This window comes from Actinoplanes sp. NPDC049598, from assembly GCF_040675435.1.
In the GTDB taxonomy this organism is placed as follows: Bacteria; Actinomycetota; Actinomycetes; order Mycobacteriales; family Micromonosporaceae; genus Actinoplanes.
In genome coordinates this window covers 114053-171723 of the sequence record NZ_JBFAOX010000011.1, presented here as the reverse complement: position 1 = coordinate 171723, position 57671 = coordinate 114053, and the positions used below count along the sequence as shown (strand labels likewise).

Annotated in this window: 51 protein-coding genes, 1 pseudogene and 1 riboswitch (2 of these 53 running past the window's edge); of the genes and pseudogenes, 44 read left to right on the top strand and 8 right to left on the bottom strand. The window is 71.5% G+C overall.

Annotation, left to right across the window (positions count from 1 at the left end; genetic code table 11):
* The 10 genes from AB0J66_RS25355 to AB0J66_RS25310 all read left to right on the top strand — a co-directional run.
* Window positions 1–1366, top strand: the 3' portion of a protein-coding gene (locus AB0J66_RS25355) for a replication-associated recombination protein A (RefSeq protein ID WP_364665140.1). 515 nt of this gene lie to the left of the window's left edge; only the last 1366 of its 1881 coding nucleotides appear in the window; its start codon lies off the left edge, out of view; it ends in the stop codon at window positions 1364–1366.
* A 3548-nt stretch (window positions 1367–4914) separates the two neighbouring features.
* Window positions 4915–5664 carry a hypothetical protein gene (locus AB0J66_RS25350; RefSeq protein ID WP_364665137.1) on the top strand — a complete coding sequence of 250 codons (750 nt, stop codon included), beginning with the start codon at window positions 4915–4917 and terminating at the stop codon, window positions 5662–5664.
* A gap of 75 nt (window positions 5665–5739) precedes the next feature.
* Window positions 5740–6189 carry a DUF948 domain-containing protein gene (locus AB0J66_RS25345; RefSeq protein WP_364665134.1) on the top strand — a complete coding sequence of 150 codons (450 nt, stop codon included), beginning with the start codon at window positions 5740–5742 and terminating at the stop codon, window positions 6187–6189.
* Between the two features lie 30 nt (window positions 6190–6219).
* Window positions 6220–6486 (top strand): hypothetical protein, encoded by a 267-nt coding sequence (locus AB0J66_RS25340; protein WP_360239354.1) that lies wholly within the window; start codon window positions 6220–6222, stop codon window positions 6484–6486.
* The gene (alaS, locus tag AB0J66_RS25335; protein WP_364665131.1) at window positions 6483–9170 is read left to right on the top strand and encodes an alanine--tRNA ligase; all 2688 of its coding nucleotides are present in this window, start codon (window positions 6483–6485) and stop codon (window positions 9168–9170) included. The genes AB0J66_RS25340 and alaS overlap by 4 nt, the downstream gene beginning before the upstream one ends.
* 25 nt (window positions 9171–9195) lie before the next feature.
* Entirely contained in the window at window positions 9196–9654 is a 459-nt protein-coding gene (gene ruvX / locus AB0J66_RS25330; RefSeq protein WP_364665128.1) for a Holliday junction resolvase RuvX, read from the top strand.
* On the top strand, window positions 9651–10844 hold the full coding sequence (gene mltG / locus AB0J66_RS25325) for an endolytic transglycosylase MltG (protein WP_364665125.1): 1194 nt from the start codon (window positions 9651–9653) through the stop codon (window positions 10842–10844). The genes ruvX and mltG overlap by 4 nt, the downstream gene beginning before the upstream one ends.
* An 11-nt stretch (window positions 10845–10855) precedes the next feature.
* Window positions 10856–11683, top strand: a complete 828-nt coding sequence (locus AB0J66_RS25320) for a shikimate dehydrogenase (RefSeq protein WP_364665123.1) — start codon at window positions 10856–10858, stop codon at window positions 11681–11683.
* Window positions 11684–13013: 1330 nt separating this feature from the next.
* Window positions 13014–14192, top strand: a complete 1179-nt coding sequence (aroC, locus tag AB0J66_RS25315) for a chorismate synthase (protein WP_364665589.1) — start codon at window positions 13014–13016, stop codon at window positions 14190–14192.
* The gene (locus AB0J66_RS25310) at window positions 14192–14698 is read left to right on the top strand and encodes a shikimate kinase (RefSeq protein ID WP_364665121.1); all 507 of its coding nucleotides are present in this window, start codon (window positions 14192–14194) and stop codon (window positions 14696–14698) included. Before aroC ends, AB0J66_RS25310 begins: the two co-directional genes overlap by 1 nt.
* A gap of 86 nt (window positions 14699–14784) precedes the next feature.
* Here the strand turns inward: AB0J66_RS25310 and AB0J66_RS25305 are convergent, their stop codons facing one another.
* Both AB0J66_RS25305 and AB0J66_RS25300 read right to left on the bottom strand, forming a co-directional pair.
* A complete protein-coding gene (locus AB0J66_RS25305) occupies window positions 14785–18000 on the bottom strand; it encodes an NACHT domain-containing protein (RefSeq protein WP_364665586.1) in 3216 nt (1071 codons plus the stop codon).
* A 23-nt stretch (window positions 18001–18023) separates the two neighbouring features.
* Window positions 18024–18701, bottom strand: a complete 678-nt coding sequence (locus AB0J66_RS25300) for a Clp protease N-terminal domain-containing protein (protein WP_364665119.1) — start codon at window positions 18699–18701, stop codon at window positions 18024–18026.
* Window positions 18702–18769: 68 nt separating this feature from the next.
* On the opposite strand from AB0J66_RS25300, the gene aroB reads away from it, so the two are divergent.
* The 4 genes from aroB to nusB are packed head-to-tail and all read left to right on the top strand — an operon-like array spanning window position 18770 to window position 21299.
* Window positions 18770–19816 carry a 3-dehydroquinate synthase gene (aroB, locus tag AB0J66_RS25295; RefSeq protein WP_364665116.1) on the top strand — a complete coding sequence of 349 codons (1047 nt, stop codon included), beginning with the start codon at window positions 18770–18772 and terminating at the stop codon, window positions 19814–19816.
* Window positions 19813–20241, top strand: a complete 429-nt coding sequence (gene aroQ / locus AB0J66_RS25290) for a type II 3-dehydroquinate dehydratase (RefSeq protein WP_364665114.1) — start codon at window positions 19813–19815, stop codon at window positions 20239–20241. The genes aroB and aroQ overlap by 4 nt, the downstream gene beginning before the upstream one ends.
* A 60-nt stretch (window positions 20242–20301) precedes the next feature.
* Entirely contained in the window at window positions 20302–20859 is a 558-nt protein-coding gene (gene efp / locus AB0J66_RS25285; RefSeq protein ID WP_364665111.1) for an elongation factor P, read from the top strand.
* Window positions 20860–20861: 2 nt separating this feature from the next.
* Entirely contained in the window at window positions 20862–21299 is a 438-nt protein-coding gene (nusB, locus tag AB0J66_RS25280; RefSeq protein WP_364665109.1) for a transcription antitermination factor NusB, read from the top strand.
* A gap of 310 nt (window positions 21300–21609) precedes the next feature.
* Here nusB and AB0J66_RS25275 read toward each other — a convergent pair whose 3' ends face one another.
* Window positions 21610–22098, bottom strand: a complete 489-nt coding sequence (locus AB0J66_RS25275) for a transcriptional regulator (protein WP_020517563.1) — start codon at window positions 22096–22098, stop codon at window positions 21610–21612.
* Between the two features lie 288 nt (window positions 22099–22386).
* Here AB0J66_RS25275 and pyrR point away from each other — a divergent pair, with 288 nt between their 5' ends.
* From pyrR to AB0J66_RS25205, 14 genes and pseudogenes are all read left to right on the top strand, one after another.
* Window positions 22387–22950, top strand: coding sequence for a bifunctional pyr operon transcriptional regulator/uracil phosphoribosyltransferase PyrR (gene pyrR / locus AB0J66_RS25270; RefSeq protein ID WP_364665106.1), 564 nt, complete (start codon window positions 22387–22389; stop codon window positions 22948–22950).
* Entirely contained in the window at window positions 22947–23870 is a 924-nt protein-coding gene (locus AB0J66_RS25265; protein WP_364665104.1) for an aspartate carbamoyltransferase catalytic subunit, read from the top strand. Before pyrR ends, AB0J66_RS25265 begins: the two co-directional genes overlap by 4 nt.
* Window positions 23867–25129, top strand: a complete 1263-nt coding sequence (locus tag AB0J66_RS25260; RefSeq protein ID WP_364665101.1) for a dihydroorotase — start codon at window positions 23867–23869, stop codon at window positions 25127–25129. Before AB0J66_RS25265 ends, AB0J66_RS25260 begins: the two co-directional genes overlap by 4 nt.
* Before the next feature lie 53 nt (window positions 25130–25182).
* The gene (carA, locus tag AB0J66_RS25255; protein WP_364665098.1) at window positions 25183–26283 is read left to right on the top strand and encodes a glutamine-hydrolyzing carbamoyl-phosphate synthase small subunit; all 1101 of its coding nucleotides are present in this window, start codon (window positions 25183–25185) and stop codon (window positions 26281–26283) included.
* A 2-nt stretch (window positions 26284–26285) separates the two neighbouring features.
* A pseudogene (gene carB, locus AB0J66_RS25250) lies at window positions 26286–29588 on the top strand (carbamoyl-phosphate synthase large subunit); the annotation flags it as partial.
* Window positions 29589–29671: 83 nt separating this feature from the next.
* Complete coding sequence (locus tag AB0J66_RS25245; RefSeq protein WP_364665095.1) at window positions 29672–30709, top strand: quinone-dependent dihydroorotate dehydrogenase; 1038 nt, start codon at window positions 29672–29674, stop codon at window positions 30707–30709.
* Between the two features lie 107 nt (window positions 30710–30816).
* The gene (locus AB0J66_RS25240) at window positions 30817–32010 is read left to right on the top strand and encodes an adenosylmethionine--8-amino-7-oxononanoate transaminase (RefSeq protein ID WP_364665583.1); all 1194 of its coding nucleotides are present in this window, start codon (window positions 30817–30819) and stop codon (window positions 32008–32010) included.
* Between the two features lie 203 nt (window positions 32011–32213).
* Complete coding sequence (gene pyrF, locus AB0J66_RS25235; RefSeq protein WP_364665581.1) at window positions 32214–33044, top strand: orotidine-5'-phosphate decarboxylase; 831 nt, start codon at window positions 32214–32216, stop codon at window positions 33042–33044.
* A gap of 187 nt (window positions 33045–33231) precedes the next feature.
* A complete protein-coding gene (gene mihF / locus AB0J66_RS25230) occupies window positions 33232–33549 on the top strand; it encodes an integration host factor, actinobacterial type (protein ID WP_020517554.1) in 318 nt (105 codons plus the stop codon).
* A gap of 33 nt (window positions 33550–33582) precedes the next feature.
* Window positions 33583–34182, top strand: a complete 600-nt coding sequence (gene gmk, locus AB0J66_RS25225) for a guanylate kinase (protein ID WP_364665091.1) — start codon at window positions 33583–33585, stop codon at window positions 34180–34182.
* A gap of 13 nt (window positions 34183–34195) precedes the next feature.
* The gene (gene rpoZ / locus AB0J66_RS25220) at window positions 34196–34459 is read left to right on the top strand and encodes a DNA-directed RNA polymerase subunit omega (RefSeq protein ID WP_015623990.1); all 264 of its coding nucleotides are present in this window, start codon (window positions 34196–34198) and stop codon (window positions 34457–34459) included.
* 1077 nt (window positions 34460–35536) lie between these two features.
* Window positions 35537–36766, top strand: a complete 1230-nt coding sequence (gene coaBC, locus AB0J66_RS25215) for a bifunctional phosphopantothenoylcysteine decarboxylase/phosphopantothenate--cysteine ligase CoaBC (protein ID WP_364665088.1) — start codon at window positions 35537–35539, stop codon at window positions 36764–36766.
* 45 nt (window positions 36767–36811) lie between these two features.
* Window positions 36812–38002 carry a methionine adenosyltransferase gene (metK, locus tag AB0J66_RS25210; RefSeq protein ID WP_364665085.1) on the top strand — a complete coding sequence of 397 codons (1191 nt, stop codon included), beginning with the start codon at window positions 36812–36814 and terminating at the stop codon, window positions 38000–38002.
* Window positions 38003–38302: 300 nt separating this feature from the next.
* A complete protein-coding gene (locus AB0J66_RS25205; RefSeq protein WP_364665083.1) occupies window positions 38303–39094 on the top strand; it encodes a hypothetical protein in 792 nt (263 codons plus the stop codon).
* Here the strand turns inward: AB0J66_RS25205 and AB0J66_RS25200 are convergent.
* The gene (locus tag AB0J66_RS25200; protein ID WP_364665080.1) at window positions 39091–41274 is read right to left on the bottom strand and encodes a primosomal protein N'; all 2184 of its coding nucleotides are present in this window, start codon (window positions 41272–41274) and stop codon (window positions 39091–39093) included. The genes AB0J66_RS25205 and AB0J66_RS25200 overlap by 4 nt on opposite strands.
* Window positions 41275–41426: 152 nt before the next feature.
* Here AB0J66_RS25200 and def point away from each other — a divergent pair, with 152 nt between their 5' ends.
* The 3 genes from def to AB0J66_RS25185 are packed head-to-tail and all read left to right on the top strand — an operon-like array spanning window position 41427 to window position 44387.
* Entirely contained in the window at window positions 41427–41984 is a 558-nt protein-coding gene (gene def / locus AB0J66_RS25195) for a peptide deformylase (protein WP_364665078.1), read from the top strand.
* A 4-nt stretch (window positions 41985–41988) separates the two neighbouring features.
* Entirely contained in the window at window positions 41989–42915 is a 927-nt protein-coding gene (gene fmt / locus AB0J66_RS25190; RefSeq protein WP_364665075.1) for a methionyl-tRNA formyltransferase, read from the top strand.
* On the top strand, window positions 42912–44387 hold the full coding sequence (locus AB0J66_RS25185) for a transcription antitermination factor NusB (protein ID WP_364665072.1): 1476 nt from the start codon (window positions 42912–42914) through the stop codon (window positions 44385–44387). The genes fmt and AB0J66_RS25185 overlap by 4 nt, the downstream gene beginning before the upstream one ends.
* A 260-nt stretch (window positions 44388–44647) precedes the next feature.
* Here the strand turns inward: AB0J66_RS25185 and AB0J66_RS25180 are convergent, their stop codons facing one another.
* Window positions 44648–45508: a septum formation family protein gene (locus tag AB0J66_RS25180; RefSeq protein WP_364665069.1), complete on the bottom strand. Its 861-nt coding sequence runs from the start codon at window positions 45506–45508 to the stop codon at window positions 44648–44650.
* 93 nt (window positions 45509–45601) lie between these two features.
* Here AB0J66_RS25180 and rpe point away from each other — a divergent pair, with 93 nt between their 5' ends.
* The 6 genes from rpe to ribH all read left to right on the top strand — a co-directional run bounded on the left by rpe (window position 45602) and on the right by ribH (window position 51126).
* Entirely contained in the window at window positions 45602–46270 is a 669-nt protein-coding gene (rpe, locus tag AB0J66_RS25175) for a ribulose-phosphate 3-epimerase (protein ID WP_364665066.1), read from the top strand.
* Window positions 46267–47283, top strand: coding sequence for a response regulator (locus tag AB0J66_RS25170; protein WP_364665063.1), 1017 nt, complete (start codon window positions 46267–46269; stop codon window positions 47281–47283). Before rpe ends, AB0J66_RS25170 begins: the two co-directional genes overlap by 4 nt.
* 98 nt (window positions 47284–47381) lie before the next feature.
* Window positions 47382–47552: riboswitch (FMN riboswitch) on the top strand.
* Between the two features lie 119 nt (window positions 47553–47671).
* Window positions 47672–48757 (top strand): bifunctional diaminohydroxyphosphoribosylaminopyrimidine deaminase/5-amino-6-(5-phosphoribosylamino)uracil reductase RibD, encoded by a 1086-nt coding sequence (gene ribD / locus AB0J66_RS25165; RefSeq protein WP_364665060.1) that lies wholly within the window; start codon window positions 47672–47674, stop codon window positions 48755–48757.
* Window positions 48758–48809: 52 nt separating this feature from the next.
* On the top strand, window positions 48810–49409 hold the full coding sequence (locus AB0J66_RS25160) for a riboflavin synthase (RefSeq protein ID WP_364665058.1): 600 nt from the start codon (window positions 48810–48812) through the stop codon (window positions 49407–49409).
* Window positions 49402–50607: a bifunctional 3,4-dihydroxy-2-butanone-4-phosphate synthase/GTP cyclohydrolase II gene (locus AB0J66_RS25155; RefSeq protein WP_364665055.1), complete on the top strand. Its 1206-nt coding sequence runs from the start codon at window positions 49402–49404 to the stop codon at window positions 50605–50607. Before AB0J66_RS25160 ends, AB0J66_RS25155 begins: the two co-directional genes overlap by 8 nt.
* Before the next feature lie 45 nt (window positions 50608–50652).
* Entirely contained in the window at window positions 50653–51126 is a 474-nt protein-coding gene (ribH, locus tag AB0J66_RS25150; RefSeq protein ID WP_364665053.1) for a 6,7-dimethyl-8-ribityllumazine synthase, read from the top strand.
* 3 nt (window positions 51127–51129) lie between these two features.
* On the opposite strand, the gene AB0J66_RS25145 is transcribed toward ribH, so the two are convergent.
* The 3 genes from AB0J66_RS25145 to AB0J66_RS25135 are packed head-to-tail and all read right to left on the bottom strand — an operon-like array spanning window position 51130 to window position 53634.
* On the bottom strand, window positions 51130–51870 hold the full coding sequence (locus AB0J66_RS25145; RefSeq protein WP_364665050.1) for an amino acid ABC transporter ATP-binding protein: 741 nt from the start codon (window positions 51868–51870) through the stop codon (window positions 51130–51132).
* A 1-nt stretch (window position 51871) separates the two neighbouring features.
* Window positions 51872–52765 (bottom strand): amino acid ABC transporter permease, encoded by an 894-nt coding sequence (locus AB0J66_RS25140; RefSeq protein WP_364665048.1) that lies wholly within the window; start codon window positions 52763–52765, stop codon window positions 51872–51874.
* Window positions 52762–53634 carry an ABC transporter substrate-binding protein gene (locus AB0J66_RS25135; protein ID WP_364665045.1) on the bottom strand — a complete coding sequence of 291 codons (873 nt, stop codon included), beginning with the start codon at window positions 53632–53634 and terminating at the stop codon, window positions 52762–52764. Before AB0J66_RS25135 ends, AB0J66_RS25140 begins: the two co-directional genes overlap by 4 nt.
* Before the next feature lie 68 nt (window positions 53635–53702).
* On the opposite strand from AB0J66_RS25135, the gene AB0J66_RS25130 reads away from it, so the two are divergent.
* The 7 genes from AB0J66_RS25130 to AB0J66_RS25100 all read left to right on the top strand — a co-directional run.
* Window positions 53703–53975 carry a phosphoribosyl-ATP diphosphatase gene (locus AB0J66_RS25130; RefSeq protein WP_364665042.1) on the top strand — a complete coding sequence of 91 codons (273 nt, stop codon included), beginning with the start codon at window positions 53703–53705 and terminating at the stop codon, window positions 53973–53975.
* A gap of 50 nt (window positions 53976–54025) precedes the next feature.
* Complete coding sequence (hisG, locus tag AB0J66_RS25125) at window positions 54026–54868, top strand: ATP phosphoribosyltransferase (RefSeq protein WP_364665040.1); 843 nt, start codon at window positions 54026–54028, stop codon at window positions 54866–54868.
* A 40-nt stretch (window positions 54869–54908) separates the two neighbouring features.
* Entirely contained in the window at window positions 54909–55328 is a 420-nt protein-coding gene (locus tag AB0J66_RS25120; protein WP_364665038.1) for a PH domain-containing protein, read from the top strand.
* Between the two features lie 328 nt (window positions 55329–55656).
* Entirely contained in the window at window positions 55657–56283 is a 627-nt protein-coding gene (infC, locus tag AB0J66_RS25115) for a translation initiation factor IF-3 (RefSeq protein ID WP_364665578.1), read from the top strand.
* A gap of 69 nt (window positions 56284–56352) precedes the next feature.
* On the top strand, window positions 56353–56547 hold the full coding sequence (gene rpmI / locus AB0J66_RS25110) for a 50S ribosomal protein L35 (protein ID WP_097324698.1): 195 nt from the start codon (window positions 56353–56355) through the stop codon (window positions 56545–56547).
* 37 nt (window positions 56548–56584) lie between these two features.
* Window positions 56585–56977, top strand: coding sequence for a 50S ribosomal protein L20 (gene rplT / locus AB0J66_RS25105; RefSeq protein ID WP_097324701.1), 393 nt, complete (start codon window positions 56585–56587; stop codon window positions 56975–56977).
* A 67-nt stretch (window positions 56978–57044) separates the two neighbouring features.
* Window positions 57045–57671 carry the 5' portion of an RNA methyltransferase gene (locus AB0J66_RS25100; protein ID WP_364665034.1) on the top strand. 150 nt of this gene lie beyond the right edge of the window, so the window shows 627 of its 777 coding nt (coding positions 1–627); the start codon lies at window positions 57045–57047; its stop codon lies off the right edge, out of view.

Here is a 57671-nt window from a genome sequence, read left to right as displayed (position 1 = left end):
CCGCTGCGTGCTGCTCACCCTCCAGGCGCTCGACGACGACGACGTCCGCGGCCTGCTCCGCCGCGCGATCACGGACGAGCGAGGGCTCGGCGGCGCGGTCACCCTGAGTGCCGAGGCCGAGGAGCACTTCGTACGCCTCGCGTCCGGCGACGTCCGTAAGGCCCTCACCGCCCTCGAAGCGGCGGCCGGCTCCGCCCTGGCCCAGGACGTCCACGAGATCGACCTGGCCACCGCGGAGAAAGCGGTCGACGTGGCGGCGGTCCGCTACGACCGCGACGGCGACGCGCACTACGACATCACCAGCGCCTTCATCAAGAGCATGCGCGGCAGCGACCCCGACGCGGCCCTGCACTGGCTGGCCCGGATGCTGGTCGCCGGGGAGGACCCACGGTTCATCGCCCGGCGCATCGTCATCTTCGCCAGCGAGGACGTGGGGATGGCCGACCCGCAGGCGCTGCTCGTGGCCACCGCGGCGTCCCAGGCGGTGCAGACCATCGGCCTGCCCGAATGCCAGCTCAACCTCGCCCAGGCGGTCGTGCACATGGCGACCGCCCCCAAGTCGAACGCGGTGACCACAGCCATCGGCGAGGCCATGGCCGACGTCCGGGCCGGCCGGGGCGGCCCGGTGCCGACCCACCTGCGCGACGCCCACTACCCCGGGGCCCGGGGACTGGGACACGGGCGCGGCTACCGCTACCCGCATGATGATCCCCGCGGCGTGGTCACCCAGCAGTACGTCCCCGACGACCTGGTCGAGGCGGAGTACTACCGGCCCACCGACCACGGGGCCGAGCGCGCCGTCAACGACCGGGTCCCCAAGCTCCGCCGCATCGTCCGCGGCCTGACCACCCCACGGCCGGCCCCCACTCCCGCGCCGTCGGCCCCCTCGGCGGCGGCCGCCCCGTCCACCTCGCCCACCCCTCCCGCGCCGGCCACTCCCACTCCTGCGCCGGTTGCCCCCACTCCTGCGCCTGCCGCGTCCACCTCCGCGCCTGCCGCGTCCACCTCCGCGCCGGCCACCCCCACCCCCGCGCCAGGGGAGTCCGGGCCGGCGGGCGGTTTTGTGACGGATTCCTCTGCGGCGGCGCCTTCCGCGCCGTCTGAGGGGACTGGAGCTGCGGAGACGCCGGCGGAGGAACCTTCGGAGGGTGGCGTCGGCCGCGCGGCGGGTGGTGCGGGCGGCGAAACTGGGGCACGCTCGTCGGCGACCACTGAGGAGCCGGGGCCCGGCGGCCCGGAGGACGGTGCGGACTCAGCCAAGGCTGGTACCTTCTCCGGTTCGAGGGCAAAGGCCGGTCCGGGATCGAAGGCCATGGACGGCCGGGGTGACGACAGCGGCTCCGCCGCCGGAGAGGAACGACCGTGACACCGCGCGGTGCCGAACGGCCCGACGACGACGCTGACCTGGGCAACGAGCAGGCCGGTGGACGCAAGGGACGCCGGTTCGGTCGAGGCCGTCCGGAGCCGGTCGAGCCCGTGATCCTCCCCCAGGAGGAGACGGGCTGGCTCGACGACCTGCGCACCGCGAAGCAGCAGCGTTCCGCGATCGGCCCGGGCACCCTCGCCGGCGAGACCAGATACAGCAAATCCGGGCGGGTCGCCCCCGGCCCCGACGACGAACCCGACGACGACTTCGCCTTCCCCGCCATCGGCGACTCCGGCGACGACCCGGCCACGCCGCCCGCCCGCCGCCCAGCCGGCCCCGCCGCGGGCCAGCCCGGCCGCGCCCCCGGTCCCGCGGCGGGCGGCCGAGCTGCTCCGGGACCTGCTGCAGGCGGCCGCGCCACGCCCGGCCCCAACGCTCCGGTCCGCGCCGTGCCGAACGCCGCCGCATCTGGCATTCCGGGTCGTGCTGCCCCAAGCGCCGCCGGCCCGAACGCTCCAGGTCGCGCCGCGCCGAATGCCGCCGGCCCGAACGCTCCGGGTCGCGCCGCGCCGAATGCCGCCGGCCCGAACGCTCCGGGTCGCGCCGCGCCGAATGCCGCCGGCCCGAACGCTCCGGGCCGCGCTGCGGCCGATCCGGCCGGGCCGAGCGGTCCCGGTCGTGCGACTCCGAATCCGGCTGCCTCCGGTCGTGGTGCTGCCGCCGGGCCGCAGGGTCCCGGCCGTGGGGTTCCCGGTCCGGCCGGACCGGCTGTGGGTGGGCCGGGCCGAGCGACGCCGGGTGCCGCCGGGCCTGGCGCCGGTGGTCACAGCGGGCCGATTCCGGGCGGGCCGGCGGGGCGGGCCATGCCGCCCGGAGCGCGTCCGGCCGGTGGGCCCAGCGCGACCGGGCCGATTCCGGGCCGTGCGCAGAGCGGGCAGATCCCCGGTCAGTTCCCGCCCGGGCGGATCACCCCTGGGCAGATTTCTCCCGATCAAGTGCCGTCCGGCCCCGTTTCGCCGGGGCAGCCCTCGGGCCCGGGCGGTCCCGGCGGTCAGGCCGCGCCAGGTGGTCAGGGAAGTTCCGGCCAGGGTGCTCCCGGGCGAGCCACACCCGGACAGGCCATGCCGGGCCGTGCCGTACCCGGTCAAGCGCTTCCCAGCCGGGGCGGACCGAGTCAGGGCGCTCCTGCGCCGGGCGGTCCCGGGCAGGGTGCATACGGCCAGGGCGGTCCGGGTCAGGGTGGTCCCGGGCAGGGCGGCCCGGGGCAGGGTGCATACGGCCAGGGCGGCCCGGGGCAGGGTGCTTACGGTCAAGGGGGGCCAGGCCAGGGCGTTCCCGGCCCAAGCACTCCCGGGCAGGGCGGGCCGGGCCAAGGTGCTCACGGTCAGGGCGGGCCGGGGCAGGGTGCTTTCGGGGCGGGGTCGCCTGCGATTCCGCTTTCTGGCAATGCTCCCGAGGTTCCCGCTGTGCGGCCGGTGTCGCCGGCGTCGCGGCCTTCTTCTTCGCCGCCTGTGCGCGGGCGCGATCGCTTCCATTCGGAGGGGCCGCAGGGCGGCGCCGGCTTCGGCCCGGGTGCGGGACGTCCGGTGTCGGGTCCCGGCTACTCGGGTGGGGCCGGTCGTCCGGTGTCGGGGGCGGGCTTCTCGGGTGGCGCGGGGCGTCCCGTGTCCGGTGGGCCGGGTGCCGGGCGGCCGGTGTCCGGGGTACCCGGGGGCGGTTTCGGTGGGCGTGAGGGCCGGGCCGGGGACCTGGGCGACTACGCGGCGGGTGCCGGGCGCCCGGTGTCGGGGGCGGGCTACGGCGGCTCGGCCGACCAGCAAGGCGGACGCCACGGCGGGCCGGACGGGGACGGGCCGGGTGGCCGGACCGGTCGCCACGGCGCGGCCGAGCCGGGCGAGCGTAGCCGCCGATCACGCGGCCACGGCGCGAACCCCGACGAGACGGGCGGCTTCGGGGCTACGGCGCCGCGTTCGCCGGCGCCGGGTGGTCCGGGAACGGGGTCGCGGGCCGGCTTCGGCGGTGGCTCCGACTATGCGGGCCCGGACGAGAACGGCGCCGGACCCGGCCGCCGCGGCCCGGGTGGGCCACAGGACGGCCGAGGAGCCGGACGAGGCGTTCCGCCCCAGGGCGGCCAGCGGCCCAGCAGCCCCGCTGACCAGGGCGGGCCGGCCGGTGGGGTTCGGCCGGGTACCGGGCCGGTGCGGGCTGCGGCCAGTGTCGCGCCGCCGGTGGTGCCGGGGCGCGGTGGCGTGCGCGCGCCCGCGGTTCCGGGGCGGGCCGGGGCGATGGCGGGCAACTCGGGAGTGGTTCCGCGGCCGGGGGAGAACTCGGGGGGCGTCGCGCCTCGCGGTGGCCCGGGGGCCGGTGGGCGTGGCGGCTTCACGACCGGTGCGATGCCGGCGGGGCCGGTCTCGCCGGGACAGCCGCGGCGCGGGCCCGGTCAGTCCGGCGATGACCAAGGTCAGCCGGGCCGGGAGGACGACTTCGGGTCCGGCCGCCATGGCCAGGTCGGCGAGGACGCCGGGTCGGGGCGCCACGGACAGGTTCGTGATGACGCCGGGTCCGGCCGCCACGGACAGGTCGGTGAGGACGCCGGGACGGGTCGGCGCGGGCCGGGTGGGGACGACGACTTCGGGACCGGGCGGCGCAGCCGTCATGGGCAAGAGGACTTCGACCCGGAAGCTTCGGGTGAGTTGCCGCGTGGGCGCCGTGGGCGTGGTTCCGGTGGGCCGGGTGAGCGCACCATGTCGCCGGGGCGCCAGATCGGGCCGGGTGGTGGTGTCTCGGGCGCTTTCGCGACGGGTGCGGCGGCCGGCGCGGCCTCCGTGGGCGGTGCCGCTGCGGCTCCGGCCGGTGGGCCGGCCGCGGGTTCGGCGTCCGTCGGCCGGCGCGGCCCGGCAGGATCGGCGTCGGTCGATGGCTCGGGGGGTAGTTCCGGCGCTCGTCGCGGCCCGGCGCCGACCGGTGGGCCGGGCACCGGGTCCGCGGCGGTAGGCGGTCTGCCGCGGCGCGGCGGCTCGGCGGCCGGCGCGGCCTCCGTAGGCGGCCCGAACGCGGGCTCTGCCGTCAGCGGTCCGGTGGCAGGCGCGGCCTCGGTCGGTGGCGCGGCTTCGGTGGGCGGTCCGGGCCTCGCGTCGCGCGGCGGCCCGGCGGCGGGTTCAGCTTCCGTGGGTGGCCCGGCCGCGGGTTCAGCGTCCGTCGGTGGCCCGGCGGCAGGTTCAGCGTCCGTCGGTGGCCCGGCAGCGGGTTCAGCCTCTGTGGGTGGTCCGGCGGCGGGTTCGGCGTCTGTGGGTGGCCCGGCGGCGGGTTCAGCCTCTGTGGGTGGTCCGGCGGCGGGTTCGGCGTCTGTGGGTGGGCCGGCGGGGGCGGCGGCCGTGGGTGGGCTCGCGGGGTCGGCGTCGGTGGGGGCGCGGGCGGCGGCCTCGGTGGGGGCGGCCTCCGTGGGGGCGGCTCGTGTCGGTGGGGCCGTGGACCCGCGTACCGGTGCTGTGGGCGTACCTCCAGCGGGTGAAGATGGAGCGCCGCAAGGCGCGAGTGGGGCGGCGAGGGTGAGCCCCGTCGTGGGGGCCCGGGCTGGTGCGGCGAAGGCCGCGGCCGGCGGGGGCGCGGCGCCGGAGCCCGAGGAGGACGGCGAGGCGAACGGGGCGCTCGGTGGGCTGCGGCAGAAGCTGCGGACGCAACGGCGCCTGCGGGTGGTGACCCTGGTCTCTCTCGCCGCGGTCGTGTTGCTGGTGTTGCCCGCCTTCTTCGGGTTGCGGGCGGCCGGGAACGACCCGGTGTTCAGCTCGCTGAACTCGCTCGACGTGCCGGCCTGGGCGGCGGAGAAGGTGGACGATCAGAGCAGCGGCAGCCGGTGGTGCTTCATCGACTGCACGTTCCGGGAGCGGATCGCCCAGTCGGACAAGCCGTTCAAGGAGACCACGCAGGTCTACACGGCCGCGCTGAGCTCGGCCGGGTGGCAGCCGTGGAAGGTCGGCGAGTGCCCGGAGCAGCCGGTCGACGGCACGTACAGCTGCTGGAAACGAGACGAGTTCACTTTGGACCTGTGGGTGCGGCTGCCGGAGTGCGCCGTCGACCAGGTCGCGGCGCAGGATCCGGCCAGCGTGCCGTCGACCGCGACCGAGCCCGTGGACCCGAAGACCTGCACCGGCTCCACCGTGAGCATCAAGGTGCAGAACGCGATCGCCGACACCCGCGGCAAACCGCAACCGCCGGAGGAGAGCCCGCTCGTCGGCGAGACGCCGGACCCGGTGCTGTCGAATGATCCGCTCTTGGAGCCGACACCCACGCCGTCGTGACGCGGCTTGTGGTGACGGACGGTAGGGTCTGCACGTTGACTCGCCATCCGTGACCACTTAAGGGAGAAGCGCCTCATGGACGCCGGAGAAATCGCAGGCCTGATCGCGGCGGGCGCCTTCTTGATGCTCGTCATCGTGCTCGCCGTGCCGATCCTCAAGCTGGGCCGTACGGTCGACGCCGCCACCAGGGCGATCAATGACGTGACCGACCGGACCGGCCCGCTGCTGGGTGATGTCAACGACACGGTGCGTAACGTGAACACTGCGCTCGGCCAGGTCCAGGTCTCTTTGGACGGTGTCAACGTCCAGCTGGCCAAGGTCGACACGATCACCGAGCACGCCGCGCACGTGACCGCCAACGTGGCCAACCTGTCCACGGTCGTCGCCGCGGCCGCCGCGAACCCGCTCGTCAAGGTCGCGTCGTTCGGCTACGGCCTGCGCAAGGCGGCCGCCGCGCGCCGCCGGGCCGACGAGGACCGCGCCGTGCGTACCGAGCTCAAGACCCGCCGCCGGGCCAATCGCTGACCCCGCCCCACCCACTCGGAGGATTTAGCCATGAAGCGCCTGCTCTGGCTGGGCGTCGGCTTGGCCGTCGGCGCCATCGTCGTTCGCAAGCTCACGCAGAAGGCGAACGAGTACACCCCGTCGGGCATCGCCACCTCGCTGTCGCAATCCGCTGGCGGCCTGGTCGAGTCGATGCGTAGCTTCGTGGATGACGTCCGCGACGGCATGGCCGAGCGGGAGCAGCAGATCCACCAGGCGTTCGCCGAGGGTGAGCTGTACGAGGACGAGCCGGACGAGGCTCAGGAGGGGAACCGATGAAGACGGCGGAGATCAAGCGGCGCTATCTGGCGCATTTCGAGGCCAACGGGCACACGGTCGTGCCGAGTGCCCCGCTGCCGGCCATCGACGACCCGAACCTGCTGTTCATCAACGCCGGCATGGTCCAGTTCGTGCCGTACTTCCTGGGTCAGCAGACGCCCGCGTTCAAGCGCGCGGTCAGCGTGCAGAAATGCATCCGCACGCCGGACATCGACGAGGTCGGCAAGACGTCCCGGCACGGCACGTTCTTCCAGATGAACGGCAACTTCTCCTTCGGCGACTACTTCAAAGAGGGCGCGATCAAGCTCGCCTGGGAGCTGTCGACGAAGTCGCAGGCCGAGGGTGGCTACGGGCTCGACCCCGAGCGCATCTGGCCGACGGTCTACCACGACGACGACGAGGCGTTCTCGCTGTGGAAGGCGATCGGCGTGCCGGAGTCACGCATCGTGCGCCGCGGCAAGAAGGACAACTACTGGTCGATGGGCATCCCCGGCCCGGCCGGCCCGTGCTCCGAGCTGTTCTACGACCGCGGCCCCGAGTACGGCGCGGACGGCGGCCCGGAGGTCGACGAGGACCGGTTCATGGAGTTCTGGAACCTGGTCTTTATGCAGTACGAGATCACCGATGTGAAGTCCAAGACCGACTTCACGATCGTCTCCGAGCTGCCCAACAAGAACATCGACACCGGCATGGGTCTCGAGCGGATCGCCTCGATCCTGCAGGGCGTCGACAACCTGTACGAGATCGACGAGGTCCGCCCGATCCTGGCCCGGGCCGCGGAGATGACCGGCAAGAAGTACGGCGCGCACTCGGGTCACGTCGCGGGCGAGTCGCACCCCGACGACGTCCGCCTGCGCGTGATCGCGGACCACGTGCGTACCGCCCTGATGTTGATCGGCGACGGCGTGACGCCGTCGAACGAGGGCCGGGGCTACGTGCTGCGCCGCATCATGCGCCGGGCCATCCGGGCCATCCGGCTGCTGGGCTGGCAGGAGCGGGCGCTGACCGAGCTGCTGCCGATCGCGCGGGACTGCATGGCCCCGTCGTACCCGGAGCTGGCGACCGACTTCGAGCGGATCTCCACGTACGCGTACGCGGAGGAGGACGCGTTCCTGTCGACGCTGCGCGCGGGGACGACGATCCTCGACACCGCAATTGACGACACTCGCAAATCGGGCAAGTCGGCCCTGTCCGGTGAGAAAGCGTTCCAGCTGCACGACACGTACGGCTTCCCGATCGATCTCACCCTCGAGATCGCGCAGGAGCAGGGCCTGTCGGTCGACCAGGACGGCTTCCGCCGGCTCATGGCCGACCAGCGGGCCCGCGCGAAGGCGGACGCGGCGGCGCGCAAGACGGGCCACGCGGACCTCTCGGCGTATCGGGGCGCGCTCGACGCGGGCGGCCCGGTCCAGTTCACGGGCTACCAGGAGGTCTCCCGGGAGTCCCGCGTGCGCTCGATCATCGGCGGCGGCGGCTCCTCGGTCGAGGTGGCCGGCGAGGGTGACTTCGTCGAGCTGGTCCTCGACACCACCCCGTTCTACGCCGAGGGCGGTGGCCAGCAGGCCGACACCGGCCTGATCAAGGTCGGCAACGGCCAGCTCGAGGTCGTCGACGTGCAGCAGCCCATCCCGGGCCTGATCGTGCACAAGGCGCGCGTGATCCGCGGCGAGGTCCGCACGGGCGAGGCGGCGGAAGCCGAGATCGACGTGACCCGCCGCAAGGCGATCTCGCGTTCGCACACGGCGACCCACCTGGTCCACCAGACCATGCGGGCGTTCCTCGGCGAGTCGGCGACCCAGGCCGGCTCGCTGAACGCGCCGGGCCGGCTGCGCTTCGACTTCAACACCCCGGGCGCGGTGGCGCCGAGCGTGCTGCACGACGTCGAGCAGCAGGTGAACGAGGTCCTGCTGCGTGACCTCGAGGTTCACTGGTTCATCACCTCCCAGGAGGAAGCGCGCCGGCTCGGCGCGATGGCCCTGTTCGGGGAGAAGTACGGCGACGAGGTCCGAGTGGTTGAAGTCGGCGACTACGCGCGTGAGCTCTGCGGCGGTACGCACGTCGACCGCTCCGGCCAGCTGGGCCTCGTGAAGATCCTCAACGAGTCGTCGATCGGCTCCGGCGTACGCCGCGTGGAGGCGCTGGTCGGCATCGACGCGTTCGGCTTCCTGGCCAAGGAGCACCTGCTGGTCTCCCGGCTCGCGGAGATGTTCCGGGTGCCCGGCGACCAGGTCGCCGACCGGGTCGAGCAGACCGTGACGGCGCTGCGCGACGCCGAGAAGGAGCTCGAGAAGCTGCGGGCCCAGATGGTTCTCGGCGGCGCGTCGGCGCTGGCGGCCCAGGCCAGGGACCTGCGCGGTGTGGCGTACGTCGGCACCGAGGCTCCCGAGGGCGCGGCCGGCAACGACGTGCGTACGCTGGCCCAGGAGATCCGCGGCAAGATCGACGCGACTCGTCCCGCGGTGGTCGCGGTGGCGGCCCGGTCGAACGGCAAGGCGTCGCTGATCGTCGCGCTCAACAGCGCGGCCAAGGGTCGCGGGCTGTCGGCGGCGGATCTGGTCAAGGGTGCGCTCTCCGGCCGGGGCGGCGGCAACGCCGACCTGGCGCAGGGTGGCGGCCTCCCGGCCGACCAGGTCCCGGCGCTGCTGGCGGCGGTGGAAAAGGCGGTGGGTGACGCCGCGAACTAAGCGGAGGATTACGGGGAGTGACCGAATGAGTGCGCTGTCGCGGGGTAGGCGACTGGGCGTCGATGTCGGTAAGGTGCGCGTCGGGGTCGCGATCAGCGACCCCGACGGGATCCTGGCCACCCCCCTGGTCACGGTCGCCCGTGACATGGGCGCGGCAGACGATGCCGTGCCCACTGACATTGCTGAGCTTGTCCGCCTCGTGGGGGAACACGAGGTGGTGCAGATCGTGGTGGGTCTGCCGGTTCGCCTGAACGGGGCCGAGGGACCTGCCGCCATCGACATTCGTGCGTACGCTGGGCGACTGGTGGAGGCGGTCGGTAGTGTGCCGGTCGTCCTCGCGGACGAGAGGATGTCGACCGTGGTCGCGACCCGCAGGCTCGCCGAGCGTGGCGTGCGCGGCAAACGGCAGCGGGCGGTCGTCGACCAGGCGGCCGCGGTGGAGATCCTGCAGGGCTGGCTGGACGCTCAGCGGAGGCAGAGATGATCGACGAGCTGGACCTCGCGTTCGACGAGAACGCCGAAAAAGGAAGACCCCGGCACCGCCGGGGCTCCCGCGGCGGGAAGAAAAGCGGCGGTAAGTCCGGTGTCGCGTTCCTGATGGCCTTTGTCCTGCTCGCCGTCCTCGGTGGCGGCGTCTGGTTCGGCTACAACAAGGTCAAGGACTTCTTCGTCGCCGCCGACTACGACGGCGCCGGCGGGGAAGCGGTGCAGGTCGACATCCCCAAGAGCGCGACCCTGACCGAGATCGGCAACGTGCTGGTCGACAAGGACGTGGTCAAGAGCACCAAGGCCTTCGTGAACGAGGCGGATGCGAACCCCAAGGGCAAGAACATCCAATCGGGCACGTACAACATGAAGAAGCAGATGTCGGCCCAGAACGCCGTGACGCTGCTGCTCGACCCGAAATCGCGCGTGTCCAAGGGCGTCACCATCCCCGAGGGCAAGACCGCCAACCAGGTGTACGACATCCTGGCCAAGGCGACCGGCAAGAAGGTCGACGAGTTCAAGGCGGCCGCCAAGGACCCGCTGGCCCTCGGCGTCCCCGACTTCTGGTTCAACCGCAGCAACAACACCAAAGCCAATGTGTCGGTCGAGGGATTCCTGTTCCCCGACACGTACGAGTTCGACCCCAAGGCGTCGGCCACCGACATGCTGACGACCATGGTCACCCACTTCAACAACGTGGCCGAGGAGACCGGCTTCGTCGAGAAGGCGCAGAGCCAGCGCAACCTCACGCCCAACGAGGTGCTGACCGTGGCGTCGCTCGCCCAGGCCGAGGCGGGCAACAAGGACGACCTCGGCAAGGTGGCCCGGGTGGCGTACAACCGCCTTTACGTCGGCACACCCGAGATCCCCTGTGGCTGCCTCGAGTTCGACGTGGGGATCAACTACTACTACCAGCTCACCGGCAAGCCGACGAAACCGTCCGGCAAAATGACCACCGCCGAGCTGAACGACCCCAAGAACCCGTACCGCCTGCACGGCAAGAAGGGCCTGACCCCGACGCCGATCAACAACCCGGGCCGGGCGGCCATGGAAGCGGCCCTCAACCCGCCGAAGGGCGACTGGTTCTTCTTCGTGGCCATCGACAAGCAGGGCCACTCGGCCTTCGCCAAGACCCTGGCGCAACACGACGCGAACGTCCAGAAGGCCATCAAGGCCGGCGTGCTCTAGGGTCGTCAACCGTGCAACCCCGTCGCGCCGCGGTCTGCGGCCAGCCGATCGCCCACTCGCTCTCGCCGGTCATCCACACGGCGGGCTTCCAAGCGGCGGGCCTGACCGGCTGGCGGTACTCCTCCTTCGAGGTCGACGAGCTCGCCCTGCCCGAGCTCGTCGACACCCTCGGCCCGGAGTGGGCGGGGTTGTCACTGACGATGCCCTTGAAAGAAACGGCCCTCCGCCTGGCGGCGTCGGCGTCCCCCCTCGCGGTGGCGACCGGGGCGGCCAACACGCTCGTACGCCGTGACGACGGCACCTGGCACGCCGACAACACGGACGCCACCGGAATGATCCGCGTCCTCCGCGACGCGGGAGCAGTGACACCCCGATCGCTCACCGTGCTCGGCGGCGGAGGCACGGCCCGGGCCGCCCTGGCCGCAGCCGCCGAACTGGGCGTCCCCACGGTCACGGTCGTGACCCGCCGCCCCGAGGCCCGCGCGGAGCTGGCCCCGGCGGCCGACGCCTTGGGCGTGCAGATCGTCGGTCATCCGTGGGAGGACGCGGCGGCGGCCCTGAGCGCCGACGCGGTGATCTCAACCGTCCCTAAGGGTGCGGCCGACCACCTGGCGATAGAAGCCGAGTGGCGAGAGGGCACCGTGCTCTTCGACGCCATCTACGATCCGTGGCCGACGCCGCTCGCCTTGTCGGCATCGTCGCGGGGGCTCGCGGTCGTGTCGGGCCTCGATCTGCTGCTGGCGCAGGCGCTCAGCCAGTTCGAACAGTTCACGGGGGTTGTGCCGGCCCCGGAGGCGGCCATGCGAGAGGCGCTCTTCACGGTGGCGGCGGCCCGCTGACCGTGCGTGGTCCTTCGGCGTTGACTGCTCGGGGCTGAGGTCACCCGCCGCAGGCAGGTTCTGGCCGACGCCTACTTCGCTCGCGCCTCGATTGCTCGCCGCGCAGGGCCGCTGCATAGGCCGCATTCGCCGCGTCCCGCCGCGCCCGCTGCATCTGTCGTGGCCGCCTGGCCCCGGCCGCGCCCGGCAGGCCGCGCCCGCCTGGCCCCGGCCGCGCCCCGCCTGGCCCGCTTCGGCCGCCGCGCCCGCCTGAGCCATCGGGCCCGCCTGGGCCGCTTGGGCCACAGCGCCTGCTTGGGCCACAGCGCCTGCTTGGGCCACAGCGCCCGCCTGGGCCATCGCGCGGCTGCATGTGTCGAGGCCGCTGGGCCGCAGCGCTCGCCGCGGCCCCCCAGAGCCCACCCGCCCAGGGGGCCCCCGCCTTGAGGGCCATTCTCGCGGAAATCCGGGGATCTTGCGGCGGGCGCCTGTGGATGACGGCTCGTGTGGATAACCGGCTGTGGCTTGCGGTTTGTGGTACGGCGGTGGGCTGGTGGGCTGGGCTTGCTTGCGCGAGACGGTCGGAGGCATGGGGTGCCCGCCGACGGCTGACTGGGGAGCGTTTTATGCCGTTGGCGGGCACCCCATGCCTCCGACCTTGCCGGGTGTCACGTTGCGGCCGGGAGGGTGGTCGCCGGCTGCTGCGGGGAGGCCGGGCTTGGTGAATCCCCCTGCGGTGGGTGGTGGGCGCTGTTCGCTGCCGCGCTGTGGCTGGGGTAGGGGTGTTGCTCGGGCGGGCTGATCTGGGTGGTGGGTTGGTCGGCAATTCCAGGCCGGTCACGCGGGTTGGGGGTCTCTCGGTCCAGCCGTCGGGCGCGAGATGGCTGCGGTCCGCAACGAGGCGAGGGCATGCGGATCGCGCCGGTCACGCAGGTGCGGCTTGGAAGAAGGGCCAGTGGGGCTGAGGGCAGCGTGGTGCGAAGACGGGCAGGTGGGGCGGCCAAGCGGAGTGCGTGTGGCTCGGGCGGGATGACGACGGCACACGTCGGTGGGGCGGCGGAAGGGGTCGCGGCGGCGCGGTGTGCACGACGGCGATGGGCTGGGCCGGCTATGAGGTGGCGGTGGTGAAGGAGCGGCTCGGGCGGCGGTCGCTCGGGTGGGGCCAGGACGACGGCGAAGGGCTGGGGTGACGACGCGACGGTTAGCCGGACGGGCTGGGCGGTGAGATGGGGTGGGGCGACGGCGCGGGTGATGGCGGCGTCGGTGGGGCGGCGCGTGGGGGTGGGGTCCGGCTGGCGGGATGGGGGTGGGGGTGCGTGGGGATGCGCTGGGGGCGTGGGAAGATTTGGGGGTGTTGCGCTGGCTGACCGCAGGTGAATCGCATGGACCGGCGCTTGTTGCGCTCCTCGAAGGTGTTCCCGCCGGGGTGGAGGTGACGAGCGCGGAGATCGGGCGCGATCTCGCGCGGCGGCGGCTGGGATATGGGCGCGGGGCGCGTATGCAGTTCGAGCAGGATGAGATCGAAGTCATCGGTGGCATCCGGCATGGGCTGACGCTCGGGAGCCCGGTGGCTATTCGGGTGGGTAACTCGGAGTGGCCCAAGTGGCAGACCGTGATGTCGGCTGACCCGGTTGATCCGGAGGAGCTGGCGTCGCAGGCGCGGAACGCGCCGTTGACGCGGCCGCGGCCTGGGCACGCTGATCTGGCCGGCATGCAGAAGTACGGGCATACGGACGCGCGGCCGATTCTGGAGCGGGCCAGTGCGCGGGAGACCGCGGCGCGGGTGGCCGTCGGGGTCGTGGCCAAGAAGCTGATCAAGCAGGCGCTGGGCATCGACATCGTGTCGCATGTGATCGAGCTCGGGTCGGTGGCGGCCAAGGCCGGGCTGATCCCGGCGCCGGAGGATGCCGATCGGATCGACGCCGATCCGCTGCGCTGCCTGGATCCCGAGGCGAGCGCGCGGATGGTGGCGGAGGTCGACGCGGCCAAGAAGGACGCGGACACGCTCGGCGGCATCGTCGAGGTGCTGGCTTACGGCGTACCGCCGGGTCTGGGCACGCATGTGCAGTGGGACCGCAAGTTGGACGCGCGGCTGGCGGCGGCGCTGATGTCCATCCAGTCGGTCAAGGGCGTGGAGATCGGCGACGGGTTCACGCAGGCCCGTTCGCGGGGGTCGGTGGCCCACGACGAGATCATTCCGACCGCCGACGGGGTGCGGCGGGTGACCGATCGGGCCGGTGGGCTCGAGGGTGGCATCACGAACGGGGAGCCGCTGCGGGTGCGGGCGGCGCTCAAGCCGATCTCGTCGCTCAACCGGGCGCTGCAGACCGTGGATGTCGTTACGGGGGAGCCGGCGACGGCGATCAACCAGCGGTCGGATGTCTGCGCGGTGCCGGCCGGGGGCGTGGTGGCCGAGGCGATGGTGGCGCTGACGCTGGCCGAGGCGGCGGTGGAGAAGTTCGGCGGGGATTCGGTGGCCGAGATCCGCCGGAACCTGGCGAGCTACCTCGAGAGTCTGGTCATCCGCTGATGGCGCCCCGGGCCGTGTTCGTGGGCGCGCCGGGCGCCGGCAAGTCGACGATCGGCGCGGCCGTCGCGGCTCTGCTCGGGGCCGAGTTCGCCGACGCCGACACGCTCATCGAGGCGCGGGCCGGCAAACCCATCCCGGAGATCTTCATCGACGACGGGGAAGAGGCGTTCCGGGCGCTGGAGCGTCAGGTGATCTCGGAGACACTCAAGAGTTTCGACGGGGTGCTGGCGCTGGGTGGCGGGGCGATCCTGCACGACGGGACGCGCAAGCTGCTCACCGAGCACACCGTGGTCTACCTGTCGGTCGAGCTCAGCGACGCGGTCAAGCGGGTCGGGCTGGGCGCGGGCCGCCCACTGCTGAACCTGAACCCGCGGGCCACGCTGAAGTTCCTTCTGGATCAAAGGCGGCCGCTGTACGCAGAGGTGGCCACCCACACCGTGGCGACCGACGGCCGGGCGCCGGCGGAAATCGCGGCCGAGGTGGCCGAGCGGCTTACGGCGGCCTGATCCGGTCGGTGGGTGGCAGCCCGCGAGCCGAGCGGCTTGCGGCGGCCTGATCCGGTCGGTGGGTGGCAGCCCGCGAGCCGAGCGGCTTACGGCAGCCTGATCCGGACGGAGGGTGGCAGCCCTCGGCGTCCGATGATCTTGTTGGGCTTGGAGAAGGCGATCTCCAGTGAGCCGCCGTGCCAGTCGCGGAACGGGGACAGGTCGATCTTCCGGCTCGTGGGGAGCCAGATGCCGATCTCGGTCACCTGCTGCAGGCGTACCAGCGGGGTCAGGTCGAGCCCGTCCTCCATGCTCAGCCACAGCATGCGCAGCCGCGGCGGAGGCCGCAGGCTGCGCAGGGCCTGCTCGGTCGGATCGCGCAGGACCAGGAACTCGACGCGGGGCAGCTCGGCGGCGAAGGCGAGATCCGTCCACTCCTCGCCGGAGAGCCGCAGCACCGTCAGGCGGGGGAACGCCTCGGTCAGCCGGGCCGGATCGTCGGCCGTCAGGGTGCCGTAGCCCAGTTCGAGGTCGCGCAGCTGGTTCGGCGGCCCGAACGTGCTGATCGGCGTGCCTTCCAGGCCCAGGTCCTCCAGCGCCGGCATCGCGGTGAGCCGGGAGACGTCGGCCGCGTCGGGGGCGAGCCGGACGTGCACGCTGTGCAGCCCGGTCATGCCGGCGATGGCCTCGACCGCGTCCCGGCTCGTCCCGGCCCCGTCCGAGACGCCGAAGGTCCGCAGGCTGGGCAGGGTGGCCAGCGCCTCGACGTCCCGCCGGGTGATCTCGTCGCAGTTCCAGAGGAAGACCTCGCTCAGCCCGCGGTAGCGGCGCAGCTCGTGCAGGTTCCGGTGGCCCCGGCCGACCAGGAAGAGACTGCTGAGGGCGGGCGCCTCGGGCAGGTCGGCGAGGTCGACCGGGCGTTCGAACCGGGCGCGGAGGGTGCGCAGGCGGCGCAGGTGCCGGGCGGCGCCGAGCAGCGCCGGCTCCGCGATGGTGGCCGAACCGTCGTCGAGCGGAGCGTCGGCCAGCACCTTCACCGCGTACTCCCCGGGGTCGAACGCCCGCCAGGCCTCGATGAGCAGCTTCTGCACCGGCGGGCGCGGATCGGAGGCGTAACCGGCCAGCAGGGGGACGGCCGCCGGGCCGTTGACCAGGACGACGGTGTCGATGACGGCGGTCGCCTGGGCCGCGGTGAGGCCGGCCAGGGTGCGCGGGAGACGGTGCAGGATCGGCTCGCCGACCATGCACAGCGACCGTGCCTCCGACTCCCGGCGGGGCGGCAGCATCGTGTCGAGGCGGCCGAGAAGCTCGGTGATCAGGCTCGGCGGCTCCAGTGAGGGCATCGTCTCCAGGCAGGCGGCGGCCAGCAGGATCAGCGGGCGGCGGTGCCGGCGCTCCTCGTCGGCCCGGCGGAGGAGGCCCCGGATCAGCTCGGCCCGCATCGGGCTGGTGCCGTGACCGGCGGCCATGATGATGGTCTCGCGCCATGTGTCCAGGTGGGCCTGCGCGGCCAGCAGGCCGCCCATGTCCTGCTCGGCCGCCTCGCGGGCGGCCAGGTACTCCTGGAAGGTGCGGTGCACGAAGTCGATGCGCCCGAGGGCGGGCTCGCGCAGCACGCCGCTGCGCTCGACCAGGTGGGTCAGCACCTGCTCGGGGCCGGCCGTGACCCGGTGCATCCCGGCCAGGCGACGGTCCAGGTAGGAGAGCGCTTCCGCGCGGGACAGCTCGGACCGGTTGTTCAGGGTGATCCGCCAGGCCAGGTCCTGCAGCAGTTGCAGACGCTCGCGGGCGGTCATCTCCGGCGGCGCGGCCGGCACGCCCCGCTCGGTGTCCCGGCGGTGCAGGAGCATGTCGACGGCGGCCTGGTAGATGCCCATGCGGTCGGGCGGCAGATGCGTCTCGCGGTCGAGGTTGAGCGCGCAGAGCATCGCGGCCATCAGCGGGTTGCCGGCCAGGCGGTACAGGTGGCGGTTGGCCGCGAGCTGGGTGAGCAGCGACTGCTCGTACCGCGGAAGTTCGCGCGGGGCGCAGGGTAGCGACGGCGACGATCGCGCGGCGCGGTGCCACTGATCGATCAGGGCCCGTACGTCCGCGGGGGTGAGCCGCTCCAGCGACAGCGAGTCGAAGTCGTCGAGCCAGCGCACCGGGGCGGCCGGCGGGCGGGAGGTGACGACGACCAGGGACCGGGGGTACGCGTCGAGCAGGTCCCGCAACCACGTCCGCACGTGGGGGCGCCGATCGGCCGGAAGCTCGTCCACGCCGTCCACCAGCAGCAGGCCGCGCCCCTCGGCCAGCTGGCGATGCACCCAGCCCGGGGGCATGGTGCCGGCGATCGGGTCGGCCACACCGGTCAGGAACTGCTCGGGGGTGGGCAGCGCGGCCGGCCAGCTGCGCAGCTTGATCAGGAACGGGACGCGGCCGTTCCACTCGGCGAGCGGGCCGGTGAAGCCGTCGCCGGCGGCGGTGACGGCGAGCCAGCGCAGCAGAGTGGACTTGCCGGCGCCGGCCTCGCCACGGATCAGGATGCGCCGGCGGGTGGCCAGGGCCTGCTCGACACGTTCGGACCCGGCGGCCTCCTCCGGCCGCGCGTGCCGCAGGGCGAACCGGGGCGTCGCCGCCGGGCCGTCGCCGGTGACGGCCAGGCTGATGTACGCGACGCTCAGCGTGGTCCGGGGGCGGAACTGGGTCTCGACGCCGACCAGTTCGAGCACGTTCAGCTTGCTGGTCAGCACCTCGGCGTACCGCGGGCGGAAATCGGCCGTGACCAGGCCGCCGACCGCGAGATGCCGCAGGGTCTCCGACATGACGCCGGTGAGCTCGGTCAGGCGGGCCAGCATCTCGACAGCGGCCCGGTGGCCGAACGGCGCGGTCCGGACGACGAACTGGGTGAAGCAGCGGGCGCAGTCGTCCAGGGCGAGGTCGTAGAGCCGCTGGGCCAGCTCGGAGAGGCCGGCGGGTGGGGCGGCGGCGCGCAGGTGGGCGGCCAGGCGTACGGGGTCGAGGTCGGCCGCGAAGAGCGCGTCGTCGGTCAGGTCGGCCCGCCGGAACGTGTCGGCCACGGCGTCGAGGGCGGCCACGGCCTCGTTCGGCGGCAACGCGGCGAACCGGGTGGAGATCAGCGGGGTCAGGCGTTCGGCGACCTCGTCGACCACCGACTCGATCTGGCGCTCGCCGCGGCGACGGGTGAACTCGTCCCGGGCGGACTGCTGGAGGAGCTCGGCCAGCGGCAGGGTCCGCTCGCGAGTCTGCCGCCGGCCGGTCAGCCACCGGGTGAACACGGGCGTGACGACGGCCCGGCCCACATTGAGCAGTGCGGTCTCCATTCCCGTCACGAGGCGGACTGTACTCAGTTCAGGCGACTCTCCAAACGCTCGATGCGCTCGATGAGCGGCGCCAGGGCGGCGGTCAGCGCGTCCGGCTGCGGGGCGCGGGCCGCGCGCAGGTGGGCGTAGCCGGCCAGGGCGGCGGTGACGGCGCGGCGGATGGCCCGGCCGTCGGCGCCGCGGGCCCGCAGGACCTCGCCGGCGGCGCCCTCGGGCTCGGCGGCCAGGGCGATGATCAGGTGCTCGCAGCCGACGTAGTTGTGGCCGAGGCCGATCGCCTCGCCGACGGCCAGCTCCAGGGCGATGGCGGCCGGCTTGCTGAACCGCGGGCCGGTGGCGTCGCCGGTCGGCTCGCCGGTGGTGGGCGCGGTGATGGTGGTGGGCGGGATGTCCATCGCGGAGAGGATCTGCAGGGCCAGGTTCTGCCCCTCGGCGAGGATGCCGTGCAGCAGGCCGCCGGTGGTGACCGGATCGTCCCGCTGGGCGGCCAGCGACAGGACGGTGACCAGCCGCGGCGTGAAGCTGGGCAGGCGCTCGGCCAGGGCGGCCGGGTCGAGGTCGGTCACGGTGGCGTCGCGGATGGCGGCCACGCGCTGCACGGCCTGCTCCAGGGCGCGCTGGCAGATGGCGGAGACGGGGATGCCGCTCTCCCGGACGGCGTCGGCGAGATCGTCGGGCAGGTACACGTTGATTTTGGGCATGGGACATGTGTAACCCGTCTGGGGGTAGAAAGATATAACCCCATGGACCCCGGTCTAGGGTTTGCGCCGTGGTTACACGCATCCCGGTGGCCGGTGACCGTCCGTACGACGTCCTGGTCGGTCATGATCTGTACGGCGAGCTGCCCTCGCTGATCGAGGGGGCGGCGCAGGCCGCAGTCCTGTTCTCGGCGCCGCTGCGGGCCCGCGCGGAGGCAGTGGCTGCCGCGACCGGCGTGAAGACGCTGCTCATCGAGGTGCCGGACGCCGAGGCGGGCAAGACCGTCGAGGTCGCGGCGATCTGCTGGGACGAGCTCGGGCGGAACAACTTCACCCGTACGGACGTGGTGATCGGCGTCGGCGGGGGAGCGGTCACCGACCTGGCCGGTTTCGTGGCCGCGAGCTGGCTGCGCGGGGTGCGGTGGGTGCCCTGCTCGACGTCGCTGCTCGGCATGGTCGACGCGGCCGTGGGTGGCAAGACCGGCGTGAACATCGCCGCCGGCAAGAACCTGGTCGGCGCGTTCCACCCGCCGGCCGGGGTCCTCTGCGATCTGGACTCGCTGGCCACGCTGCCCGCCGACGACCTGACGGCCGGGCTGGCCGAGGTGATCAAGTGCGGGTTCATCGCCGACCCGGTCATCCTGGACCTGGTCGAGAAGGGCGACCTCGGCCCCGACGTGCTGCGGGAGCTGGTCGAGCGCGCGATCCGGGTCAAGGCCGAGGTGGTGAGCGTCGATCTCAAGGAGTCGGGGCTGCGCGAGATCCTCAACTACGGGCACACGCTGGGGCACGCCATCGAGAAGCGCGAGCGGTACGCCTGGAAGCACGGGCACGCGGTATCGGTGGGGATGATCTTCGCCGCCGCGCTCGCGCACCAGGCCGGGCGGCTGGACGAGGCGACCGCGCGGCGGCACCGGGCGGTCCTCGAGCAGGTGGGGCTGCCGACCTCGTACGGGCCGGAGGCCTGGCCCGAGCTTCTGAGCGCGATGCGGGTCGACAAGAAGGCGCGGGCGGCCACGCTGCGGTTCGTGGTGCTCGACGGCCTGGCCGAGCCGGGCATCCTGACCGGGCCGGAGGAGAGCCTGCTGGAGCGGGCGTACGCGGAGGTGGCGCGATGATCTACGTGCTGAACGGCCCCAATCTCGGGCGGCTGGGCACGCGCGAGCCGTCCGTGTACGGCCACGACACGTACGCCGACCTGGAGAAGCTCTGCCTGGAGACCGGGGAGCGCTTGGGCGTACGGGTCGAGGTGCGCCAGACCGACGCCGAGTTCGAGATGATCAAGTGGCTGCACCGGGCGGCCGACGAGGGCGCCGACGTGGTGCTCAACCCGGCGGCGTGGTCGCACTACAACATCGCGATCCGGGACGCCGCGGCCCAGCTGCGCGGACGGCTCATCGAGGTGCACATCTCGAACATTCATACACGCGAGGAATTCCGGCATCATTCGGTCATCTCGGCCGTCGCCACCGGCGTTCTGGCCGGGCTCGGTGTCGATGGGTACCGGCTCGCGCTCGAGCACCTGGCCCGATTCGCCGGTTAGACGTTCCCGCCGGTAAACTCGGTCGGTCACCGACAGCTTCCATAGAAATCAAGGCAGGGCATGGCTTCCACGAACGACCTGAAGAACGGCCTGGTGCTCAACCTCGACGGCGACCTGTGGTCCGTCGTGGAGTTCCAGCACGTCAAGCCCGGCAAGGGTGGAGCGTTCGTGCGCACCACGCTCAAGAACGTGCTGTCCGGCAAGGTCGTCGACAAGACGTTCAACGCCGGCACCAAGGTCGAGACGGCCACGGTCGACAAGCGCACGATGCAGTACCTCTACCAGGACGGCGACGACTTCGTCTTCATGGACCTGGACACGTTCGACCAGATCACCGTGCCCGGCGGCACCGTCGGCGAGAACGCCAACTACCTGCTGCCCGAGGCCGAGGCGACGGTCGCCACGCACGAGGGCGTGCCGCTCTACATCGAGCTTCCGACCAGCGTGTTCCTCGAGGTCACCTACACCGAGCCGGGCCTGCAGGGCGACCGCTCGACCGGCGGCACCAAGCCGGCCACCGTCGAGACCGGCGCGACGGTGAACGTTCCGCTGTTCATCACCACCGGCGAGAAGATCAAGGTCGACACCCGCGACGGCCGTTACCTCGGTCGTTCCTGATCATGGCGGATGCTCCTCGCTCGACGCAGACACCGGCCCGTCGCAAGGCCCGCAAGCGGGCCTTGGACGTGCTGTACGAGGCCGATCTGCGTGACCTCCCGCCGCGGGAGGTGCTCGCGACCTACCTCGAGCGCATCGCCAAGCCCCACCCGGACCACCTTGACTACGCGGTCGGGCTCGTCGAGGGTGTGGCCGAGCACCTCGACCGTATCGACGAGCTGATCGCGAGCTACGCCGAGGGCTGGACGATCGACCGCATGCCGGTCGTCGACCGCAACCTGGCCCGGATCGCCGTCTACGAGCTGCTGTACGTGCCGGAGATCGACGACCCGGTCGCGATCACCGAGGCCGTCGAGCTGGCCAAGACGATGTCCACCGACGACAGCCCGCGCTTCCTCAACGGCGTCCTCGGCCGGATCGCGGAGTTCGCCACCCGCTAAGCGCTTTCCGGCCCCGAGTTCATACGAACTCGGGGCCTCTTTTCTTGATCAAAACGGTCGACATTACTGCCAGTTGTTTTCTGCAATTTTGTGACAGCGTTTGCGGTGGTATGTCACGCACAGTGGGCAGTCGATCACAGGCTCTGAGTGCGAAAAAGCCCGCGTGAGCGACGCGGGCTTTTTGGCGTGTGGACTCGGGCCGGCGGGAGGCGGGGGCCGGGCCGGCGCGGCGAGTCGAGCGGGGGAAGAGGGGGTTGTGGCCGGTGGGGAGACCGGCGTTGATCAGTTCACCAAATGCGAAACGCGGAACTCAGCTGGCGAAGAACGCGCGCGGGTCGGCCACGAGAACGCCCTGTTCGGTGAGGCGCTCGATGAGGCCCGAGGGGGAGATGTCGTAGACGATGGCCAGCGCCCGCAGGTCGTCGGCGCGGATGGACAGCACGCGGCCGTTGTAGTCGCCGCGCTGCTGCTGGATGGCCCGGGCGTACCGGGCGACATAGGCCAGGTCCTCGCCGGTGGTGTCGTACAGCTTCTCGAGGTCCAGCACGATCTTGTTGGTGGCCTCGAGACGGACCCCGCTGCCGTCGGGCAGCAGCTCCGAGACGGGAACGCGGTAGAAGTCAGCGAGTTCGGCGAGACGCGAGACGGTGACCGCGCGGTCGCCGCGCTCGTACGATCCCACCACGACGGCCTTCCAGCGGCCGTTCGACTTCTCCTCCACGCCCTGCAGGGACAGGCCCTGCTGCTGGCGGATGGAACGCAGGCGGGCGCCCAACGACTTGGCGTACTCAGACGGCATTCGGAACACTCCCACTGTGCATGTCGCGGAAGGTTCTTCTCCCGCGATCGCTACGCAGCGTGACGGTACGGAGTTTGCGACTTCCGGTCAAGTGTCGGTTACCGATGAGTCGCGAGCCGATGGGGAGAAGTGTCGGATAAGTCCGATCGCCGTCACCGTCAGGCACGTCACCATGGTCACCGCCGCGTGCACTGGTAACGTAGCGTCAGCCCATGTGGTGACCCCTCCCGGGGTTGCCCTGAACTTCCTTTAACGACCCGTCCCGTGAGGCGGGGAAGGAGGTCCGCCGTGGCGCAGCCACGTGCCGACACGCCCAGTAAGATCATCTTGAGCGCGTCCGACCTGCACCGGGTCGTCGACCGGGTCGCTCATCAGATCCTGGAGAAGACGTCCGGGGCCACCGGCACCGTCCTGCTCGGGATTCCCACCCGCGGGGTGCCGCTCGCGCAGCGCCTGGCCGCCCGCATTCACGCCTTCGAGGGCATCGACGTGCCCGTCGGATCGCTCGACATCACCCTCTACCGCGACGACCTGCGGCTGCACGCCACCCGCGCGCTCGGCAAGACCGAGCTGCCCGGCGGCGGCATCGACGGCCGGCGGGTCATCCTCGTCGACGACGTGCTGTTCAGCGGCCGTACGGTCCGGGCCGCGCTGGACGCCCTGAACGACGAGGGGCGGCCGAGCTCCGTACAGCTGGCCGTCCTGGTCGACCGGGGCCACCGGCAGCTGCCGATCCGCGCCGACTACGTCGGCAAGAACATTCCGACTGCTCTCTCCGAGAGCGTCCGCGTCTCACTGACCGAGACGGACGGGCTCGACGAGGTACGACTGACGGGGAGCGACGACCAATGATCAAGCATCTCCGTTCCGCCGCCGATCTCGACGCGGCCACGGCCACCCTGATCCTGGACACCGCGGGGGAGATGGCCGCCCTGGCCGGCCGCGAGGTCAAGAAGCTGCCGACGCTGCGCGGCCGTACGGTCGTGAATCTGTTCTACGAGGACTCGACCCGCACCCGCATCTCGTTCGAGGCGGCGGCCAAGCGTCTCTCGGCTGACGTCATCAACTTCTCGGCCAAGGGCTCCAGCGTCTCGAAGGGCGAGAGCCTGAAGGACACGGCGCTGACCCTGCAGGCGATGGGGGCCGACGCGGTCGTCATCCGTCACCCGGCCTCGGGCGCGCCGCACCGGCTGGCCCAGTGGGTCGACGGCTCGGTGGTCAACGCCGGTGACGGTACGCATGAGCACCCCACCCAGGCGCTGCTGGACGCGTACACGATGCGCTCGCGGCTCGGGCGCCTCGACGGTCTCAAGGTCGCCATCGTGGGTGACGTGCTTCACAGCCGGGTCGCGCGATCAAACGTTCTGCTGCTCACGACCCTCGGCGCCTCGGTCACCCTCGTCGGGCCGCCCACGCTCATCCCGCTCGATGTCGCCGCGGCGCTCTCCAAGACGACGAAAGTGTCGTACGACCTCGATAGCGTCCTGCCCGACATGGACGTGGTGATGATGTTGCGAGTGCAGACCGAGCGCATGCAGGACTCGTACTTCCCCTCCGCCCGGGAGTACAGCCGCCGCTACGGTCTCGACCTCGCGCGCATGCGCAAGATGCCGGAGCATTCGATCGTCATGCACCCCGGCCCGATGAACCGCGGCATGGAGATCACGCCCGAGGTGGCCGACTCCTCCCGATCCACCATCGTCGAACAGGTCGCCAACGGGGTCAGCGCCCGCATGGCCGTTCTTTATCTGCTGCTTGGGGGCAAGGCGTGAGTTTCTTGATTAAGGGCGTGTCGGTGCTCGGCGCCGCGCCGGCCGACCTGCTGATCAGCGACGGCGCGATCGTCTCCGACATTTCGGACAAGCCCGAGGTCATCGACGCCGACGGGCTGGTCGCGCTGCCGGGTCTGGTCGACCTGCACACCCACCTGCGCGAGCCGGGCCGCGAGGACGCGGAGACGGTCGAGACCGGCTCCCGGGCGGCCGCGCTCGGCGGGTACACGGCGGTCTTCGCGATGGCCAACACGTCGCCGGTGGCCGACACGGCCGGCGTCGTGGAGCAGGTCTGGCGGCTGGGCCGCGAGGCCGGGCTGGTCGACGTCCAGCCGATCGGCGCCGTCACGGTCGGCCTGGCCGGCCGGCAACTGGCCGAGCTGGGTGCGATGGCGACCTCGGCCGCGGGCGTACGGATCTTCTCCGACGACGGTTTCTGCGTGGCCGACCCGCGCCTGATGCGCCGCGCCCTGGAGTACGTGAAGGCGTTCGACGGCATCATCGCCCAGCACGCCGAGGAGCCCCGCCTCACCGAGGGCGCCCAGATGCACGAGGGCGAGGTCAGCACCCGCCTCGGCCTGACCGGCTGGCCCGCGGTGGCCGAGGAGGCCATCATCGCCCGCGACGTGCTGCTGGCCGAGCACGTGGGCAGCCGCCTGCACGTCTGCCACGTCTCCACCGCCGGCTCGGTCGAGGTGCTGCGCCAGGCCAAGGCCCGCGGCGTGCGCGTCACGGCCGAGGTCACCCCGCACCACCTCCTGCTGACCGACGAGCTGGCCGCGTCGTACGACCCGGTCTTCAAGGTCAACCCGCCGTTGCGTACCGCCTCGGACGTCCTCGCCCTGCGCGAGGCGCTGATCGAGGGCGTCATCGACGTGGTCGCGACCGACCACGCGCCGCACGCGGTGGAGGACAAGGAGTGCGAGTGGGCGTACGCCCGGCCCGGCATGGTCGGGCTGGAGACGGCGCTGCCGGTCGTCCTCTCGGTGCTCGGCGAGCAGTGGGATCTGATCGCCGAGCGGATGTCCCGGACCCCCGCGAAGATCGCGGGCCTGACCGGCCACGGCACCGACCTGAGCGTCGGGAGCCCGGCCAACCTCACGCTGGTGGATCCGTCCGCCCGCCGGGTAGTGGACCCGGGCGAGCTGGCGAGCCGCAGCCGCAACACACCGTACGCGGGCACCACCCTGCCGGGTCGCATCGTGGCGACGTTCCTCCGGGGAGTTCCTACGGTCCTCGATGGGAAGGCTGTTAAGTGAGTTCTACAAACGATTCTGCAGTGCGGCGAAGCCGCCCTGGTAGCTCAGCAATCTTGGTGCTGGAGGATGGAAGGACCTTCTCCGGCCTGGCCTACGGCGCGATCGGGGAGACCTTCGGCGAGGCCGTCTTCACCACCGGCATGACCGGTTATCAGGAGACGCTGACCGACCCGTCGTACCACAAGCAGGTCGTCGTGCAGACCGCTCCGCAGATCGGCAACACCGGGGTCAACTCGGAGGACGACGAGTCCGACCGCATCTGGGTAGCCGGCTATGTGGTGCGTGACCCGGCCCGCCGGCCGTCGAACTGGCGCTCGACCGGCGACCTGGGCGACCGGCTCGCGGCCGAGGGAGTCGTCGGGATCAGCGGGGTCGACACCCGGGCACTGACCCGCCACCTGCGTTCGCGTGGTGCGATGCGGGTCGGTGTCTCCTCGGTCGATCTGGACCCGTCGTCGCTCCTTGAACGCGTTCAGGCTCAGCCGCAGATGGTCGGCGCGGATCTCTCCGCCGAGGTTTCCACCTCGTCCCGCTACACCGTTGACGCTGTCGGCGAGCACCGCTACACCGTGGCGGCGCTCGACCTCGGCATCAAGCGCAACGTCACCCGCCGGCTCGCCTGGCGCGGCGTGACCACGCACGTCTTCCCGGCCACGGCGACCGTCGAGGATCTGCTCGCGGTCAGCCCGGACGCGGTGTTCTTCTCGCCCGGCCCGGGTGACCCGGCCACGGCCGACGGCCCGGTGGCGCTGGCCCGCGAGGTCATGCGCCGCGAGAAGCCGCTGTTCGGCATCTGTTTCGGCAGCCAGATCCTGGGCCGCGCGCTCGGCTTCGGCACCTACAAGCTCGGCTACGGCCACCGCGGCATCAATCAGCCGGTGCTCGACAAGACCACCGGCAAGGTCGAGGTGACCAGCCACAACCACGGCTTCGCGGTCGACGCTCCGCTCAACAAGGTGATCGACACCGACTTCGGCGGCGTCGAGGTGTCGCACGTGTGCCTCAACGACGACGTGGTCGAGGGCCTGCGGGGCATCGAGGTCCCCGCGTTCACCGTCCAGTACCACCCCGAGGCCGCCGCCGGCCCGCACGACGCCGACTACCTGTTCGACCGGTTCGTCGAGCTCGTCGAGTTCTCCGGGAAGAAGGGCTGATCATGCCGAAGCGTGAAGATCTCAAGCACGTGATGGTGATCGGCTCCGGCCCGATCGTCATCGGCCAGGCCTGCGAGTTCGACTACTCCGGCACCCAGGCCTGCCGCGTCCTGCGGGCCGAGGGCATCCGGGTCTCGCTGGTCAACTCCAACCCGGCCACCATCATGACCGACCCGGAGTACGCCGACGCCACCTACGTCGAGCCGATCACCCCGGAGTTCGTCGAGCTGGTCATCGCCAAGGAACGCCCCGACGCGATCCTGCCCACGCTCGGTGGCCAGACCGCGCTCAACACCGCGATCGCCCTGCACGAGAGCGGCGTCCTGGAGAAGTACGGCGTCGAGCTGATCGGCGCCGACGTCGACGCCATCCGCCGCGGCGAGGACCGCCAACTGTTCAAGGAGATCGTGGCCAAGGCCGGCGGCGAGACGCCTCGCTCGCGGGTCTGCCACTCGATGGACGAGGTCCGTACGACCGTCGCCGAGCTCGGCCTGCCGGTGGTCATCCGCCCCTCGTTCACCATGGGCGGCCTCGGCTCCGGCATGGCCCACACCGACGAGGACCTCGAGCGCATCGCCGGTTCCGGCCTGGCCGCCTCCCCGGTGCACGAGGTGCTCATCGAGGAGAGCGTGCTCGGCTGGAAGGAGTACGAGCTCGAGCTGATGCGCGACAAGCACGACAACGTCGTGGTCGTCTGCTCGATCGAGAACATCGACCCGATGGGCGTGCACACCGGCGACTCGGTCACCGTGGCCCCGGCCATGACGCTGACCGACCGGGAGTACCAGAAGCTGCGCGACCTGGGCATCGCCGTGCTGCGCGAGGTCGGCGTGGACACCGGTGGCTGCAACATCCAGTTCGCGATCAACCCGGACGACGGCCGGCTCGTCGTCATCGAGATGAACCCGCGGGTCTCCCGCTCGTCGGCGCTGGCCTCCAAGGCGACCGGCTTCCCGATCGCCAAGATCGCGGCCAAGCTGGCCATCGGCTACACGCTCGACGAGATCCCGAACGACATCACGCTCAAGACGCCGGCCGCCTTCGAGCCGGCCCTCGACTACGTGGTCGTGAAGATCCCGCGGTTCGCCTTCGAGAAGTTCCCGGGGGCCGACGCCGAGCTGACCACCACGATGAAGTCGGTCGGCGAGGCGATGTCGATCGGGCGTAATTTCGCCGAGGCTCTGAACAAGGCCATGCGGTCGATGGAGACGGCCGCCGCCGGCTTCTGGACCAAGTCGGACCCCGCCGGTTCGCTGGACGACGCTCTGTCGGCTCTGCGGATCCCGCACGACGGCCGGCTCTACACGGTCGAGCGGGCGCTGCGGCTCGGCGCCACCGTCGAGCAGGTGCACGAGGCCAGTGGGCGGATCGACCCCTGGTTCCTCGACGAGATCAAGGCGCTGGTCGACCTGCGCCAGGAGATCATCGACGCCCCGGTGCTCGACGAAGAACTGCTGCGGCGGGCCAAGCGCTCCGGCGTCTCGGACAAGCAGCTCGCCGCGCTGCGACCGGAGCTGGCGGGTGAGGACGGGGTCCGTACGCTGCGGCACCGGCTCGGCGTGCGCCCGGTCTACAAGACGGTCGACACGTGCGCGGCCGAGTTCGAGGCGAACACGCCGTACCACTACTCCACGTACGACGAGGAGACCGAGGTCGCGCCCTCGTACCGGCCCAAGGTGCTGATCCTGGGCTCCGGGCCGAACCGCATCGGCCAGGGCATCGAGTTCGACTACTCGTGCGTCCACGCGGTCATGGCTCTGCGTGGGGTCGACTTCGAGACCGTCATGGTCAACTGCAACCCGGAGACGGTGTCGACCGACTACGACACGGCCGACCGGCTCTACTTCGAGCCGCTCACCTTCGAGGACGTCCTCGAGGTCTTCCACGCCGAGGACAGCTCGGGCCAGGCGGCCGGCGGCCCCGGTGTGGTCGGCGTGATCGTGCAGCTCGGCGGGCAGACCCCGCTCGGCCTGGCCAACCGGCTCAAGGCGGCCGGCGTGCCGATCGTCGGCACCTCGCCCGAGTCGATCGACCTGGCCGAGGATCGCGGGCTGTTCGGCGCGGTGCTGGCCAAGGCCGGCCTGCGCTCGCCCGACCACGGGACCGCGACCAGCTTCGAGGAGGCCAAGGAGATCGCCGACGCGATCGGCTACCCGGTGCTGGTCCGCCCGTCGTACGTGCTCGGCGGCCGCGGCATGGAGATCGTCTACGACGAGCCGACGCTGAAGGGCTACATCGAGCGGGCCACCGAGATCTCGCCGGATCACCCGGTGCTGGTCGACCGGTTCCTCGACGACGCGGTCGAGATCGACGTGGACGCGCTCTGCGACGCCAACGGCGAGGTCTACATCGGTGGCGTGATGGAGCACATCGAGGAGGCCGGCATCCACTCCGGCGACTCGTCCTGCTCTCTCCCGCCGATCACCCTGGCCGGCTCGCACCTGGCCGAGGTGCGCCGCTACACCGAGGCGATCGCCCGCGGCGTCGGAGTGCGCGGCCTGCTGAACGTGCAGTACGCGCTCAAGGACGACGTGCTCTACGTGCTCGAGGCCAACCCGCGCGCGTCGCGGACCGTGCCGTTCGTCTCCAAGGCGACCGCGGTGCCGCTGGCCAAGGCGGCGGCCCGGATCATGCTGGGCGCCACGATCGGCGAGCTGCGGGCCGAGGGCATCCTGCTGCCGGAGGGCGACGGCGGGACGGTGCCGGAGAACGCGCCGATCGCCATCAAGGAGGCGGTGCTGCCGTTCAAGCGGTTCCGTACCCCGGCCGGCAAGGGCGTGGACAGCCTGCTCGGGCCCGAGATGAAGTCGACCGGCGAGGTCATGGGCATCGACGCCGGCTTCGGCCAGGCGTTCGCCAAGTCGCAGGCCGCGGCCTACGGGTCGCTGCCGACCTCCGGCAAGATCTTCGTGTCGGTGGCCAACCGGGACAAGCGGGCCATGGTCTTCCCGATCAAGCGGCTGGCCGACCTCGGCTTCACGATCGTCACGACCGCCGGCACCGGCGAGGTGCTGCGCCGCTACGGCGTGGCCTGTGAGATCGTGCCGAAGCACTACGAGAGCCCGGGGCAGAACGCGGTGGCGCTCATCGCGGCCGGCGAGATCGCGATGATCATCAACACCCCGCAGGGCTCGGGCGCGTCGGCCCGCTCCGACGGGTACGAGATCCGCAGCGCGGCGGTCACGGCCGACATCCCGAGCATCACCACGGTGCCGGGCGCGGCGGCCGCGGTCATGGGGATCGAGGCGCTGATGCGCGGCGACATGACCGTCCGGCCGCTGCAGGAGTTGCACGCCATGCTGCGGGGCGACGCCTCGACCTCGGGCGGCGCCGCGGCCTCGGGCGGCGCCGCGATCCCGGCCGGCGCCACTGTCACCGGCGGCGCGGAGTGACCTTGTTCGAGTCCACCGTCCGGCCGGTTCTGTTCCGGCTGGGCGGTGGGGACGCGGAGGCGGCGCACGAGTTCACGCTGCACCGCCTCGCCCGGTTGCCGGCGCCGGCGCGGGCGGCGATGCGGGCGCGTTATGCGACCGCGGCGCCGGTCCAGGCGTTCGGGGTGCGCTTCCCCAACGCGGTCGGCCTGGCCGCGGGCATGGACAAGAACGGCATGGCGCTGCCGGCCTGGCCGGCCCTGGGCTTCGGCTTCGTCGAGGTCGGCACGGTCACGGCCAAGGCCCAGCCGGGCAACGACAAGCCCCGGCTGTTCCGGCTGCGCGACAGCGAAGCGATCATCAACCGGATGGGCTTCAACAACGCGGGCGCGGCGGCCCTGGCCACCCGCCTGGCCGCGCTGGGGCCGATCGGGGTGCCGCTCGGCGTCTCGCTGGGCAAGTCGAAGGTCACCCCGCTGGAGGAGGCGGTCGAGGACTACCTGACCTCGCACCGGCTGCTGCACCCGTACGCGGACTACATCGCGGTCAACGTCTCCTCGCCGAACACGCCGGGGCTGCGCAGCCTGCAGGACAAATCGGCCATCGCCGACTTGCTGACTGCCTTGGTCGGGCCGAAGCCGGTGCTGGTGAAGATCGCACCCGACCTGACCGAGCCGGCCATCGCGGAACTGCTCGAGGTCTGCCTCAGCCACGGCGCGGCCGGGGTGATCGCGACCAACACGACGCTGGCCCGCGACGGGCTGGCCGGCGCCGACCAACCACGAGCGGCCGAGGCCGGCGGGCTCTCCGGCAAGCCGCTGACCGAGAAGGCCCGCAAGGTCGTCCACTTCGTCCACACCGAGACCGGCGGCCGCCTCCCGATCATCGGAGTCGGCGGCATCATGGAGCCTGACGACGCCGCGCGGCTGCTCGACGCGGGGGCCTCGCTCGTCCAGCTCTACAGCGGCTTCATCTACCGGGGACCGGCCCTGGTTCGAGCCGCGGCCCGCGCGGCCGCCCACCACCACGCGGCCACGGCTCAGCCGGCGCGATGACCGTCGAACCGCTCCTTCCGGCCGCGGGCGTCGTATCGCCCTCGGCCGGTCGGGCGGAGCGGCTGCTCACGCTTGATCGGGCGCACGTCTGGCATCCGTACGGCCCGATGCCTGGTCTCAGCGAGCCGCTCCTGGTGGAGAGCGCGTCCGGGGTGCGGCTCAAGCTGGCCGATGGGCGGGAGCTGGTGGACGGGATGTCGTCGTGGTGGGCGGCGATCCATGGCTATCGGCATCCGGTGCTGGACGCGGCACTGGTCGAGCAGTCGCGGCGGGTGAGTCATGTGATGTTCGGCGGGCTCACCCATGAGCCGGCCATCGAGCTGGCCTCGACCTTGGTCGAGGTGGCGCCGGACGGACTCGAACACGTCTTCCTGTGCGACTCGGGGTCGGTCGGCGTCGAGGTGGCGATCAAGATGGCGCTGCAGGCCCGGCCTGGGCGGCGCAAGCTGGGCACCTGGCGCGGCGGCTACCACGGCGACACGTTCCACCCTATGAGCGTCTGCGATCCGGTGGGTGGGATGCATTCGCTGTGGAGGGGTGTGCTGCCGGAGCAGATCTTCGCTGACGCGCCGCCGGTCGACTACGACCAGGCGTACGCGGCCTCGCTGGTGGAGATGATCGAGCGGAACGTGGGGGAGCTGGCGGCGGTGATCGTCGAGCCGGTCGTGCAGGGCGCGGGCGGGATGCGGTTCCACCATCCGGGGTATCTCCGCGTGCTTCGGGAGGCAACCGCCGCGTACGGCGTCTTGTTGATTTTTGATGAGATCGCGACGGGCTTCGGGCGTACCGGGAAGTTCTTCGCGGCCGAGCACGCCGGAGTCGCGCCCGACATCATGTGTGTCGGGAAGGCGCTCACGGGCGGCTACCTGACGCTGGCGGCGACGCTCTGCACCACGGCCGTCGCCGAGGCGATCTCGGGCGGTGCGGGTGGTGGTCTCATGCACGGGCCGACGTTCATGGGCAATCCACTGGCCTGCGCGGTCGCCAGCGCCTCGCTGGGGCTCCTGCGGGACGGGTCCTGGGTAGATCGGGTACGGCTGATCGAAAACGGTCTCAGAGACGGTCTGGAGCCGTTGCGCGGGCGGCCCGGCGTCGCGGACGTCCGGGTCCTGGGAGCCATCGGGGTGGTGCAGCTGGATCACGACGTGGACACCGGCGCCGCGACCGCCGCGGCGGTCGCCCAGGGGGTCTGGTTGCGGCCGTTCCGCGACCTCGTCTACACGATGCCGCCGTACGTCACCGGCGCCGGCGACGTCGCCCGGATCACCGCGGGCGTGGCCGCGGCGGTCTCGGCCGGCTGAATTCGGATCAGTGCGGCACAGAACACACCGCGAGTTTCCGGACGGCGGGAGCGGTGGGGCCGGTCAGCCCGATGCCGGGCACTCCCCGGCCGGCCGCCGCGCCCGATTATTCGGCAGATGACCTGCCGGTCCTGCCGGCCGCTTCTACCGCACCGGCCGCCGTCGCGGTGGCGGCCACCCGACACGGAAGAGAGATGACAACGATGGAGACCTTCGGCAAGCGCCTCGTCGAGGCGACCGGCAAGCGCGGTCCGCTGTGCGTCGGCATCGATCCGCACGCCGCCCTGCTGACCAAGTGGGGCCTGACCGACGACGTGGCCGGCCTGGAACGCTTCGCCCTAACGGTGGTCGAGGCCCTGGCCGATCGGGTGGCTGTGCTCAAGCCGCAGTCCGCGTTTTTTGAGAGATTTGGGTCACGCGGCATCGGCATTCTTGAGTCAACTATCCGACAGTCCCGCGAAGCCGGAGCGCTCGTCCTGCTCGACGTGAAGCGCGGCGACATCGGCTCGACCATGGCCGCGTACGCCTCCGCTTACCTCGATCCGGCCAGTTCCCTGTGTGCTGACGCGATTACTGTGAGTCCCTATCTCGGATTCGGGTCGTTGCAGCCGGCATTCGACGTCGCGGCCGCCAACGGCGGCGGTGTCTTCGTTCTCGGGCTGACGTCCAATCCGGAGGGACCCTCCGTTCAGCACGCCGTCGGCGCCGGTGGAAAAACCGTGGGGCAAGACATGATCGACGAGATTTCCCAGCTCAACAGGGGTATCGAGCCTCTCGGCAGCTACGGCCTGGTAATCGGAGCGACGATCGGCGAGACGGGCCACGACCTGTCCGCTGTGAACGGTCCGCTGCTCGCTCCGGGCCTCGGAGCGCAGGGCGCGACCCCCTCCGACCTGCGCGCCGTATTCGGGAAAAGCCTGCGTAACGTGCTGCCGTCGTACTCACGGGAAGTTCTGACGGCGGGACCATCAGTGGCCGAGCTGCGCGTAGCAGCCGAGCGCGCCGCAGACGAGTGCGCAACTGCGCTCGGGTGAAAAGGCCCCTGCTTACCAGGGACATGGACAACGGGTGCGGGGGTACCCCCACGTTGCCGAAAGCGCCGTTGACCGCTAGTTTTCCCCGCGCCGGGGAACCACATGCCCCTTTGGTTACCTGGCACACCACGTTTCACAGAAGCGCCGGTATTGACCTACCGTCGCGATAGGGACCTGAGGAGAACTGGTGCCGCTCCCGTCACTGAGCCCCGAGCAGCGCGCTGCAGCGCTGGAGAAGGCCGCGGAAGTCCGCAAGGCTCGGGCTGAGCTGAAGGAACAGCTCAAGTCCGGCAAGACCACCCTCGCCGCCGTGCTTGACCGCGCGGAGGAGGACGAGGTCGTCGGCAAGCTGAAGGTCTCGGCCGTGCTTCAGGCGCTGCCGGGCATCGGCAAGATTCGCGCGACGCAGATCATGGAGAAGCTCAAGATCGCTGACAGCCGCCGGCTGCGCGGTCTCGGCGACCAGCAGCGCAAGGCCCTCCTGGGGGAGTTCGCTGCGAACTGACTCATGGGCTCGTGTTGAATGAGCCTTGTGAGCATGGATGACGACGCGCGCCCGGCAGCCCGCCTCACCGTCCTGTCCGGCCCCAGCGGGGTCGGCAAGGACAGCGTGATCGAGCTGATCCGGGCGCGCTCGCCTTGGATCAAGCTGTCCGTGTCGGTGACGACGCGGAAGAAGCGCGACTACGAGACCGACGGCGAGCACTACCACTTCGTGACCCGCCAGGAGTTCCAGCGGCTGATCGATGGCGGTCAGCTGTTGGAGTGGGCGGAGTTCGCCGGCAACCTCTACGGCACACCCCGCGCCCAGGTCGAAGGGTGGCTGAGCCAGGGCCAGCCGGTCCTGCTGAAAATCGACCTGCAGGGCGCACGCCAGGTCCGGGCCTCGATGCCCGACGCGCAACTGGTCTTCCTCGCCCCGCCGAGCGTCGAGGAGCTGCGCCGCCGCCTGGTCGGCCGCGGCACCGACGACGAGGAGACCATCCGCCGCCGGCTCCACCACGCCGACGAGGAACTGGCCGCCGAGAAAGAGTTCGACCGCACCGTCGTCAACGACTTCGTCGAGCGCGCGGCGGACGAGCTGGTAGGATTGCTCGGTTCGTCATATCTGACGCCAGCGCAAGCCCCAGAGCATTAAGGATTTCAAGACTGTGGGAACCATCGCGAACCCCGAAGGCATCACCAACCCGCCGATCGACGAGCTGCTCGACAAGACCTCGTCGAAGTACTCGCTGGTGATCTTCGCGGCCAAGCGCGCCCGACAGGTCAACGCCTACTACAGCCAGCTCGGTGAGGGCCTCCTCGAGTACGTCGGCCCCCTGGTCGAGACCACCCCGCAGGAGAAGCCCCTCTCGATCGCCATGCGCGAGATCAACGCCGGCCTCCTGACGGCCGAGGCGACCGACAACCCCTGACCGGGTCGGGCGCCGGCACTTCTTCGACGGCGTAGAGCCGCCCGCGATCCCGCACCCCATCTCGGGGGTGCGGGATCGCTGCTTTTCCGGCCTCACCGGACCAACGGCACCCGCCGGCCCGGCTGCGTCCCCGCAGCCACACCTCGCCGTCCGCGGCCCTCGTGGCCGCCGCGGCTGAACGTCTCGAGACGCTCGCCTCTCCGGGCCGCCGCTGAGCCCGTCCCGCTCCTGCAGCTTCCGTACCTGCTCGACGGGCCGTGGTCCGCATCTGCAAGCGCCCGCTGACCGTGCCGGCCCACCGCGCCCGCCTGGCGTGCCTGCCTTCCGCGTCCGCCTGCCGTGCCAGCCCTCGCGCGTCCTCTACGGCGGCATTCCCCGCCCACCGTCCGCGCCGGCGTTGGGCGCACCCGTCTGCCGCTCTTGCCTGCCTTCCGCGCCGGCGTTCGGCGTTGCCTTCCGTGCGCGTCTGCCGCGCCCGCCTTCTGCGCCGTCTGCCGCGTCGGCGTTCCGCGCCGGTCCTCCGCGCCCGCCTTCCGCGTCCGCTTCGCCGGCCCGCCTGCGGCGCTGGCGTTCCGCGCCGTCCGCCGCGCCGGCCTTCTGTGGTTCTCCGCCCCGCCTGTCGCGTCCGCTTCCGCGCGCCGCCTGTCGCGTCCGCCTTCCGCGCGCCGCCTGTCGCGGCGGCGTTCCGCGCCGGTCCTCCACGCTCGCCTTGCCCGCCCCGCCTGCGGCGCTGGCGTTCCGCGCCGTCCGCCGCGCCAGCCTTCCGTGCTTCTCTCTGCGTCGTCTGTCGCCCACACCTTCCCCGCGCCACCCGCCGCGTCGGCGTTCCGCGCCCCGCCTTCCGCGCCCGCCTTTCGCGCCGCGTCTCTGTTGTGCGACACGCCGAAGTATCCACAGGGGTGTGGTTGCGTCGGGCGTCGTTGTCCACAGGCGGTGGGGCGCCGACCCGGAATTTCCGGGAGAATGGTGCCTGAGGCGGGGGCCCCCTTGGGAAGGGCGGGCTCCGCGGGGTGGCGGACTCGGGTGCGGCAAGATCGGGGGCGGCGGGGTCGGTCGGGTTGGTTCTCTTCGGGGGTCGTGGTGGCGGAAGTCGTGCTCGGGGTGGGTGGCGGGATTGCTGCCTACAAGGCGTGTGAGTTGTTGCGGCTTTTCACCGAGTCGGGGCATGGCGTGCGGGTGGTGCCGACGGCGTCGGCGTTGCAGTTCGTGGGGGCGCCGACGTGGGCCGCGCTGTCGGGGCGGCCGGTGGCGACCGAGGTGTGGGAGGACGTGCACGAGGTGCCGCATGTGCGGATCGGGCGGGCGGCGGAGCTGGTCGTGGTGGCGCCGGCGACGGCTGATCTGCTGGCCAAGGCGGCGCACGGCATCGCCGATGATCTGCTGACCAACACGTTGCTGACCGCGACCTGTCCGATCGTGTACGCGCCGGCCATGCACACCGAGATGTGGGAGAACCCGGCGACCAGGGCCAACGTGGCGACCCTGCGGGCGCGGGGGGCCGTGGTGATCGAGCCCGCGGTGGGCCGGCTGACCGGCAAGGACACCGGCAAGGGGCGGCTGCCGGACCCGGCCGAGATTTTTGAGCTGGCGCTCCGCGTACAGCGCCGTGGTGTTGACCTTGATCTTGCGGGGCGTCATGTGGTCGTGACCGCCGGCGGGACGCGTGAGCCGCTCGATCCGGTGCGGTTCCTCGGCAATCGGTCTTCCGGCAAGCAGGGGTACGCCCTGGCGAAGTCGGCCGCCGCGCGGGGGGCGCGGACGACGTTGATCGCGGCCAACGTGGCGTTGCCCGATCCGGCGGGTGTGGACGTGATCAGGGTGGGTACGACCGAGGAGTTGCGGGCGGCCACCGTGAAGGCGGCGGCCGAGGCGGACGCGATCGTCATGGCGGCCGCGCCGGCGGATTTCCGGCCGGTGGCCGTCGCGGCCGAGAAAATCAAAAAGACAGACAGCGGTACGCCGGCGCCGATCGTGCTCGCCACCAATCCCGACATCGCGGCCGAGTTGGGTGCGGCCAAGCGGCCGGGGCAGGTCCTGGTGGCTTTCGCGGCCGAGACGCACGACGCGCTGGAGAACGCCCGGGCTAAGTTGATCAAGAAACGTGCCGACCTGATCGTCGTTAACGAGGTGGGAGTGGACCGCGTGTTCGGCGCCGACCACAATGAGGTCACGCTGCTGGGCGCGGACGGGAGCACGGCGAGCCACGCCGAACTCCCCAAAGACGATGTGGCGGATATGATTTGGGACCGCGTTGCTGTCCTACTGGATGGGCAGGTGGGCGGCGGTCGAGCGGCCCAGGCGCGGTGACTACACTTCCGGGTTACGTTGTATTCGACAATTCTGAGGAGCACCGTGGCACGCCGCCTGTTCACCTCCGAGTCGGTCACGGAAGGCCACCCGGACAAGATCGCTGACCAGATCAGCGACGGTATTCTCGACGCCCTGCTCCGGCAGGACCCCCGCAGCCGCGTCGCGGTGGAAACGTTGATCACGACCGGCCAGGTGCACGTGGCGGGCGAGGTCACCACCCAGGCCTACGCCGACATCCCGAGCATCGTCCGCGAGACCATCCTGCGCATCGGCTACGACTCGTCGAAGAAGGGCTTCGACGGCGCCTCGTGCGGCGTCAGCGTGTCCATCGGCTCCCAGTCGCCCGACATCGCGCAGGGCGTCGACAGCGCGCTCGAGCTGCGCGAGGGCGACAGCGAGCACGTGCTCGACTCGCAGGGCGCCGGCGACCAGGGCATGATGTTCGGCTTCGCCTGCTCGGAGACCCCCGAGCTGATGCCGCTGCCGATCGCGCTGGCCCACCGCCTCTCACGGCGGCTGTCCGCGGCCCGCAAGGACGGCACCATCCCGTACCTGCGCCCCGACGGCAAGACCCAGGTCACCATCGAGTACGACGGTCTCAAGCCGGTACGCCTCGACACGGTCGTCGTCTCGTCGCAGCACGCGGCCGACATCTCGCTCGAGTCGCTGCTCACGCCGGACATCCGCGAGCACGTGATCGCGCCCGAGCTCGAGGGTCTCGGCCTCGACACCGAGGGCTACCGCCTGCTCGTCAACCCGACCGGCCGCTTCGAGATCGGCGGCCCCATGGGCGACGCCGGCCTCACCGGCCGCAAGATCATCGTCGACACGTACGGCGGGTATGCCCGCCACGGTGGCGGCGCGTTCTCCGGCAAGGACCCGTCCAAGGTGGACCGCTCCGCGGCCTACGCGATGCGCTGGGTCGCGAAGAACGTCGTCGCGGCCGGCCTGGCCGAGCGCTGCGAGACCCAGGTGGCGTACGCGATCGGCAAGGCCCACCCGGTGTCGCTGTTCGTCGAGACCTTCGGCACGGAGAACGTCCCGGTCGAGCGGATCGAGAAGGCCATCAACCAGGTCTTCGACCTCCGCCCGGCCGCCATCATCCGCGACCTCGACCTGCTGCGCCCGATCTACCAGCAGACCGCGGCCTACGGTCACTTCGGCCGTGAGATCCCGGAGCTGCTCTGGGAGAACACGGACCGCGCCCAGGACCTGAAGAACGCCGCCGCCTGATCTCGTTTTCGACCGGCGCTCCCGCATCCGCGGGGGCGCCGGTTCTGTTTCCGCCCGGCGCCGGCATGGCCGCCCGGCGCTGGCATGGCCGTCCGGCGCTGGCATGGCCGTCCGGCGCCTCCACTTTGGATTGTCGAGGCCGGCCACGCCACGCCCCTCATCGTCACGGCGTGTCATCGGTAAGACTCACGTTTCGGGTAGGCGCGACTTTTGCGGCTTAGCGCGCGCATAGGTGCAGGATGCATTCTGAGCTGGGATCGGTGTGCCGGCGCCACGATCCTGGCGGTAGTCTCTCCGCGCATGGGTCAAGATCAAGTAGGGGAAACCGTCACGCTCTGGTGCGCGGTGGGGGCGGCGGACTTCGGCCGGATCGAGGCCGATGAGTGGCGATCCGTGCCGGAAGGCGCCCATCTTCAGGTGTTCACCGATCGCGCCGAGGCGGTCCGGGTCGCCCGCGAAAAGATCGTCGCTGCCGAGGGCGTCGCGCACGTATTGAGGCTCCAAGTCCGCGAGGCGTTCTTCGCCGAAGGCTCCACCGTGGGCGCGGCCGCGCCCACCGGCGAACGCTCGATCCCTGGAGCGGGCAACGCTGCAGGGAAAGGCGCGGGCAACGCTGCGGGTGACGGCGCGGGCAACGCTGCGGGTGACGGCGTGGAAGCGGCCGCCCTCACCGAGCACCTTGCGGGTGTGATCGTCGAGGCGGCGGACTTCCGTGGTCCGGTCCCGGCGGGCGACTTCGCCGACGGCCCGGAACTTCCCGAGGCCTGGCGCGCCTATCTGCAGTCACCGTCCTGGATCCGGCGCGGCTGGCTGACCTCCGGCAAGTACGTCTGGCTCTACCCGCCCACCGAGGGCCGCGACCTCCTGAAGATCTGGGAGGCCGAGCCCCGCTTCCCCGGCATCGCCCTGATCGCCGGCGACGGCGGCCTGGAGAACTTCGTCCTCGACCTGCGCCAGACCCCACCCCCGGTCCTGATGCTCAGCAACGCCAGCGAAACCTGGGACGACGCCATCCTCCAGGCCCCCGACGTCACCGACTTCATCAACCGCATCGAGGACGGCAGCTTCGACCTCGTCTGGAGCCAGAGCTAGAACAGCGTGGTCGGGTCGACCTCGATGCGGACGGGCTGTGGGGCCTTCTTGGCGCTGCGGACGGCGGCGGCCTCGTGGAGGGAGCGGGCCATGGCGGCGGCGTGGCCCCGGGGGGCGCGCAGGAGCATGCGTTCCTGGTCGTCGGGGGCCGGGACCGGGCCCAGCAGTTCGATGTCGGCGGGGAGGCGGGCGGCGGCCAGCAGCTCGTTGACGGCGTCAGTGACGCCGGTGACGCTGGCCATCCGGGCGGCGGGTGGGAAGCCCAGCTCGCGGCGTTCGGCCAGCTCGCGGGTGGCGAACCAGGCCGGATCCCAGCGGATCAGGGCCTGGACGGTGGCCAGGGAGCCGTCGGCGACGACGATGACGCGGCCGTGCGGGGCGGGCTTGGCCAGGGCGGACGCGTTCAGCCAGCGGCGCATGGTCTCCTCGGCGGCGCGCAGGTCGGAGCGGGTCAGCAGGGCCCACGTGTCGAGCAGGAGCACGGCGCCGTAGCCGCCCTCGGCCACCGGCTCGGCGCCGGGGGTGGAGACGACCACGGAGGCCTCGGCCGGGATCGTGTCGAGGACCTCGTCGCGGCCGGAGGTGCGTACGGTCGCGCCGGGGAAGGCGCGGCCGAGCTCCTCGGCGGTACGCCGGGCGCCGGTCACCGAGGCCCGCAGGCGCCGGCCGCCGCAGGTGGGGCAGGCGTACGCGGCGGCGGCCCGCCCGCACCAACGGCAGACGGGCACGTCGCGGGCGCCCGAGAGCTCCAGCGCGCCGGAGCAATGTGGACAGCGCGCCGGCGTACGGCAATCGGCGCAAGCAATCGACGGCAGATAGCCCCGCCGGGGCACCTGGACCAGCACCGGCGCCCCCGCCTGCAACGCCTGCCGCGCCGCCTGCCAGGCCAGGCTCGGCAGCCGGGCGGTGGCCGCCCCGGGATCGCGGGCGAGCTGCGGGTCGTCCCCGGTCGGCTGGATGGCCGGCGTCCGGGCCCGCAGCACGTCGCGCCCCGCGCTGATCTCCTTGGCCCAGCCGGTCTCGAGGAGCAACTGCGCTTCGCCGGTACGGGCGAAGCCCGCCACCAGAGCCGCGCAATCCGCCAGCTGCGCGCGCGTGAGCAGAACCTCCCGGGCGTTCGGATAGGGCGCCCGAGGCTCGCCGTGCAGGTCGTCCCCGTCGTCCCAGATGACCACGAGCCCGAGCTTGGCCACCGGGGCCCACATGGCCGCCCGCGTGCCCACCACGACCGGCACTTGATGCCGGCTGGCCGCGAGGAACCGCCTGTACCGCTCGGCCGGGCCCAGCGCCGCGTTCAGCGCCACATGCTGACCGGGCCCGAGCACCCGCGCGAGCGCCCGGTCGACCCGATCGAGATCCCGCGCGTCCGCGACCACGATCACCACACCGCGCCCGCCGCGCACTGTCGCCGCAGCGGCTTCCGCGATGCGCGCTGCCCAGTCCTCCCCGGGCAGCGCTCCCCAGACGGCGCGCGCGTTCCGCCCGTCGGCCAGAGCTCGCAGGAAGGCAGGCCCGGCGACGTATGCGTCCCAGCCGCCTACTTCGAAGGCAGCGCCCGGCGTCTCACTCCCGGGGGCGGGCGCGGGGGTTGCTGTGTCTGACTCCGGCTGGGGTGGGGGGTTCGCACCCTCGACGGGCTGAGGTGTGACTGGATGAGGTGAGGTGGAGACACCGCCGGGCTCGTCGCCGGAGGCGAGCTCGGTGAAGGGCTTGACCGGGTCGGCGATCCCGGGCACGCCAGTGGCGGCCGCGGCCAGGTCGGCCGGGCCGGAAGCGCCGGCCGGGGGTTTCGGCAGCTGGGACTCGACCCGGGCGTGGCGTGGGGGGATGGCCAGGCGCAGGACGTCGCAGAGGTTGCCCGCGTAGCGGTCGGCGATGGCGCGGGCCAGCCGGGCGATGTCGGGGTCGAGAACCTGCTCGGGGGAGACGACCTTGTCGAGGTAGGCCAGCTTGCCGCCGTGCGGTGAGCTCTCGGCGCGCTCCATCAGGTAGCCGCTGACCAGCTGGCCGGCGAAGCGGACCCTGACACGGACCCCGGGCTGGGCGGCGGCGTCGTCATCGGCCGGGACCAGGTAGTCGAAGAGCCGGTCCAGATGGGGCAGGGGCACGTCGACGCAGACGCGGGCCACCGGCCGGCTCTCGGCCGGCTGCCGGTCTGGTCGTGCGCCCTTGGTTGCCATCGCCGCCATTCTGCCCGGACCCCCCGACAATTCCGGGCGGCGCCGGGTCGGCGGGGCGGGTGAGCCGGCCGGCGCTGGCGGTGACGCTCGGCACGCCGGAGCACTCCGTAGACTGGTCGGGTGCCGCCCCACGATGTCAGGAGCATTGTCGCGTGACAGTCCAGCCCATCCGTCTGTTCGGTGATCCGGTTCTCCGGACATCGGCCGATCCCGTCGTCGATTTCGACAAGGAACTGCGCAAGCTGGTCAAGGACCTGACCGAGACCATGCAGGACGAGGGCGGCGCCGGCCTGGCCGCCCCGCAGCTCGGCGTCGGCCTGCGGGTCTTCACCTTCGACGTGGATGACGTGGTCGGGCACATCGTCAACCCCGTGCTGTCCTTCCCGGACGACGAGGAGCAGGACGGCCCCGAGGGTTGTCTGAGCATCCCGGGCATCTACATCGACACCAAGCGCCGCCAGCACGTGGTCGCCTCGGGCTTCAACGAGCACGGCGACCCCATCCAGGTGGTCGGCACCGGCCTGATGGCCCGCTGCGTGCAGCACGAGACCGACCACCTCGACGGGGTGCTGTTCATCGACCGGCTCGACGCCGCCGGCCGCAAGGACGCGATGAAGCAGATCCGCTCCGCGGAGTGGTACGACGCCGGTAAGCCGCCCGTGGTGAAGCAGAGCCCGCACGGCCGGGGCATCTTCGGCCTGGGGCGGTGACCGGGTGCGCCTGATCTTCGCCGGCACGCCGGCCGTCACCCTGCCGAGTCTGGACGCCATCGCCGCGTCCGGCCACGAGCTGCTGGCCGTGGTCACCCGGCCCGACGCCCCGGCCGGGCGGGGCCGCCGCCTCGTCCGGTCGCCCGCCGCGGCCTGGGCCGACGAGCGCGGTATCGAGGTGCTGACCCCGGTCAAGCCGCGGGAGCCCGAGTTCCAGGAGCGCCTGCGGCAGCTCGCGCCCGATTGTGTGCCCGTGGTGGCGTACGGCGCCCTGGTCCCGCCCAGCGCGCTGGAGATCCCCAAGCACGGCTGGGTCAACCTGCACTTCTCGCTTCTCCCCGCCTGGCGGGGAGCCGCTCCCGTGCAGCATGCCGTGCTGCACGGGGACGAGGTGACCGGGGCCAGCGTGTTCGAGCTGGAGGCGGGCCTGGACACGGGCCCGGTCTACGGCACGCTGACCGAGGACATCCGCCCCACCGACACCTCGGGTGACCTGCTCGAGCGGCTCGCCACCGAGGGCGCGGGGCTGCTGGTGGCCGTGCTCGACGCGATCGAGTCGGGCGCCGCCCGGGCCCACCCGCAGCCGGCCGACGGGGTCACCTTCGCGCCGAAACTGACCGTCGACGACGCGCGCATCCGGTGGGACGATCCGGCGTTCGCGGTCGACCGCCGGATCCGCGCCTGCACGCCCGCGCCCGGCGCATGGACGACGCTGCGCGACGACCGGCTCAAGCTGGGCCCGGTGCGGCCGGTGGCCAACGCCGCGGCGCTCGCGCCGGGTGACCTGCTCGTGCAGCGCGATCAGGTGCTCGTGGGCACGGCGACCACACCGGTCGCGCTGGGTGAGGTGCGGGCCGCCGGCAAGAAGCCGATGCCGGCCACCGACTGGGCACGAGGGCTGCGGATCCAGCCGGGGGAGAAACTTCAGTGACCGATCACAGGGCCAGCAGGCCGCACGGTTCCGGACGGCCGCGGCGCGGGGGCGAGGGGCCGGGCTACGACCGCGACTCCCGCTCGGGGCGTGCCCCTCGGGGTGGGCGGCCGCCGTCGGACCCGGCGCGCCAGGCCGCGTACGAGGCGATTGCCGCTGTGCACCGCGACGACGCGTACGCCAACCTGGTGTTGTCGGACATTCTGCGCAGCATGGGGCTGGACGGGCGGGACGCCGCCTTCGCGACCGAACTCACCTACGGCACGCTGCGCACGATGGGCACGCTCGATCTGATCATCGCCTCGGCCGCCGGCCGTGAGGTGTCGCGGATCGATCCGCCGGCCCGCGACGCGCTCCGCCTGGGCGCCTATCAGCTGCTGCACACCCGGGTGCCGGCCCACGCGGCGGTCAATCAGACCGTCGACCTCGTACGCTCCGTGGCGCCGGGTGCCGCCGGCTTCGCCAACGCGGTGATGCGGACGATCTCGGAGACCTCGTTCGAGGCCTGGCTCGAGCGCCTGGCCCCGGCGTACGAGGATGATCCGATCGGCAACCTGTCGGTGCTGCACAACCACCCGCAGTGGATCATCCGGGCCTTCGAGGAGGCGCTCGGCGGCGACCTGGCCGACACGGCCCGCCTGCTCATCGAGGACAACCAGCCGCCGGTCGTGCACCTGTGCGCCCGCCCCGGCCGGGCCGACGCGATCGAGTTGGCCGACGAGGTCGGCGGCGTGCCGGGCGCGTTCTCGCCCTACGCGGTCTACCTCAACGGCGGCTCCCCGCGCGAGCTGGCCGCCATCCACGACGGCCGGGCCCACGTGCAGGACGAGGGGTCCCAGCTGGTGGCGGCGGCGCTGCTGGCCGCGCCGATCGAGGGCCGCGACACCCGCTGGCTCGACCTGTGCGCCGGCCCGGGCGGCAAGACCGGCCTGATCGGCGCGATCGCGTCGGCCCGCGGGGCCGAGGTGACCGCGGTCGAGGTCGCCGAGCACCGGGCCCGCCTGGTCGAGAAGGCCACCGAGGGCATGCCGGTGACCGTGCTGCCGATGGACGGCCGCTCGGTCGGCCGCGACCCCGACCTGCCCGAGGAGTCGTTCGACCGTGTTCTGGTGGACGCGCCCTGCACCGGCCTGGGCTCTCTGCGGCGCCGCCCCGAGTCGCGCTGGCGCCGTCAGCCGGCCGACCTGCCGCCCCTGACCAAGCTGCAGCGCGAGCTGCTCGTGGCGGCGCTGCGCGCGGTCCGCCCGGGCGGCGTGGTGGCGTACGTCACCTGCTCCCCGCATGTGGTCGAGACGCAGGTGACCGTGACCGAGGGCGCCCGGCGCAGCGGCGTCGAGGTCGACTTCGTCGACGCCCGCCCGTTGCTGCCCCCGGGCATGCCGGGCCTCGGCCCGGGCCCGACGGTGCAGCTGTGGCCGCACAAGCACGGCACCGACGCCATGTTCCTGGCGGTGCTACGCCGCACGGCCTGAAACCGACAACAGACGTACGCGTCGCAAGCGCAGTCGCCGGCAGGTGCGTTGCCGCCTCCCTGTCAAGAGAGGCCGCAGCGCATCTGTCTCAAGCAGCGACAGTCATTTCGGGGCCGTGCCGCGTAGCTGCCCGACCCACCACGAGTGGGTGATCAACATCTGCGGATCGTCCCGGCGCACCAGGACCCGCAAGGACGGCGCGTTCGCCGAGGAGTCGAACACCTCGTCGGCGCGCCGCAGATCGGGCGCCGGCTCGACCCTCAGCGATACACGTAGTGGATCTTCAGCTTCTTGGTGCCGGCGTTGCGGTAGGAGCCGGTCATCGGCTCGCCGTTGAGCCAGAGGAAGCAGCGGACGGCTCGGTCGCCGGCCTGCCAGGAGTCCTTGTCGGGCGGGAAGCCGAGCCAGCCGGCTCTGTTCTTGACCGTGCCGTCGTCCGGGATGGCGGCGAACTTGGCGATCGCGGTGTTGCAGCCTTTCTCCATCTCGGCCGGGGTGATCGCGGCCGAGGTGGAGCGCTTGCTGACGTACAGCCCGGCGAACTCCGCGGTGTGCCTGGTGGCGCAGCCGACCGTGCGCAGGCCGGTCACCTGATCGCCCGCGACGGTGGCGTTGGCGCAGGCCATCCTCAGTTGGCCGGCGCCCTTGAGGCCGTCGCGGAGGCTGGACGAGCGGCTCACCAGCGTACCGTCGGCGGGCGCGGTCTCGGCCAGGTCGCAGCGCACCCAGCGGGCGCCGCCGGCCCAGGCGGCCTCGGTCGGCAGCACGGGCTGCAGGATCAGCCAGCCGGTACGCCAGTCGGCGCCGGCGAAGACGCCGGCCCGGGTCGAGCACTCCTGGAAGGCCCGGGCGGCCCGGGCCGCCGCCGGCACGTCGCCCAGGTCGGTCACGGCGAAGGTCTCGGCCCGGTGCGGCCGCGAGCAGGAGTACGACGCCGGGTCGCTGAGCGAGGCGGTCTCGGCGAGGTCGGCGTGGCAGCCGGCGACGGGGCGGAACGGCAGCGCGGCGGGCGGGGCGGACCAGCCGTCGGTCAGGTCGCCGTCGACGCCGGAGGGGAGCTCACTGCACCCGGCCAGGGCGAGCATCAAGGCGCCGGCCAGGGCGGCCGCCCACCTTCGCATCGTGGTTCCCCCGCTCTGACAATCAAGAGGGGTCACTCTATCGGTTGTCCACAGGCCGTGAAGACCGGCCGCCGCAGGCCCTACACTTCAGCCGTGACACCATCGCCGATCATCGCCCCGAGCATTCTGGCCGCCGACTTCGCGCATCTCGCCGACGAGGTGCACGCGATCGAGGGCGCGGCCGACTGGGTGCACGTGGACGTCATGGACAACCACTTCGTGCCGAATCTGACGATCGGCCTGCCCGTGGTGCAGAGCCTGCGCAAGGCGACGGAGATCCCGTTCGACGTGCACCTGATGATCACCGATCCCGAGCGCTGGGCCCCCGGTTACGCCGAGGCCGGGGCCTACAACGTCACGTTCCACGCCGAGGCCTGCGAGGACCCGGTGCATCTGGCCAAGACGCTGCGCGCGGCCGGGGCCAAGGCGGGCCTGGCGATCGACCGCGACACCCCCGTCGAGCCGTACCTCGAGCTCCTTCCCTATGTGGACACGGTCCTGATCATGACGATCAAGGCCGGTTTCGGGGGGCAGAAGTTCATGCCCGAGATGCTGGACAAGGTGCGCGACGTCCGCCGCCGGATCAAGGCCAAGGACCTGGCCGTACGCCTGGAGGTCGACGGCGGCATCGCGGCCGACACCATCGAGCAGGCCGCCGAGGCGGGTGCTGACGCGTTCGTGGCCGGCACGGCGGTCTACGGCGCGGCCGACCCGGCCGAGGCGATCCGCAAGCTCCGTGCCCTCGCGGAAGGAGTCTCATGAGCACTGGGGTCATCCCCGACAAGCCCGACGAGCTCGGTCGCGAGCCCGACGACCGGCCCGACCTCATCCTGGTCGTCGACGACGACCAGGACATCGCCAGTTTCGTGGAGTTCAACCTCAAGGTCCACGGGTACGACGTGGTCCGCGCCCGCGACGGGCAGGACGCGCTCGAGGTGATGGAGACCAAGCGGCCCGACCTGGCCGTGGTCGACTGGATGATGCCCCGGATGGACGGCGTCGAGCTGACCCGCCGGCTGCGGGCCGAGCCGCTCACCTCGGCCCTGCCGGTCATCATGCTGACCGCCAAGAGCATGACCGTCGACAAGGTGGTGGGCCTGACCGCCGGCGTCGACGACTACCTGGTCAAGCCGTTCGACACGGCCGAGCTGATCGCCCGCGTCTCGTCCACGCTGCGGCGCAACAAAGAGTTCCGCGAGGTGTCGCCGCTGACCGGGCTGCCCGGCAACGCCCGGGTCCGGCGCGAGATCGCCGACCGGATGAAGGCCGGCGGCGAGTACTCGGTCGGCTACATCGACGTCGACCGGTTCAAGAGCGTCAACGACGTGTACGGGTTCGACCGCGGCGACGAGTTCATCACCGAGCTCGCCCGCAGCCTGCACCGGGCCGTGGTCGCGGTCGGTCCGCCCTCGATCTTCCTGGGGCACATCGGCGGCGACGACTTCGTCTTCATCTGCACCCCCGACCAGGTGCTGCCGCTGACCAAGCGCACGGTCACCGACTTCGAGCAGGCGGCCGACCAGCTGTACGACCCGGAGGACGCGCGCCGCGGCTACATCGAGGTCCCCGACCGCCGGGGCAACAAGAATCGGGCCGCCCTGGTCACCCTCTCCATCGGTGTGGCCCAGGCCACGGTCGACGGGCGGCGCTTCACCGACCCGCGGGTGGTCATCGCCGTCGCCTCGGAGATGAAAAAGGTGGCTAAGTCCCAGCCTGGGTCATATGTGGCGATCGACCGGCGTCGCGCCGAGGCCGACGACGAGGATGACGCTTAAAGGTGCCGCAACATGTTCGTCAAGCTGAGGACATGTGAAATGGCTCGCCCAGGGATGGCAAAAGCGCCCCCGCGTGCAAAACTCGTGACTGACCCACCACGCGCTGGCGGGACTCGGTGAAATTCCGAACCGGCGGTGATCCGGCCTCTTCTGGCCGGTAAGCCCGCGACCCGGACGTCGACATGACGGACGGTGGACCTGGTGAAAATCCGGGGCCGACGGTTGATCAGGGCAACCTGGTCAGACAGTCCGGATGGGAGACAGCGCGCGGAATCGGATGCTGCCCACGGCAGCTTCGGGGTGCGCGAAGCGTACCCTCATGTCCGGTTCCCGGCGTTTCCTCCCTGTTCTCCAGCGCTGACTTTGACGCGCGAGAGGGAGAACGCGGATGGTGACCGAGGACGAGGCGATGCGCCGCGCGATCGCGCTGGCCGCTCGGGGCCTCGGAACGACCAGCCCCAACCCGGTGGTCGGCTGCATCCTGCTCGACGCCGACGGCGAGGTCGTCGGCGAGGGCTTCCACGCCTACGCCGGTGGGCCGCACGCCGAGATCGTGGCGCTGGCCCAGGCCGGCGAGCGGGCCCGCGGCGGCACTGCGGTGGTCACCCTCGAGCCCTGCAACCACACCGGGCGCACCGGGCCGTGCAGCGAGGCGCTGATCGGCGCCGGCATACGCCGGGTGGTCATCGCCGTCGACGACCCGACCCCGGTCGCGGCCGGTGGGGCGGTCACGCTGCGGGCCGCCGGCATCCCCGTCGAGACCGGCGTCCGCCGTCAGGAGGCCGAGCAGGGCAACATCGCCTGGCTGACCGCCGTGCGGCGCGGCCGGCCGTACGTCACCTGGAAGTTCGCCGCCACCCTGGACGGGCGCTCGGCCGCCGCCGACGGCACCAGCCAGTGGATCACCTCCGCGCCCGCCCGGACCGACGTGCACGCGCTGCGGGCCACGGTCGACGCGATCGTGGCCGGCGTGGGCACCGTCCTGGCCGACGACCCGCAGCTCACCGTGCGGGATCTGCGCGACGGCACCCCGGCCATCAAGCAGCCGCTTCGCGTGGTGGTCGACTCGCACGGGCGTACCCCCGAAACGGCGCGAGTGAACGACGCTGCCGCAACCACCTGGGTCGTCACGACCGGCGAGGTCGGCGCCGGGCCGGACGGGCGCGTCGACCTGAGCGCGCTGCTGGCCGCCCTCTTCGCCCGCGGCGTCCGGTCGGTGCTGCTGGAGGGCGGGCCGACGCTGGCCGGGGCCTTCCTCGCGGCCGGGCTGGTCGACCGGGTGGTCGGTTATGTGGCGCCGAAGCTGCTCGGCGCCGGGAAGACCGCGCTCGTCGACGCCGGGGTCGCGACCATCGACGACGCCATCGAACTCGATCTCACCGACATCGCGCAGATCGGCCCTGACCTGCGCTTCACTGCTTCACTCCGCCAGAAGCCCTCCGACTACCCCACCAACCACCCTTATTCAGACTAAAGCCCATCCGACCACCCCACCACCACCCTCAAGAGGACTGAAGGCGGTTTTTATGTTCACCGGAATCGTGGAAGAGCTGGGTCAGGTCGTCGGCCTCAAGGACACCGGCGGGGACTCGGCCGTGCTCGCCGTGCGCGGGACGCTGGTCACCTCCGACGCGAAGCACGGCGACTCGATCTCGGTCAACGGGGTCTGCCTGACCGTCATCGACAACGTCGACGGGGTCTTCACGGCTGACGTCATGGGCGAGACGCTGCGGCGGTCGTCGCTGGGCGCACTGGGGGAGGGCAGCCCGGTCAACCTGGAGCGGGCGGCCGCGCTCGGCAGCCGTCTCGGCGGTCACCTGGTGCAGGGCCACGTGGACGGGGTCGCCCGTCTCATCTCCCGTGAGCCGGCCGCCGACTGGGAGGTCGTGCGGTTCTCGCTTCCCGGTGATCTCGCGCGCTACGTGGTCGAGAAGGGCTCGATCACCGTCGACGGCGTGTCGCTGACCGTCATGGCGGTCGACGACGAAACGTTCAGTGTCGGGCTCATCCCCACCACTTCGAAGCTGACCGTTTTGGGCGGCAAGGACGTCGGTGACCCGGTGAACCTCGAGGTCGACGTGATCGCCAAGTACGTCGAGAAGATGCTGGGGGCTCGCAATGTTTGAGGACATCGAGCGCGCGATCAAGGACATCGCCGCCGGTAAAGCTGTGATCGTCGTCGACGACGAGGACCGCGAGAACGAGGGCGACCTGATCTTCGCGGCCGAGAAGGCCACCCCCGAGCTGGTCGCCTTCATGGTCCGCTACACCTCGGGCTACATCTGCGTGCCGATCCCCGAGGCCGAGGCCGACCGTCTCGACCTGCCGCCCCAGTTCCACACCAACCAGGACGCCCGCGGTACGGCGTACGCGGTGACCGTCGACGCCCGGGAGGGCGTGGCCACGGGCATCTCGGCCGCCGATCGCGCGCACACGATCCGCCTGCTGGCCTCGGCCTCGACCGAGCCGACCGACCTGACCCGGCCCGGGCACGTGGTGCCGCTGCGGGCCCGGGCCGGTGGCGTGCTGCGCCGCCCGGGTCACACCGAGGCCTCGATCGACCTGGCCGAGCTGGCCGGGCTGCGGCCGGCCGGCGTGCTGTGCGAGATGGTCAACGACGACGGCACCATGCAGCGCCGTCCCGACCTGGAGAAGTTCGCGGCCGAGCACGACCTCGCGCTGATCACCATCGCCGACCTGGTGGCGTACCGGAAGCACCGCGAGTCGCAGGTCCAGCGGGTCGTCGAGACCCGGCTGCCGACCGAGCACGGCGACTTCACCGCGGTCGGCTACCGGGCCCTGGTCGACGGCAGCGAGCACGTCGCGCTCGTCTTCGGTGAGCTCGGGGACGGCGAGGACGTGCTGGTCCGGGTGCACTCCGAGTGCCTGACCGGGGACGTCTTCGGCTCCAAGCGCTGCGACTGCGGGCCCCAACTGGACGCCGCCCTCGAACGGATCGCCGCCGCCGGGCGCGGCGTGGTGCTCTACATGCGCGGTCACGAGGGCCGGGGGATCGGCCTGCTGCACAAGCTGCAGGCGTACCAGCTGCAGGACCGCGGCTTCGACACCGTCGACGCCAACCTCGAGCTCGGCCTCCCGGCGGACGCCCGCGACTACGGGACCGGGGCCCAGGTCCTCTACGACCTCGGCGTGCGCTCGATGCGCCTGCTCACCAACAACCCCGCCAAGAGGGCCGGGCTGGAGGGGTACGGGTTGACGATCACCGGCCGGGAGGCGCTGCCGGTGCGGCTGCACCCGGAGAACGTGCACTACCTGCGCACCAAGCGGGACCGGATGGGGCATCTGTTCGAGGCGTTGGGCTGACGGGTTTCCTGCGAACCGCGATAATCACGATAAAGGGGGACTTACATGGCCGGCTTCGGTGACCCGCATCTGCAGACCGTCGAGGCGCAGGGGCTGCGCCTCGGCATCGTCGGCTCCCGGTGGCACGCCGACCTGATCGACCACATGATCGAGCGGGCCTACGCGGCCGCCGAGGCGTGCGGCGTCACGAATGTGGTCGTGCAGCGCGTCGCGGGCGCGGTCGAGCTGCCCGTCGTCGCCCAGGCCCTGGCCCGTCAGTGCGACGCGGTGGTGGCGCTCGGCGTGGTGATCAAGGGTGAGACCGACCACTTCAAGTACGTGTGCGACTCCGTCACGCAAGGCCTGACCCGGGTCGCGCTCGACGAGCGGACCCCGATCGGCCACGGCGTGCTGACCGTGCACAGCCTCGGCCAGGCCCGCGACCGCGCCGGCCTGGAGGACTCGGTCGAGGACAAGGGCTGGGCCACGGCCGTCGCCGTCCTGGACGCGGCCCTCGTCCTGCGCGAGCTGAAGGGCTGAGGCTCAGAGCCGCCCGGCTTCGATGATGCGGGCCAGGAACTGCCTGGTCCGCGTCTCGACCGGGTCGCCCAGCACCTGCTCGGGCGGCCCTTGTTCGAGGACCTGGCCCTTGTCCAGGAAGGCGACGCGGTCGGCCACCTGGCGGGCGAAGCCCATCTCGTGGGTGGCCAGGACCATGGTCATGCCGTCCGCCTTGAGGTCTCTGATCATGGTGAGCACCTCGCCCACCAGTTCGGGGTCGAGGGCCGAGGTGACCTCGTCCAGCAGGAGCAGACGGGGGCTGTTGACCAGGGCCCGGACGATGGCCACGCGCTGCTGCTGGCCGCCGGAGAGGCGGTCGGGGTAGGCGCCGGCCTTGTCGGCCAGGCCGACCCGGGTCAGCCACTCGTGGGCCTGCTCGCGGGCCTCGGCGACCGGGCGCTTGTGCACGCGTACGGGGGCCAGGGTGATGTTGTCCAGCACGGTCATGTGCGGGAACAGGTTGTAGGACTGGAAGACCAGGCCGATCTTCTGCCGTACGGCATCGGCGTCGACCCGGGGGTCGGTGATGTCCTCGCCGTCGAGGCGGATCGTGCCGTCGTCGATCTCGGTGAGCAGGTTGACGCAGCGCAGCAGGGTCGACTTGCCCGATCCGGAGGCGCCGATCAGCGCGACCACCTCGTGCTCGCCGACGTCGAGGGTGAGGTCGTCGAGCACCACGGCCGACCCGAAGGTCTTGCGCAGGGACGAGCAGGAAAGCACCATCTCAGGTCCCCGCGTTCTGGCGGCGTGCGGCGCGCAGCGTGACGAAGTCGGTGACCCCGATCAGCGGCAGCGCCAGGAGGACGAAGAGCACACCCGCCACGACGTACGGGGTGAAGTTGGCGTCCTGGGCGACCCCGATCTGGGCCGCCCGGATGGCGTCGATCGGGCCGGCCAGGGAGATCAGGCCGACGTCCTTCTGCAGGGCGACGGTGTCGTTGAGCAGCGGCGGCGTCGAGCGGCGGACGGCCTGGGGGAGCACCACGTGGCGCATCGCCTGCCGGTAGCTCAGGCCGAGCGAGCGGGCCGCGGCGACCTGGCTCGGGTGCACGCCCTCGATGCCGGAGCGGAAGACCTCGGCCAGGTACGCCCCGTAGGTGATCACGATGGCGGCCCCGCCCAGCACGGTGACGCTGGGCGTGCCCTGCAGCCGCAGGCCGGGGACGCCAAACGTGAACAGGTAGATCACGATGATCAGGGGCAGGCCGCGGAACGAGTACGTGTAGACCGTGGCCAGCGCGCGCACCGGGAAGAAGACCGGGCCGCGCAGGGTGCGCAGGATCGCGATGAGCAGGCCGAGGGCGAGCGCCGACAGCGCGCAGACCACGAACAGCCGGATGTTCAGCCAGAGGCCCTCCAGGATCTCCGGGAGGAACTTCGTGGCCACGTCCGGGTTGAAGAACGACTGCTTGACCCTGTCCCAGCCGGGGGCGCCGGTGATGAGGACTCCGAGTAGGGTGCCCAGCACCGCCGTGGACAGGGCGGCGAGCAGCACGGACCGGATCGCCTGCTTACGCCGGTAGGCGATCCGGCCGCGCTGAGTTTCGCTAGGAGTGTGGATTGGAGGAGCGCCTTCAGTCCGGTCGAGGGCGGTGGCGGGGTGGTCGGACGGGGTCACTGCAGCTCTTTGGCCCCGCCCGAGTCGGCCAGCCAGGTCTTCTCGAGCACCGCGAGGGTGCCGTCCTGCCGCAGCTGGTCGACCGCCTGGCTGACGCACGTGGTCAGCGCCGAGCCCTTGTCGAGCACCAGCCCGAACTGCTCCGGCGTGCCGACCTGCGGCAGCTGGCCGACGATGACGCCGTTGTCGAGCTCGGCCGAGGTCATGTAGAACGCGGTCGGCAGGTCGACCACGATGCCGTCGACGGTGCCGTTGACCAGGGCCGCCTTGGCGTCGTCATTGTTGTTGAAGACCGACGGCTGGGTGCTCGGCTTGATCAGGTCGGTGATCGCCTGGTAGCTGGTCGTGCCGACCTGGGCCCCGAGCTTGGCGCCCTTGAGGTCGGCGATCGAGGCGGCCGACGCGATCTTCGAGCCCTTGGTGGTGATCACCGTCTGGCGGACGAGGTAGTACGGCGACGAGAAGTCGACCGCGTTCTTCCGCTCGGGTGTGATCGAGAACTCGTTGATGTCGAAGTCGAACGCCTTCGGCCCGGGGGCGATGGCGTTGTTGAACGTCACAGAGGTCCAGGTCACGTTGTCCTGCGAGTACCCGAGGCGCTGGGCGACCTGGTACGCGACGGCCGATTCGAAACCTTTGCCGTTCTTGGGATCGTTGTCGGAGAACCACGGCTCGTACGCGGGGTTGTCCGTGCCGATCGTCAGCTTGCCAGCCGTCTTGGTGCTGAGGGCGCCAGCAGGGCAAACGCTGCCCGAGGCGGAAGCGGACGCGGCGGGTGACGAGCTTTCGTCGGCGGGAGCGCACGCGGCGAGGGCCGCGAGCAGCAGCGCGGCGCCGCCGACGGAGGTGAGGGTGTTTCGGCTGACCATGACCGGCAGCCTAGGCCACGTCTCACCTGCTGGGGCCGTTCGTCGCCATCCCGTGACGAGTTGGCAAAATGCTCCGCGTGAAGACGTTCGAAGAGCTGTTCGCCGAGCTTCAGGCGAAAGCGGTGGCCAAACCCGAGGGTTCGTCCACCGTCGCCGCCCTGGAGCGCGGAGTCCACTTCATCGGGAAGAAGGTCGTCGAAGAGGCGGCCGAGTCCTGGATGGCCGCCGAGCACGAGGGCCCCGAGCGGGCCGCCGAGGAGATCTCCCAGCTGCTGTACCAAGCTCAGGTCCTGATGATCGCCACCGGTCTCGACCTCGAGGACGTCTACCGACATCTGTGACGTGCCGCCCCGATCACCTTCGTGAAGAGATCAAGAGGAGCACGTCCGTCATGCTGCGTATCGCCGTCCCCAACAAGGGGACCCTGTCCCAGCCCGCCTCGCAGATGCTGCGCGACGCCGGCTACCGCCAGCGCACCGATCCCAAGGACCTCGCCTGCCGCGACGAGGCCAACCACGTCGAGTTCTTCTACCTGCGGCCGCGGGACATCGCGACGTACGTCGGTTCCGGCGACCTCGACCTGGGCATCACCGGCCGCGACCTCCTGGTCGACTCGGGCGTCCCGGCCAGCGAGCTGCTCGACCTGAACTTCGGCGGGGCCACGTTCCGCTGGGCCGCGCCGGCCGACAGCGACATCTCGGCCGACGAGCTCGGCGGCCGGCGCATCGCCACCGCGTACCCCGGGGTGGTCGAGCGTTACCTGTCCGAGCGGGAGCTCAAGGCCGACGTCGTCCGGCTCGACGGCGCGGTGGAGAACGCGGTCCGCCTCGGCGTGGCCGACCTGATCGCCGACGTGGTCGAGACCGGGGCCACGCTGCGCCAGGCCGGGCTGGTCACCTTCGGCGAGCCGCTGCTGCGCTCGTCGGCCATCCTGATCGGCCGCCCCTCGGAGGAGGCGGCCGGCGCGGCTCAACTGATCCGCCGCCTGCAGGGTGTGCTGGTCGCGCGCAGCTACGTGATGCTGGCCTACGACGTCCGGGCCGACCTGCTCGACCAGGCGACGTCGCTGACTCCGGGCTTCGAGTCGCCGACCGTCTCGCCGTTGCACCGCGAGGGCTGGGTGGCCGTGTCGGCCATGGTCCCGCGGCGCGACGTCCACCGGATCATGGACGAGCTGTACGAGCTCGGAGCGCGCGCCATCCTCGTCACCGACATCGCGAATTGCAGGTTGTAACGTGGCTCTCGTGGACACCAAGCCGGTTACGTATCGGCCTATGAAGATTCGGTGGGTGGCGGTGCCGCTCGCGGTCGGGGTGGCGTTGCTGTTCACCGTGCTGAGCTTCGGGCTGCACGGGTCGGCCGGCTTCGACAACTCGGGCACGTTCCAGCGCGGGGACCAGGCCGCGATGATCGGCCTGGGCGTGCTGATCGGCCTCGGCATCCTGGCCTTCTGCCGGCCCAGGGTGACCGCCGACGCCGACCACATCAAGATCCGCAACGTGGTCGGCGGCTACGACCTGCCGTGGTCGGTGGTGCGCAAGGTGCGCTTCGACCGGAACTCGCCGTGGGCCCAGCTGGAGCTGCACGACGAGGAGCAGATCTCGATCCACGCGCTCCAGGCGGCCGACAAGGACTACGCGGTCGAGGGCGTCCGCACCCTGCGCCAGCTGCACCAGGCATCCGTCGAGGCTTGATCTCGAGCACCTGGTAGACTTCACGGCAGTCGACCACGCCCTGCACCAGTGGGGGCGCGAAAGAGGAGCCCGCTGGCTCCCACCCGCAGTCCTCAGAGCAACGCGGAGGGCCGGGTCCGGTCACCTGTGACGGGAATATTCTCGTCACAGGGTGCGTCCTCATGGGCGCCGATGACCGGTCGAGCGGGCCCCGGCATGCACTCTTTTCGAAGAGTGCGAACGGGGCCTTCTGCTTTCCCGGCGCCCGGTTACCGAGGGTGCGGGGCCGACCGACATTGGCACAAGATCCCCGCGCCTGCGGGGATGATCCCCGTTCTGAGGAGGCCCCATCAGCGTCGAACCACGCGTTAACGAACAGATCCGGGCTCGTGAGGTCCGACTGGTCGGTCCCGAGGGTGAGCAGGTGGGCATCGTCCCGCTCGAGCGCGCTCTCCAGCTGGCCGCGGACGTCGATCTGGACCTGGTCGAGGTTGCTCCGATGGCGCGGCCGCCGGTGTGCAAGCTCATGGACTTCGGCAAGTTCAAGTACGAGAGCGCACTGAAGGCACGCGAAGCGCGGCGCAACCAGCAGCAGACCGTCATCAAGGAAATGAAGCTCCGTCCGAAGATCGACCCGCACGACTACGAGACCAAGAAGGGTCACGTGGTGCGGTTCCTCAAGGCGGGCGACAAGGTCAAGGTGACGATCATGTTCCGCGGTCGCGAGCAGAGCCGCCCCGAGCTGGGTTTCCGGCTCCTGCGCAGGCTCAGCGAGGAGATCTCGGAGCTTGGTTTTGTCGAGGCCAGTCCGAAGCAGGACGGCCGGAACATGATCATGGTGCTGGCCCCGCACCGGGCTACGAAGGCCGCCGCCGTGGCGGCCAACGTCGCCGCCGCCAAGCCCGGCCGTGAGCCGCGCGAGGGCGAGGGTGAGGGCGTCGCGCCGGACGTGCCCGCCGAAACCACCGCAGAGTAGACAGCTTTTCCGTGCGACGTGGGGCCAGCCGGCCCCTCGCTCGCACGGAAAGATCAGAAAGAGGCTCAAGTGCCTAAGTTCAAGCCGCACACCGGCACGGGCAAGCGGGTGAAGGTCACCGGCAAGGGCAAGCTCCGCACGGAGCAGGCCGGTAAGCGCCACCTGCTCGAGGGCAAGTCCTCGCACGTCACGCGCCGTATGACGGGCACCACCGCCGTCGCCAAGGCGGACATCCCGCGAGTGAAGAAGCTGCTCGGCCGCTGACGCGCGCCACACACGTTCCCCTGTTAGGAGTACTGAAATGGCACGCGTCAAGCGGGCAGTCAACGCCCAGAAGAAGCGTCGCACGTTGCTGGAGACCGCCAGCGGATATCGCGGTCAGCGCTCCCGCCTGTACCGCAAGGCCAAGGAGCAGGTGCTGCACTCGATGCAGTACTCGTACCGCGACCGCCGTGACCGCAAGGGCGACTTCCGCCAGCTGTGGATCACGCGCATCAACGCGGGGGCCCGGGCCAACGGCCTGACCTACAACCGCCTCATCCAGGGCCTCAAGCTGGCCGGCGTCGAGGTGGACCGCAAGATCCTGGCCGACCTGGCCGTCAACGACGCCGCTGCTTTCGCGGCGATCGTCGAGGTCGCGCGGGCCGCGGTCGCGGCTGAGGGCACCGGCGGCGCCGCCGCTCAGGCTGCCTGATTTCGAAGAACCCTTCAGGGCGCCTCCCGTTCCGGCGGGAGGCGCCCTGCTTCGTGGAAGAGCTGGGATGACCTTCACGTCTCGTACCCCCAGGGTTGTCGCGGCCCGGAAGTTGCAGCGCCGCAAGGACCGCGACCAGGCCGGCCGATTCCTGGCCGAAGGGCCGCAGGCGGTACGCGAGGCGCTCGCGGCGGGCGTGGTGCTCGAATTGTTCGGCACCGAGGAGGGGTTGGGCCGGCATACCGACCTCGCTGTGCTGGCGCCCGAGGTTTCGCCGGTGACCGACGACGGGCTGGCGGCGCTGGCCGAGACCGTGAACCCGCAGGGCCTGGTCGCCGTCTGCGAGCAGATCGACGTGCCGATCCACGAGGCGATGGCCAAGCAGCCGCGGCTGGTCGCGGTCGTCGCCGAGATTCGCGATCCGGGCAACGCGGGGACCATCCTGCGGACTGCGGACGCCGCCGGGGCCGATGCGGTGATCTTCGCCGGGGATGCCGTCGACCCGTACAACGGCAAATGCGTCCGCGCGTCGGCCGGTTCGTTGTTTCATGTAGATGTGGTTCGTGCCCCGCTCGACGTGATTCCCGAGCTTCAAGCCGTCGGCCTGCAGGTCCTGGCGACCAGCGGCTACGGCGCGGACGACCTCGACTCGCTGGCCGACGACGGCGTGCTGGCCGCGCCGACCGCGTGGATC

Excerpts from the sequence above, each read along its gene's own strand:
- AB0J66_RS25345 (WP_364665134.1), top strand. The coding sequence starts at position 5,740 with ATGGACGCCGGAGAAATCGCAGGCCTGATCGCGGCGGGCGCCTTCTTG.
- AB0J66_RS25340 (WP_360239354.1), top strand. The coding sequence starts at position 6,220 with ATGAAGCGCCTGCTCTGGCTGGGCGTCGGCTTGGCCGTCGGCGCCATC.
- alaS (WP_364665131.1), top strand. The coding sequence starts at position 6,483 with ATGAAGACGGCGGAGATCAAGCGGCGCTATCTGGCGCATTTCGAGGCC.
- ruvX (WP_364665128.1), top strand. The coding sequence starts at position 9,196 with ATGAGTGCGCTGTCGCGGGGTAGGCGACTGGGCGTCGATGTCGGTAAG.
- mltG (WP_364665125.1), top strand. The coding sequence starts at position 9,651 with ATGATCGACGAGCTGGACCTCGCGTTCGACGAGAACGCCGAAAAAGGA.
- AB0J66_RS25310 (WP_364665121.1), top strand. The coding sequence starts at position 14,192 with ATGGCGCCCCGGGCCGTGTTCGTGGGCGCGCCGGGCGCCGGCAAGTCG.
- AB0J66_RS25305 (WP_364665586.1), bottom strand. The coding sequence starts at position 18,000 with ATGGAGACCGCACTGCTCAATGTGGGCCGGGCCGTCGTCACGCCCGTG.
- AB0J66_RS25300 (WP_364665119.1), bottom strand. The coding sequence starts at position 18,701 with ATGCCCAAAATCAACGTGTACCTGCCCGACGATCTCGCCGACGCCGTC.
- aroQ (WP_364665114.1), top strand. The coding sequence starts at position 19,813 with ATGATCTACGTGCTGAACGGCCCCAATCTCGGGCGGCTGGGCACGCGC.
- efp (WP_364665111.1), top strand. The coding sequence starts at position 20,302 with ATGGCTTCCACGAACGACCTGAAGAACGGCCTGGTGCTCAACCTCGAC.
- nusB (WP_364665109.1), top strand. The coding sequence starts at position 20,862 with ATGGCGGATGCTCCTCGCTCGACGCAGACACCGGCCCGTCGCAAGGCC.
- AB0J66_RS25275 (WP_020517563.1), bottom strand. The coding sequence starts at position 22,098 with ATGCCGTCTGAGTACGCCAAGTCGTTGGGCGCCCGCCTGCGTTCCATC.
- AB0J66_RS25265 (WP_364665104.1), top strand. The coding sequence starts at position 22,947 with ATGATCAAGCATCTCCGTTCCGCCGCCGATCTCGACGCGGCCACGGCC.
- AB0J66_RS25240 (WP_364665583.1), top strand. The coding sequence starts at position 30,817 with ATGCCTGGTCTCAGCGAGCCGCTCCTGGTGGAGAGCGCGTCCGGGGTG.
- pyrF (WP_364665581.1), top strand. The coding sequence starts at position 32,214 with ATGGAGACCTTCGGCAAGCGCCTCGTCGAGGCGACCGGCAAGCGCGGT.
- gmk (WP_364665091.1), top strand. The coding sequence starts at position 33,583 with ATGGATGACGACGCGCGCCCGGCAGCCCGCCTCACCGTCCTGTCCGGC.
- AB0J66_RS25205 (WP_364665083.1), top strand. The coding sequence starts at position 38,303 with ATGGGTCAAGATCAAGTAGGGGAAACCGTCACGCTCTGGTGCGCGGTG.
- AB0J66_RS25200 (WP_364665080.1), bottom strand. The coding sequence starts at position 41,274 with ATGGCAACCAAGGGCGCACGACCAGACCGGCAGCCGGCCGAGAGCCGG.
- AB0J66_RS25180 (WP_364665069.1), bottom strand. The coding sequence starts at position 45,508 with ATGCGAAGGTGGGCGGCCGCCCTGGCCGGCGCCTTGATGCTCGCCCTG.
- AB0J66_RS25170 (WP_364665063.1), top strand. The coding sequence starts at position 46,267 with ATGAGCACTGGGGTCATCCCCGACAAGCCCGACGAGCTCGGTCGCGAG.
- ribD (WP_364665060.1), top strand. The coding sequence starts at position 47,672 with ATGGTGACCGAGGACGAGGCGATGCGCCGCGCGATCGCGCTGGCCGCT.
- AB0J66_RS25160 (WP_364665058.1), top strand. The coding sequence starts at position 48,810 with ATGTTCACCGGAATCGTGGAAGAGCTGGGTCAGGTCGTCGGCCTCAAG.
- AB0J66_RS25155 (WP_364665055.1), top strand. The coding sequence starts at position 49,402 with ATGTTTGAGGACATCGAGCGCGCGATCAAGGACATCGCCGCCGGTAAA.
- ribH (WP_364665053.1), top strand. The coding sequence starts at position 50,653 with ATGGCCGGCTTCGGTGACCCGCATCTGCAGACCGTCGAGGCGCAGGGG.
- AB0J66_RS25145 (WP_364665050.1), bottom strand. The coding sequence starts at position 51,870 with ATGGTGCTTTCCTGCTCGTCCCTGCGCAAGACCTTCGGGTCGGCCGTG.
- AB0J66_RS25135 (WP_364665045.1), bottom strand. The coding sequence starts at position 53,634 with ATGGTCAGCCGAAACACCCTCACCTCCGTCGGCGGCGCCGCGCTGCTG.
- AB0J66_RS25130 (WP_364665042.1), top strand. The coding sequence starts at position 53,703 with ATGCTCCGCGTGAAGACGTTCGAAGAGCTGTTCGCCGAGCTTCAGGCG.
- hisG (WP_364665040.1), top strand. The coding sequence starts at position 54,026 with ATGCTGCGTATCGCCGTCCCCAACAAGGGGACCCTGTCCCAGCCCGCC.
- AB0J66_RS25120 (WP_364665038.1), top strand. The coding sequence starts at position 54,909 with ATGAAGATTCGGTGGGTGGCGGTGCCGCTCGCGGTCGGGGTGGCGTTG.
- rplT (WP_097324701.1), top strand. The coding sequence starts at position 56,585 with ATGGCACGCGTCAAGCGGGCAGTCAACGCCCAGAAGAAGCGTCGCACG.